This window comes from Microbispora sp. ZYX-F-249 (assembly GCF_039649665.1).
Taxonomy (GTDB): Bacteria; Actinomycetota; Actinomycetes; order Streptosporangiales; family Streptosporangiaceae; genus Microbispora; species Microbispora maris.
This window is the reverse complement of the sequence record NZ_JBDJAW010000030.1, coordinates 56,322-97,086: the sequence shown is the minus strand read 5'-3', so window position 1 is coordinate 97,086 and position 40,765 is coordinate 56,322. Positions and strand designations below refer to the sequence as shown.

Here is a 40,765-nt window from a genome sequence, read left to right as displayed (position 1 = left end):
GCAGAGCCTTGGCCGAATCGCCGTCGGGTCCCCGCCACCCCTGGTACGGCCGGGAGGAATCGATGGTGAGGAACTGCCCGGCACGGAAGGTCACGTCACGCCCGGCCTGCCGCAGGCCGCCGGCGCCACCGAGGAGGAGGTGCAGCTTGAAGATCTCGGGATCCGACTGCCGGATGAGCTTGGCGGTCCGGTGCACCCGCAGCGTGTGGTGGCTCATCGTCGACAGCTGCACCGTGCCGAGATCGAACACCCGCGCCGACGCGTGGAAGCGGGCCGGATCGTCGGTGGCCAGCCACGCGTGCAGGTGCGCCTGCGACATGGTGTCGTACCAGTAGGGGAACCGATCGCTGACGGCCAGGTTCCTGGTGTTCCATTCCAGAATCTTCATGGCAGGTCCTCGGCGAGTGGTCGGTACGGACAAGGATGTGCCGTCGCCGTGTGCACGAATCGCCATGCGTCGTGCAGAGGGAGTCAAGACATCTCGCTGCGGCTCCCGGCACTCTGACTGCAGAAAGCGGATCCGCGCCGCGACGACCCTGATCACGCCTCGGAGGGAGCCCCATGGCCACACCGCGCGAGAGCACTCTCCCGCATCGAGCGCCGGCGGTCCCGTCCGGCGAAGCACGGCAGCAGCAACAGGCGCCGTGCCCCATGCTGACCGGCGCCGACGCCGGAGCCCGGCCGCTGCCGTGCCTGCTCATCGCCCCCGAGCCTCCCGTGGCCGGCCGCGGCGTCCGCACACCGCGGTGTGCCCGCACGGCGTCACCACCGCAGCCCTCGGCGGCGGACGTCCCGACCGTCGTCGCCATGTGCTGCTGATCGCCGCGCACGATCATCTCGGCGCACAGCCTAGGACATCACGACCCATGTGTCCCGGTCTGTCGGTGCGGCGCGAGGGCTCAGCGGGACAGCAGGCGCCGCAGCCGCGACCGCGGGACGGCAGGGGCGGGGGCGGACGGCCCGACCAGGCCCAGCGACTCCAGCCTGCGCTTCTTGAAGTAACGCGCCGGTCCGTGGGCGCGCACGTAGGCCGCGGCGGTCTCGCGCAGGCCGGGGTGGGCCGTGCTCTGCATGCAGTAGCCCACGGCCGCGACCAGGGCGCGCAGGTCGGCGGCGGGCGGCTCGGTGATCGTGCCGTCCGCCTCCAGCCGGGGCAGCGTCGCGTCCACGATCGTCGCCGGGATCCTGTTGCTGTTCTCGTACGGCGTGAGCCGTTCGAGCACCAGATCGGTGCCGGTGGCCGCGACGGGCAGGCCGAACAGCCGCCGCGCGGTCACCAGCGCCGTGGAGAAGCACCCGGCGACCAGTTCGGGGCGGTGCGCGGCGAAACACGCCTCGGCGGGCGTCGCCGCGGGGGCCACGAGGAGTTCGACGCCCAGCTCCGCGGCGACCGGCCGCAGCTCGCGGGCGTGCCGCCGCCCGGCGGCGGGGTGCGGTTTGAACAGCACGGTCCGGTGGCCGCGTGCCGCCACGCCGCGCAGCACGCGCTCGTGCAGCGCGGCCTCCTCGGCCGCAGTGACCAGGCCGAGCGCGGACAGGTACTGGCCGAGGATGACCGCCTCGGCGCGCGGCGCCGCCTCGGCGGCCTCCGCGACCCGGCCCGTCACCGAGGTGAACGACGCGTCCGCCAGGGCCTCGGCCGGCACGCCGTGCTCGGCCAGGAGCAGGGGTGCCAGGCCGGGGGCGAGGTCGAGGTGGAGCAGCCGGGTGATCCGGCCGGCGATCTCCTGCGGGAGCGGGTCGCGGGTCGGTCCGTAGCTCATCAGGCCGTCGGAGTAGACGGTGATCGGGCAGTCCTTGACCAGGCCCGCGAGCGTACGCGACGGGGCCACCGCGACCGACTCCAGCACCAGCTCGCCCGGCTCGCCGGTCAGCTCGCGCAGCAGGCGGCCGAGCATGGGCGTCTCGATCGAGCGCGGCTTCCAGTCCGACGGGTGCAGCGGCGCGATGATCTCGTTCCAGGACAGGACGCGGTCGAACCTGTCACGCAGCGCGGCGAACCCCGGCGCCTCGTCCGGCGCCGGGGTGATCTCGGGGATGGCCGCGTTGTTCGACACGAGCAGGACCCGGCCCCCCTCGCGGAACCGCCCCTCGTCGATCGCCGCCGCGAGCGTCATCGCGCCGAACAGCGTCGAGGCGTAGAACAGCGTGGAGTCAGGCACCCGGTCCTCCCGGTAAGTAGGGGCCGAGCAGGGCGGCCCGCCCGGGCTCCAGGCCGCCGACGGCCTCGGCGCGCGTCTCGGCCGGCAGCCGGGCGAGCGCGGCCCGCGCCCGCTCGTCGAACCGGGCGCGTACGGCGGGGGTGAACCGGCCGGCCAGCTCGACGTGGTGGGCGAGCAGCGCGCACAGGTTGCGGGCGGCCTTGGGCAGATACCGGGGCTCGGTCTCGTCGAGCACGATCTCGTAGGCGTCGAAGAAGTGGAGCTGCCGTTCGTCGCCGATCCGCGTGAGCGAGGCCGTGAGCCCCCGCCGGTAGAACACCCCGGCGAGGGAGACCACGGCGTACGACCGGGCCAGGCGGTGCAGCCGCCAGATCCACGGGCGGTCCTCGGCGGTGTGCAGCCCGGCGGGGAAGGTCAGCAGGTCGTCCAGCTCGCGCCGGTAGATCCCGGCCCACGCGTAGGGGTAGTCGACCATGGTCTTGTAATCCGCCGGCAGGATGCCGTCGCGCGGGTCCAGCACGACGCCGCGGCGTGGCTGCGGCGCCCGGTGCGTCTCCCGCCTGCGTCCCTCGACCTGCACGTGGTCCACCCGCACGAAGTCGCACCCGAGCCCGTCGATGGCGGCGACGAGCCGGGGCAGGTAACCGGGCGCGAGCCAGTCGTCGGCGTCGAGGAAGGTGACGTAGCGGCCCGCGGCGAGTTTCAGCCCGGCGTTGCGGGCGCCCGCCAGCCCCAGCGGCGCCGGGTTGCGGACGACGGTGAGCCCCGGCAGGTCGCGCCGGAAGTCCTCGACGACCTCCGGCGTCGCGTCCGCGGACCCGTCGTCCACGACGATCACCTCGGTCTGGAACTCGCTCGTCCGGTTGCGCACGAGCGAGGTGAGCGCGTCGCCGAGGTACTCCTCGCCGTCCCGGACCGGCACGACCACCGAAAGTGTGATCACGCCGTGACGCGGCGCAGGCGGGCCCGCGGGGCCTCCTCGCCCGGGTAGACGCGCTTCACGCCGTCGCCGAGGGCGGTCTCGATGATGCGGATGTCGCGGACCAGGTGCTCCAGGCCGGTGGGCTCCAGCGAGGCGGCGTGGTCGGAGCCCCACATCGCCCGGTCGAGGGTGATATGCCGCTCGACCGTCACCGCGCCCAGCGTCACGGCGGCCAGCGAGATCTGCAGCCCGCGCTCGTGCCCCGAGTAGCCGACCGGCACGCCGTACCGCTGCCGGAGCGTGGTGATCATGCGGAGGTTGGCCTCCTCGGGCGGAAGCGGGTAGGTGGAGGTGGCGTGCATCATCACCAGGCGCTCGGTGCCGAGGATCTCCACCGCCGCGTCGATCTCCTCGATCGTCGACATGCCGGTGGACAGGATGACCGGCTTGCGGGTGGCGGCCAGCGCGCGCAGCAGCTCGTGGTCGGTCACCGAGGCCGAGGCCACCTTGTGCGCGACGACGTCCATGTCCTCCAGGAACCGCACCGACGGCACGTCCCAGGGCGAGGCGAACCAGTCGATGCCGCGCTCCTCGCAGTACTTGGCGATGTGGGCGTACTCGTCCGCGCCGAACTCGGTCCGGATCTTGTACTCCATGTAGGTCATCTCGCCCCACGGCGTCTGCCGGATCTGGTCGCGCTGTTCGAGCGGCACGCAGATCTCCGGGGTCCGCTTCTGGAACTTGACGGCCTGGCAGCCGGCGTCGGCGGCCACGTCGATCAGCTTGCGGGCGATGTCGACGTCACCGTTGTGGTTGATGCCGATCTCGCCGATCACGTACACGGGCTGTCCGGGGCCGACCAGCGACCTGCCGATCCGCACCGGCCGCGGCTGCCCGAGGTGACGGGCGACGGTGACGGGCGCGGGGGCCGGCACCGTCTCCGGCACCGTCTCCGGCACCGTCTCCGGCACGGTCTCCAGCGCGGTGGCCGGGCGGGCCGCGAGCACCCGGTCGGACAGCTCGCGCACGGCCCCGGCGCCGCCGGGGGCCGACAGCACGACGCGGGCGGCGGCGCGCACCCGGGGGTGGGCGTCGGGCACCGCGACCGGCCAGCCGACGATCGCCATGCAGGACAGGTCGTTGACGTCGTTGCCCACGTACGCCACCCGCTCGGGGGCCAGGCCCTCGGCGGCCAGCCACTCGCGCAGCGCGGCGTCCTTGGCGGCGAGGCCCTGCACCACCGGCACGCCGAGCTTGGCGGCGCGGGCGGCGACGACCGGGTTGCGCTCGGTCGACAGCACGAGCACCCGCACTCCGGCCCGGCGCAGCAGCGCGATCCCCATCCCGTCGGAGCGGCTGACCGCGACCATCTCCCGGCCGTCGGAGTCGACGAACGCGCGGTCGTCGGTGTGCACGCCGTCGAAGTCGGTGACGACGGCGTCCACGTCGATCGGCAGCGGCTCGTCCACGAACGGGGCGAGCGCCCGGGCGATCTCCAGGTCCTCGGGGGTGTCGATCTCGACCGCGTGCCGGGCGGGCACCGGCTGGACCGCGACCCTGCCGGAGAAACGGTGGCCGCGCTCGCGCAGGCCCTCCGTACGCATGACGTAGAACGCGCCGGTCTCGCGGTAGTGGGGCTCGCGGTCCTGGCGGCGCGGGCGCACGGCCGGGTCGTGGTTCACCCCGTGGCCGGCGCCGGTCCAGACGAACTCGTAGGTCTCGGTGGCGGAGAAGACCGAGTCGGCCTCGCCGTCCAGCACCTTCGCGACGGCGGCGTCGAGGTCGCGGGGGTCGAGGAACGCGCTGGTGCACTGGACGAGCACGACGATCTCCGGCTCCTCGCCGGACAGCTCGGACAGCTCGGACAGGGCGTGGAGCACGGCGCTCTCGCTGGAGGCGGCCGGGCCGCTGAGCTCCGCGGGCCGGCGTACGACGCGGGCGCCGGCGGCCGCGGCCGCCCCGGCGATCCGGTCGTGGTCGGTGCTGACGATCACCTCGTCCACCAGCTCGGCGCGCAGACAGGCGTCCACGGCGCGGGCGACGAGCGGGACCCCGCCCACCTTCTCCAGGTTCTTCAGTGGGACGCCCACCGAGCCTCCACGGGCGGGGACGACGGCCAGCACTCGCACGAGTGACTCCTCTACCTGCGACATCGGGAACCCGTGTGACCCAAGGGGGCCGGGGTGTCCCGAAAACTAGCCAGCAGGTCCTTTCGTTCGGGGTTACTCGGCTGAACGACCAGGGGCGCCGTTCTTAACTTTGGGTGTCGCCGCACGCCGCGGCGGGCTCCGCCGGGGCCAGCGGCAGCGTGATCACGAACCGCACCCCGGGCTCGCCGTCCGTGACGTCCTCGACGCGGATGGACCCGCCGTGGGCCTCCACGACCTCGCGGGCGATGGCCAGGCCGAGCCCCGTGCCGCCCCGGGCGCGGCTGCGCGCCGCGTCCGTGCGGTAGAACCGCTCGAAGATCCGCTCGCGGTCCGCCTCGGGAATCGGCCGGCCGTCGTTGCGCACGTACAGGACGGCCGCGTCCTCGGTGCGCTCGACGCGTACGCACACCAGCGTCAGCGCGTGCCGCTCGGCGTTGTCGAGCAGGTTCGCCACCACCCGGGCGAGGTGGCGGCGCAGCCCCCTGACGACCACGCCGGGGGTGTTGTGGAGGTGGGTCGGCAGCCGCTCCCGCCGCCGCTCGACCTCGCAGACGACCAGGTGGGACAGGTCGACCTCCTCCCGGGCGGTCTCGGGGACCGTGGGGATCCGGGCGAGCAGGAGCAGGTCGGCGACGATCGCCTCCAGCCGCTCGGTGTCGCGCAGCGCGGCGCAGACGGCCTCGTCGGTGTCCTCGGGGTGCAGCCGCGCGCTCTCCAGCTGGGCGCGGATCCCGGCGATGGGGGTGAGCAACTCGTGTGAGGCGTCGGCGGCGAACTGCCGCTGCCGCTGGATCGACATGTCCAGCCGGGACAGCGCGTCGTTGGCCGCCTGGGCCAGCCGGGAGAACTCGTCGTCGCCGGGCGGCTCGGGCACGCGGCCGCCGGGGTTCCTGTCGGTGATCTCGGCGAGCTCCGAGCGGATCGCCTCCACCGGCCGCAGCGCGCGGCCCGTGGCCTTGTAGGCCGTCCAGCCCGCCAGCGTGGTGAGCAGCAGGGCGGCCAGGAGCAGCGCCGGCAGCGTGAAGGGGGCGTCGAGGATCGGCGGGGCCGCCCGGCCCGCGTAGACGAGGTCCGAGCCGGGGCCCGGGGACACCCGCAGCACGGTCACGTAGAGGCAGTCGCGCCCGGCGGGCGAGCAGGCGGTCGTCTGGGTGATCTCGCGGCCGGGGGCCGTGCGTAACGGGCTCAGGCGCGGCAGAGGTCTGGCGGCGGCGCTCTCGGCGACGATCCGGCCGTCCGGCCCCGTCACCTCGATCAGGTCGATGCCGTTCTCGGGCGGGATGGGGTTGCTCAGGCGTCCGTCGCGGATCTGCGCGGCGACGTGGGTGGCGGCGTCCAGGCTCCGGTCCCAGATGCGGTCCGCGACCGCGTCGCGGACGAGCACGTGCACCACGATCGCGAGCGGGATCAGCAGGATCGCCGCGGTCCCGGTGGCGATGAGTGCCAGCCGGGCTCGCAGCGACGGGGAGCGCCTGGGGAGGAGCATTACCCGAGGCTACTCATGGTCATCTTTAGGGAAACTCGCGACAGCGAAAAGCTCGTCCCAAAGTTGCTCAAAGTCTCCCAATATCCCAGTCGTGGGTCGTGCCGCCGGGCGCGTCGCCTACGCGACGTCCGGCCGTGTCATCAGCGGCGACCGCAGGTGCACCGCCAGGTCGGGGCCGGTCAGGGGCACGACGTTCCACGTCGCCAGCGCCGTGCCCGCGTCGGCGTCGACCACCAGCCGGACCCGGTGCGGGGTGGTGATGACGTAGAGGTCGGCGACGAACGTGCCGCCCTGCCAGGCGCCGGCCGCGACGACGGGGCGGCCGAGCGGTGCGCTCTCCCGCCATTCGCCGTGGCCGGCCTCGACGTCGAGGGAGGGTCCGAGCCGCAGGATCCATCCACCGTCCACGGGATCGACGGCCACCGTGGTTCCGCCGGGCAGCGCCGAATCCCCGGCCGAGGCGTCGAGTCTCGCCGTGACGGAACGCTCCGGGTCGGCGGAGCCCGGCACCGGCGCGAACGACAGCCGCCGCAGCCGCTCGGCGAGGATCTCGTCGTCCCCGGTGCTTCCCGGGAGCTCATCGCGCGCCGCCTGGTCCACGCCGGGCAGCAGGCACTCCCAGATGGGGCCGAGTATCGCCTCCCCCTGCGTCACGGCGGCGGTCACGGCGACCACGAGATCGTGCGAAGGGACGACCACGCACAGCTGGCCGAAGGCGCCCTCGCCGCGGTAGCCGTGACGGGACATCCAGAACTGGTAGCCGTACCCGCACAACGCGTCGGGGTTGTCCGACCAGCCCTCGACCTGCCGGGTGCCGATGTGCCGTCTGGTCGCGAGCTCCACCCATTCGCGCGGGACGAGCCGCCGGTCGCCCCACAGGCCTCCGCGCAGCAGCAGTTCGCCGAAGGCGGCGACGGCCTCGGTCGTGAGGTGCAGCCCGTGGAATCCGAAGGCGGCGCCGCTCGCCACCCGGTCCCATTCGGCGTGATCGACGCCCATCGGCAGGAAGAGGCGCTCGTCGAGCAGTTCGGGCAGGCCGCGGCCGGTGACCCGTTCCACCATCCGGGCCAGGACGAAGGTGGTCGCGTTGTCGTAGGCGTGCCACGTTCCCTCGGCCTCGGGAAACGGCACGCGCAGGAAGCCCTTCACCAGGTCGCCCGGTTCCAGGCGCCACGCCGCCTCGAGGCTGTCCGTACGGTGCCCGGACGTCATGGACAGCAGGTGGTGGACGGTGAGGCGGCGGCCCTGCTCGGAGAGGCCGGCCGGGACGTGCTCGGGCAGCACGTCCACCACCCGGTCGTCCAGCGAGAGCAGCCCGTCGGCGATCGCGAGCCCCACGGCGATCGAGGTGAACGACTTGGTCAGCGAGTAGAGAAGGTGCGGGCGTCCGGCCGAGTACGGCGCCCACCAGCCTTCGGCGACGACGTGACCGTGGCGTACGACCATCAGGGAGTGACACTCCACGGATCCCGCGTCGAGCCGGTCCAGCAGCGCGGAGATCGAGCGGGACGACATCCCCGAGGCGGCCGGGGCCGAGCGCGGCAGGAGGCGCTGAGAAGGCATCCGGAAACGCTAACGAAACCGCGCGAGCCCGCTCAATCGAGTTTCGGGACGTGGCGTGGAGCCGGGCGCGGGAGAGCCCGCGCCCGGTGCCACTCCTACCGCGGCTGGGTGAACACCGCCACCGTGCGGGCGGGCACGGTCAGCGTGCCGGTCGCCGGGTCCGCCGCCGCCTGCCGGACCACCGGGTCGTCCGACGCCGCCTGCACGGGGTGCAGCGCGGCCCCGGCGCCCTTCAGCGCGGGCACGACCGGTGCGGCGGTCCTCCCGGTGGCGTTGAACACCACGTAGATCGCGGTGTTCGCGGGATCGACGCCGGCGGCGTCGATCCGCATGACGATCACGCCGGGGGCGCCGGACGGCGGGAAGGAGACCCGCCTGCCGATCTCCGCGGCCGAGCCCAGCGAGAAGGCGGGGGAGGAGTAGCGGATCCGCAGGAACTCGCCGAACCTCGCCCGCGCCGCCCCGATCGCCGCGCAGTCCGGCCGCAGCGCGGGGTCGGCCAGCAGGGGCCGGGCGTACGGCCAGCGCGCCTCGTTGTCCTTCGCGGGCGGCAGGCCGCCGCCGAAGCCGTTCCCCTGGCGGCAGTCCCACAGCAGGCGGTTGAACCAGTCGCCGGAGTCGTAGGAGTTGCGGTCGAGTGACTTGGACCGCAGCCGCTCGCTGCCGGCGTGGACGAACGCCGTGCCCTGGCCGAGCAGGACCGTCGCCAGCGACAGCGACTGCATCCTGACCCGGTCGGCCATCGGGGTGTCCTTCGGCAGCTTGTAGGCGAGCGCGTCGAACAGCGTCTCGTTGTCGTGCGCGTCCACGTAGGTCACCGTGTCCGCGGGCCCGGCGGCGTACCCGGCCGGCGCGCCGTTGTAGTCGACCTCCGCGCCCTTGACCGGAGTCCCGGCCGCCCCGGTGAACGTGAAGTCGCGCAGGTTGCCCGCGAGCCCGAGCTTGACCAGGTCCTCGTAGTGCGCGAGCCGGTCCCCGGGGGCGTCGGCCAGGCCGGAGCCGAGGCCCCGGACGCCCGGGTCGGCGTCGAACGGCGTGCCGCCGCGGACGGCGTCGCGCAGCCGGTCGCTGAACGTGCCGACCCCGGTGCCCGCCATGGTGGCCTGGGTGGCCTGCTCGAACCTGGCGTCGTCGGCCACCTCGCCGAAGTTCCAGCCCTCGCCGTACAGGATGATCGACTTACCGTCCACGCCGTCCTCGCCCGGCGTGAGCGCGTCGAGGGCCTCCCGCACGGCGAGGATGTTCGCCTTGGGGTGATGACCCATCAGGTCGAACCGGAAGCCGTCGACCTTGTACTGCTTCGCCCAGGTGACGATCGAATCGACCACGAGCCGGCCCATCATGGCGTGCTCGGGGGCGGTGTTGGCGCAGCAGGTGGAGGTGGCCACCGTGCCGTCGTCCATGAGCCGGTGGTAGTAGCCCGGGACGACGCGGTCGAGCACGCTGCCGGGGTCCTGCCCCGAGGCGTGGGTGTGGTTGTAGACCACGTCCATGACCACCCGCAGGCCCGCGCCGTTGAGCCCGGCGACCATCTCGCGGAACTCCTTGATCCGCCGGTCCGGGTCGGTCGCGTACGAGCCCTCGGGCACGGTGTAGTGCAGCGGGTCGTAGCCCCAGTTGAAGGAGTCCTTCGCGGCCGTCTCCGCCACGCACGCCTGCTGCCGGTCGGAGTCCGGCGGCAGCGCGGCCAGGTCGCACCCCGGCTCTGTGCGGTCCGCCTTCCGGTCGGGCACGGTCGCGAAGTCGAAGGCCGGCAGCAGGTGGACGTGCGTGAGCCCGTCCTTCGCCAGGCTCCGCAACTCGGTCATCCCGGCGCTGCCGCCCTCGGTGAACGCCTTGTACGTGCCCCGCTCGGCCTCGGGGACCGTGCTGTCGGAGGCCGAGAAGTCGCGGACGTGCAGCTCGTAGATCGACGCCCGGTCCTGGCGCACCGCGGGGGGCTTCTTCAGTCCCGCCCATCCCTCCGGCCGCAGCGACCGGTCGTCGAGGTCGACGATCCGGCTGCGCCCCGAGCCCGCCGAGACCGACAGGCTGTAGGGGTCGGTCACCTCGTTGGTGACGATCTTCCCGGCGGCCGGGGCGTAGACGGTGACGAGGTAGGTGTAGTACCTGCCCCGCCACGACGCCGGGCCGTCGATCGACCACACGCCGGTCGCGTCGTCCCTGCGCATCCGGTGGACCGTCCTGCGATCGCCGGCCGGGCCGTCGTGGAGGGCCAGCTCGACCTTCCGCGCGGTGGGCGCCCACACCGCCAGCCGGCCGCTGCCGGTGGGGCCGAGCGGGACCTTCGCCGCCCCGGCGTACAGGTCGTCGAGCACGCCGGGGATCTGCACGCCGGTGGCGGTCAGCAGCGCGCCCGAGGGCCCGCGCTCGACGGCCACCACCTGCCCGCGCAGCGCGTCGCGCACGAGGTCCGCGTCGCGCGGGTCCACCTTCAGCGCGCCGTACGCCGCCAGATGCGGCCACGCGGCCTTCTGGGCGTCGCCGAGCGTGCCCGGCGCCAGGCGGATCAGGTGGACGTTTCCGGTCAGGCCGCCCTTCTCGTAGGCGATGCCGCCCTCGGGGGAGTAGGCCAGCGCGTAGTGGTTCGCCTCGGCGACCCCGCCCTTCCAGGCGACCGTGTCCCGGTCGATCCACTGGGCCGTGGCCTTGGACAGGTCGGCGTCCGCTCCGGTGGCCGCGGGCTGCGGCAGCAGGTATCCGTCCACACCTGACAGTTTCCACACCTCGTGGCCGGTCACGCCGAGGTCCAGCGACTGGTCGGCCTGCTGGTCCTTCTGGTCGTCCTTGTGGATGATCCACCCGAGCGTCTTCGCGCCCTCCTTGAGCGGCACCTCGAAGTACACGCCGAAGGCGTCGGCACCGGCCGGCTGCAGCGGGTCGCCCCATTCGACGGAGCCGGACGCGTCGCCCCAGAAGTGCAGGCCCCAGCCGTCGTAGTCGCCGTCCGCGCGGTGGTAGTGCAGCACCGCGACGTTCCGCGCCGCCGCCGCGCTGCCGTGGACCGCGGCCCCGCCCGAGTTCACGTACGCCTCGGGCTGCCGGGCCGGGACGAACGACTGGTCGGGCCCGGGGTCCTTCGTGTCGCCCTTGTGGATGATGTAGTTCAGCGGCGCGTCGGCGTTCTTCAGCGGCACCCGCCAGAAGGCGCCGAAGGCGTCGGTCCCGTCCGGCGGGCGCGGCGCGCCCCAGTCGGTGCCCGCGCCGTCGGCGACCGCGTCGCCCCACAGGTGCAGGCCCCAGCCGTCGTACGCGCCGTCGGGGCGGCGGTAGTGGATCGTGGCGTGGCCCTCGGCGGCGGCCCGGGAGGCGTACACGTCCGGCCTGCCCTCCACGAGCCACACCTCGCCGGTGCGGACCGGGTTGAGCATCCGGTCGCCCTGGTCCTTGGTGTCGCCCTTGTGCGTGATCAGGCCGACCTCGGTGGCGCCGGGCTTCAGCTTCAGCCAGGCGAAGCGGCCGAACGCGTCCTCGCCCGCGAAGGCGACGGGCGAGCCCCATTCGACCGTCTGGTCGACGTCGCCCCAGGCGTGCAGTCCCCAGCCGTCGTAGTCGTCCCGCTTGTAGTGGACCACCAGGTGGTCGCGCCTGACCGCGCCCGGCTCCCCGGCCGCGGGTTCCGGCCCGGCCGTCGCGGTCGCCGTGGCGCCCGCGTACCGGCCCGCCGCGTCCTTGACGACCGCCTTGTACGCGAGAGGGGTGCCCGCGGGCACGCCGGTCAGGTCGTGGAAGACGCGGAAGGTGCGCCCGCTGGGGGCGTCGTCGGTGCCGAGCACCCGCCACGGCGCGCTGCCCGCCTTGACGGCGAACGTGACCTGCGCGAACCCGGCGCCGGGCACTTCGGCGGTGATCGGCACCCGGTCGTCGGCCGCGGTCCCCCGCAGCGTCGCGCCGGGCAGCGTGAGGGAGATCTCCGGCGCCGAGGCGGGGGCGGCCAGGGTCCGGTCGGCGCGGTAGACCACGGCCGACACCGGCGGCACGGTCACCGCGAGCGTGCCGTCGGCCCCGTTGGTCAGCCGTCCTGTCCCGCCGTAGACCTGCGTGAAGGAGACGCCGGCCGAGTACGTCGGGATCCGCACGGCCCGGGCCGCCGTGCCGTTGTTGAGCGCCACCACGAACTCGACCCGCTCCTTCGCGCCGATCCGGGAGAAGGCGTACACCCCTCCGCTCGCCAGCCGCTCGATCTGCGCGCCGTCAGCCAGCGCGGGGTAGCGGTCGCGCAGCCGGGCCAGCTCGGCGATCGAGGTGTAGAGGGGGTGGGTGGTGACGAAGTTGCCGGTCGCGTGGGTGGCGGTGGTGCCGATGAGGTCGTCGTCGAGGTAGTCGGCCGTCCTGGAGGCGAACATCGGCTGCCGTGCGTCCTTGTCGCCGCCCGCGCCGGTGAAGCCCTGCTCGTCGCCGTAGTACACGACCGGCTGGCCGCGCGTCAGGTACATGAGCTGGTGGGCCAGGCGGTCGCGGGCGAGCAGCGTGGCGTCGCCGGCCGACGGGTCGTCCTGCCTGAGGAAGTAGCCGATGCGGCCCATGTCGTGGTTGCCGAGGAACGTCGGCAGCGACGAGGCGCCCGAGTCGGCGTCGGTGAAGTAGTCGTCGCCGGCGTACAGCCTGCTCAGGCTCGCGGCGTCGCCGCCGCTCACGTACGACCGGGCCGCCTCCTGGAAGCCGAAGTCCAGCGTGGCGTCGAGCGTGCCGGTGGTGGTGTAGCGGCTCGCGAACGCCGGATCGGAGCTGTAGACCTCGCCGAACATGAAGAACCTGTCGTTGCCGAGCCGTGCGGCGTAGCCGTGCAGCGCGGGCACGAACCGCTGCCAGAACTCCATGTTCACGTGCTTGGCGGTGTCGATCCGGAAGCCGTCGATGCCGGTCTCCCTGACCCACGTCGTGTAGATGTCGGTCATGCCCCGGACGACCTCGGGGCGCTCGGTCCACAGGTCGTCGAGGCCGTCGAAGTCGCCGTACTCGGAGCTCTCGCCGGAGAAGGTCGAGTTTCCCCGGTTGTGATACATGGTCGGGTCGTTCAGCCAGGACGGCACCTTCGACTTCGCCGTCACCACCGGCGTGTACGGGAACGAGCCGGCGGTGACCTTCGGGAAGTCGTCGCGCAGGGCGTAGTCGCGGTCGTCGAAGACCCGCCCGGAGGCGTCCACGTAGGGGTGCGCCGCCTTGCCGCGATAGCTGTAGGTCTTCTCCGCGTAGTCGATGAGGTCGGCCGTGTGGTTGGTGATGATGTCGAAGAACACCTTCATGCCGCGCTTGTGCGCCTCCTTGACGAGGCGTTTCATCTGCGCGTTGGTGCCGAGGTGCGGGTCGATCCTGGTGAAGTCGGTGATCCAGTAGCCGTGGTAGCCGGCGCTGGCGTTTGCCCCCGTGCCCTGCACGGGCCGGTTCTCGAACGACGGCGTGAGCCAGATGGCCGTGCTGCCCAGGCCCTTGATGTAGTCGAGCCTCCCGATCAGCCCGGCGAGGTCGCCGCCCTGGTAGAAGCCCTTGTCGGCCGGGTCGAAGCCGGTCGTCAGCCGGTCGCCGGACAGCCCTCCCCGGTCGTTGGCGGGGTCGCCGTTGGCGAACCGGTCGGTCATCGCGAAGTACAGCCGCTCGCGGGACAGGTCCGTACGGGGGGCGTCGCGGGCGAGCTCGGCGTCGGACGGCGCGCCGGCCGGGACGCCCGCCGGTGGTGCCGCCGGGGCCGGCGCGGCCAGGGCGGATGCCGCCGGGGGAGACGTCAGACAGGGGGCGATGAGCGCGGCGGCGAGTGCCACGACGGTGGACAGCGCTGTGGGCACGCGCGTACGCCGGTGCTGGGGGGTCACCATGGCCCGGAAGCTAGTGATGAGTACACATTCGTGCAAGACTTTGCTGCAACTTCCAGAAACATTGCAGCCATTCCGTGACCCACCGCCGTAACGGCGGCGAAACGTGTGTCCGACACTGTTGGTGTCGCACGAGAAGGAGGTGGTGGGGATGTTGCTGCGGCTGCGGGTCTCGCTCCCCGACCGGCCCGGGGTGCTCGGCCAGGTCGCGCGCGCTTTCGGGGTGCTGGGAGCCGACATCCTGCAGGTCACCGTGCTGGAGCGGCAGGCGGGCCGCGCGGTGGACGACTTCACCGTCTCCTGGTCGGGCGTCTTCGAGCCCGCAGAGCTGCGCGAGCGGATCGGCGTGGTCCCGGGCGCGCGAGTGGAGGCCGTGTGGCCGACCAGGGAGGTGCCCGGATCGACTCCCGACTACGATCTGCTCGGCCACGTCGCCGCGGAGCCGCATCGGGCGTACGTCACCCTCGTCGACGCGGTGCCCGACCTCGTCAGCGCCGAGTGGGCGGTGGCGGTCGACTCGGCCGACGGCACGATCGTCCACGGCAGCTGGCAGGCGCCGGAGGTCGTGCCCGCGGCCGATCTCACCCCGCTGCGCGCCTCGGCGTTCGAGGAGGGCGGGCTGCACCTGGCGAGCGTGCCGATGGACGGCGTCCACCTGGTGGTGGCGCGCGCCCAGGGGCCGGCGTTCCACCGGGCGGAGCTGGACAAGATCGTCCGCTTGGTGGGGATCGTCTCCGTGCTGGCCGGCGGCGTCAGCCGGCCGGTGTGAGGGCCCGTGTGAGAGCCGGTGTGAGCGGTGTCAGCGGCGGGGCGGGTCGATGCGCTTGCCGTCCATCGTGAACAGCATGAGCCGGGAGACGTCGACGGCGACCCGGCCGTGCTCGCCCGCGCGCCACACGGGGCGGTTGCCGAGCCTGACGATCAGGTCCGCGCGGCGGTGGGTGCCCGACTGCGACAACGGCGGCGGCGGTTCCTCCTCCGGGGGCGTGGAACCGTTCAGCAGGCGGCGCATCATCGACCGCGCCCTGCCGCCGCTCGCCGCACCGTTGAGCTGCCGGCGGTCCGGCGGCTCGGGCACCACGACGCCCGGGATCCCGGCCTCGAGGTAGGCGAGCCACTCGTGACCGTGGTACTCCAGCGTCCGCACCCGTCCGAAGAACGTCGGGCCCTCGGTCTTCTCCGGCACCGGGACCAGCCCGTCGGGGCGGATCCCCACGATGATCTGCATGCCGGTGTGCTGGGACACGGCGTACGCCCGTGGATCGGTCCATGGCATGGTCAGCTGATGTGGCCCGAAGTCGAGCATTATGTACTGATTTTGGGGCGTACGGACCGTGGCGGCGAGCAGGTTGAGCTGCTGGGAGTTGAGGAACGCGGCGGTGAACGCGGTCGCGGGGTCGTTGTAGACCTGCGCCGGGGTGCCGATGTCCTGCAGCACGCCCCGGTTCATGATGGCGATGCGGTCGGCCAGGGTGAGGGCCTCGACCTGGTCGTGCGTCACGTAGATGGTGGTCACCCCGAGGGCCCGCACGAGCGACGAGATCTCCATGCGCAACTCGGTGCGCATGCCGGCGTCCAAGTTGGACAACGGCTCGTCCATCAGGAACAGCGAGGGCTGACGCACGATCGCCCGGCCCATCGCCACGCGCTGACGCTGGCCGCCGGACAGCGTGCCCGGCCGCCGGTCCAGCGTCTCGTCGATGTGCAGCGCGCGGGAGAGCTCCACCACCCGCTGCTTGACCATCGTCGGATCCGCCTTGGCGATCTCCAGCGGGAAGGACAGGTTGCCGCGCACCGTCTTGTGGGGATACAGAGCGCCGTTCTGGAAGACCATCGCGACGTCCCGGTCCCGGGGAGCGAGGTGGTTGGCGAGCTCCCCGCCCAGCCACAGGTCGCCGGAGGTGATCTCCTCCAGGCCCGCGATCATGCGCAGCAGCGTGGACTTCCCGCAGCCCGACGGTCCGAGCAGGACGAGGAGTTCACCCTCGCCCGCGCGGAGGTTCATGCGGTCGACCGCGAGGTACCCCCCCGGGTAGATCTTCGTCACATTGTCGAGGACGACGGTGCTCATGCCAGCTCGTTCCTCCCGGGCACGCACGCCCGGATCCCCAGCCTTCGGTGTGAATGATGAGGTAGTACATCGCGTCACGGGTGCCCGTGTCCATACGTGTCGTGAAAGATCCGGCATCTACGTGCAACTTTCCGTTACTCCAGACTTTCCCCACGTTAAAGGCGGCTGTCAGGGGAGTGTCGTGACCTCCCGCACCCTCCTCTGGGGCGTGGAATGTAACGAAATTGCTGAAAGTTTCTGTAAGGCCTTTCATCCTCGTTCGTGCTCCTGTTACGTTCCGCTCAAATCCCCCTGAGCAAGGAGTGCGACGCAGATGAGGCGAGTCCTCACGTCCGCGGCGGTGGCCGCGGCGCTCGCTTTGGCGGTCACCGCCTGTGGCGACGGTTCCGGCGACGCCGGCTCGGCCCCGGCCAAGAGTGCCGCTCCCGCCGAGGTGTCCGGAACGGTCACCTGGTGGGACACCTCGGACGCCACGACCGAGGGACCGGTCTTCAAGGAGATCATCAAGGGCTTCGAGGCCAAGTACCCGAAGATCAAGGTCAACTACGTCAACGTGCCGTTCGCGGACGCGCGGGACAAGTTCAAGACCGCGGCGCAGTCCGGGTCGGGCGCCCCCGACGTGCTGCGCACCGACGTGGGCTGGGTCGCGGAGTTCGCCTCGCTCGGCTACCTCGCGCCGCTGGACGGCACCGCGGCCGTCGACAAGCCCGAGGAGTTCCTGCCGGTGCCCGCGGCCAGCGGCAAGTTCAACGGCAAGACGTACGGCGTGCCGCAGGTGACGGACACCCTCGGCCTGCTGTACAACAAGGAACTACTGAAGAAGGCGGGCTACGACGAGCCTCCGGCCACGATGGCCGACCTCAAGAAGGTGGCGCTCGACGTCAAGTCGAAGACCGGAGCCGGCGGCATCGCCCTGAACGTGGACGCCTACTTCCTGCTTCCGTTCATCTACGGCGAGGGCGGCGACTTCGTCGACGTCCAGAACAAGAAGATCACGATCTCGTCCCCGCAGAGCGTGGCGGGGGTGAAGATCGTCGAGGACCTCATCACGTCCGGGGCCGCCGTCAAGCCCGCGCTGCAGGACAGCTACACGAACGCCGAGACCGCGTTCAAGGACGGCAAGGTCGCGATGATCTTCAACGGGCCGTGGTCGAACGCCGACAACCTCGGTGGCAAGGTGTTCAAGGACAACCCGGACAACTTCGGCGTCGCCCCGGTCCCGGCCGGCTCGGCGAAGGCGGGCTCGCCGCTGGGCGGCCACGACTACACGGTCTACGCCGGCTCGCAGAACCTCGACGCGTCCTACCTGTTCGTCCAGTACATGGCGAGCGCGGAGAGCCAGGCGAAGATCGCCGGCAAGCTCGGCCTGCTGCCGACCCGCCAGCCCGCCTACAGCGCCCCCGAGGCCACCGCGAACCCGAAGATCGCGCAGTGGCAGAAGCCGATGGAGACGGCCGTCGAGCGTCCCTGGATCCCCGAGGCGGCCTCGCTGTTCCAGCCGCTGGTGGAGGGCTACCAGAAGCTCGCCGGCGGGCAGACGACGACCGAGCCCATGCTCAAGGACGTCGCCACCGCCTACCAGGGCATCCTCAAGGGCTGGAGCCTGTAGGCGATGACGGCTGACGTCGTCGTGACGAGAAGGGCCGCGCCCCGCAGTGGGGCGCGGCGCCTCCTGTCGCGTCACTGGTACGCCTGGGCGATGATCGCGCCGGTCGTCGTCGTGACGCTGGTGCTGGTCGGTTACCCGCTCGTCCGGGGGATCTACCTGTCGCTCACCGACGCGACCGAGGGCAACATGGGCCGCACGATCGGGATGAACGTCATCCCGTCCACCTATGAGTTCGTGGGCCTGAAGAACTACACCGACATCCTCACCTCGTCGGAGTTCCTCGGCCGGCTGACCTGGACGATCGTGTGGACCGTCGTGTGCGTCGCCCTGCACGTGGGGATCGGCCTCGGCCTGGCGCTGCTGCTCAACCGGCCCATGCGGCTGCGGTCGTTCTACCGGATCCTGCTCGTGCTGCCGTGGGCGGTGCCGGCCTTCGTGTCCGCGTTCATCTGGCGTTACCTGCTGAACGGCGAGTTCGGCGTGGTCAACGCAATGCTGCGGGCCGCCGGGTTCGCCGGCGTCAGCTGGCTCGACGACCCGTTCTGGGCCAAGGTCTCGGTGATCGCCTGCAACGTGTGGCTGGGCGTGCCGTTCATGATGCTCGCGCTGCTCGGCGGCCTGCAGGCCATTCCGCGCGAGCTGTACGAGGCCGCCGAGGTCGACGGCGCCTCGCCGTGGCAGCGGTTCCGCCACATCACGGTGCCGGGCCTGCGCCCGGTGTCCAGCACGGTCGTCCTGCTCGGCACGATCTGGACGTTCAACCAGTTCCCGGTCATCTACCTCCTGACCAGGGGAGGACCGGGCGGCTCCACGGAGATTCTCGTGACGTACGCCTACCGCCAGGCGTTCGAGGGCATCAGGAACTACTCGGGCTCCGCCGCCTGGGGCATGGTGATCCTCGCCCTGCTCGTGGTGCTGGCCGCGGTCTACAAGCGCGCGCTGAGGCAGCAGGGGGAGGCATGGTGAGCGCCCCGGCCCCCGCCGCCGCCCCCGCCCGCGCCGGCACGTGGAGCCGCGACAGGCGCAGCCCCGCCAAGTCGGCCGCCCTGCACCTCACGCTGATCGCCGCGAGCATCGTGTCGGTGTTCCCGGTCGCGTGGCTGGTGCTGACCTCGCTCAAGCCGCGCACGGTCATCGAGACCGCGTCGGTCGCGCCGATCGACCACCCCACGCTCGCCAACTACACGCAGGTCCTCGGGGAGACCCGGTTCCTCACCTGGGCCGCCAACGCCGTGATCGTCTCGCTGATCACGGCCGTGCTCGGCGTGCTGCTGTCGGCCACGACCGGCTACGCGGTCAGCCGCTTCCGCTTCCCCGGGTTCCGCTCGGTGATGTGGATGCTGCTGATCACGCAGATGTTCCCCGTGGCGATCCTGATCGTGCCGATCTACAACCTGATGGCCGGCCTCGGGCTGATCAACCAGTTCCCGTCCCTGGTCATCGCGTACCTCACCTCCACCGTGCCGTTCTGCGCGTGGATGATGAAGGGCTACTTCGACACCGTCCCGGTGACGATCGACGAGGCGGGCCGGGTGGACGGCCTGACCCCGTTCGGCACGTTCTGGCGGCTCATCCTGCCGCTGGCCAAGCCCGGCCTGGCCGTGGCCGCGTTCTACTCGTTCATCACCGCCTGGGCGGAGGTCGCGTACGCGACCGCGTTCATGACGGGCGACGACAAGTACACGCTCGCGGTCGGCCTGAGCCAGTTCGTCGGCCAGCACAAGGCGGAGTGGGGCCTGCTCACGGCCTCGTCGGTGCTGATCGCCATCCCGGCGGCCGCCGTCTTCCTGCTCGTCCAGCGCCACCTCGTCACCGGCCTGACGGCCGGCGCGACGAAGGCGTGACCTCATATGAGAATCGGGGGATCCCAATGACCGAACTCGCCGTCCAGCCGTCCGCGGTCACGACCAGGTGGTGGCGCGACGCGGTGATCTACCAGGTGTACGTCCGCAGCTTCGCGGACGGCAACGGCGACGGGATCGGCGACCTGCTCGGCGTGCGCAGCCGCCTGCGGTACCTGGCCGACCTCGGCGTGGACGCGATCTGGCTGACGCCCTTCTACCCCTCGCCGATGGCCGACTTCGGGTACGACGTGGCCGACTACCGGAACGTCGACCCGATCTTCGGGTCGCTGGCCGACGCCCAGGCGCTGATCACGGACGCCCACAGGCTGGGCATCCGGATCATCGTGGACGTGGTGCCCAACCACACCTCCGACCGGCACCCCTGGTTCGAGGCGGCGCTGCGGGCCGGGCCCGGCAGCCCGGAGCGGGAGCGCTACATCTTCCGCGAGGGCAAGGGCGCGGCGGGCGAGCTGCCGCCCAACGACTGGGAGTCGATCTTCGGCGGGCCCGCCTGGACCCGGGTGGCGGACGGGCAGTGGTACCTCCACCTGTTCGCGCCCGAGCAGCCGGACCTCAACTGGGAGCACCCGGAGGTGCACGAGGAGTTCGCCGACGTGCTGCGGTTCTGGCTGGACCTCGGCGTGGACGGCTTCCGCATCGACGTGGCGCACGGCATGGTCAAGGCGCCCGGCCTGCCCGACGTGGGAGCCTCGGGCCAGGCCGAGATGATCGGCGAGCAGGTCGTGCCGTTCTTCGACCAGGACGGCGTGCACGAGATCCACCGGACGTGGCGCCGCATCCTCGACTCCTACGACGGCGAGCGGATCGGGGTGGCCGAGGCGTGGGCGCCCTCGCCCGAGCGGCTGGCCAACTACGTCCGCCCGGACGAGCTGCACCAGGCGTTCAACTTCCACTTCCTCAAGACGCCCTGGGAGGCCGGCCGCTTCCGCGAGGTCATCGACGAGTCGGTGCGCACGTCGGCGCTGGTGGGCGCGCCCCCGACCTGGGTGCTGTCCAACCACGACGTCAAGCGGCACGTCACGCGGTACGGCGGCGGCGAGCGCGGCCTGCGCCGGGCGCGGGCGGCGGCGCTGCTCATGCTGGCGCTGCCGGGCTCGGCCTACATCTACCAGGGCGAGGAGCTCGGGCTGCCCGAGGTGCTCGACCTGCCCGAGCAGTACCTCCAGGACCCCCAGCGGCTGCGCGACCCCGACAGCGGCCGGGACGGCTGCCGGGTGCCGCTGCCGTGGACCGCCGCGGGCGAGCCGCCGTACGGCTTCACCCCGCCGGGCATCTACGAGAGCTGGCTGCCGATGCCGGCCGACTGGCACACCCTCTCGGTGGAGGCGCAGCTGCGCGACGGCGCCTCGACGCTCAGCCTCTACCGGGCCGCGCTCGCCCTCAGGCGGGAGCACCCGGAGCTGGGCGACGGCACGCTGACCTGGCTCGACAGCCCGGCCGGCACGCTGGCGTTCCGCCGCGGCGAGTCGTTCGCCTGCGTCCTCAACATGACGTCCGAGTGGGTGGAGATCGGGGCGCCGGGCGACCTGCTGCTGGCCAGCGGAGGGCCGGAGACGTCCGGCGCGGTCGTGCGGCTCGCGCCCGACTCCGCCACCTGGTGGACCGGGAACAATGTCTAAAGTAATGCTCATGAACAACACACGGCTCGCCGACATCGCTGCTCAGGCCGGAGTCAGCGAGGCGACGGTGAGCCGTGTGCTCAACGGCAAGGCGGGGGTCTCCCCGGCCACCCGCCAGGCCGTGCTCACCGCCCTCGACCTGATGGGCTACGAGCGTCCCCAGCGGCTGCGCCAGCGCAGCAACGGCCTGATCGGCCTGGTGATCCCGGAGCTCGGCAACCCGATCTTCCCGGCGTTCGCCCAGGCGATGGAGAAGTCGCTGATCCAGCACGGTTACACGCCGATCCTGTGCACCCAGGAGCCCGGTGGCGCGCCCGAGGACGAGTTCACCGAGATGCTGCTCGACCGGGGCGTGTCCGGCATCGTCTTCGTGTCCGGCCTGCACGCCGACACCACCGCGCGGATGGACCGCTACACCCGGCTCACCGACCGCGGCCTGCCGATCGTGTTCGTGGACGGCTACAACGAGGCCATCCCCGCGCCGTTCATCTCGCCCGACGACCGGCTCGCCGCGCGCCTGGCCGTGCAGCACCTGGTGGACCTCGGGCACGAGCGCATCGGCCTCGCGCTGGGGCAGCGGCGGTTCGTCCCGGTCATCCGCAAGATCGAGGGCTTCCAGCAGGCGATGGCCCAGTTGCTCGGCCTGACCGACGTCGACGACCTGATCCAGCACTCGCTGTTCTCCGTCGAGGGCGGGCAGGCCGCCGCCGCGGCGCTGCTCGACCGCGGCTGCACCGGCGTCTTCTGCGCCAGCGACCTCATGGCGCTCGGCGCGATCCGCGCCGCCCGCGAGCGGGGGCTGTCCGTGCCCGGGGACGTGTCGGTCGTCGGGTTCGACGATTCGCCGCTGATGGCCTTCACCGACCCGCCGCTGACGACCGTGCGCAAGCCGATCGGCGCGATGGCGGCCGCGGCAGTCGAGACGCTCCTCGAGGAGATCGGCGGCAGCCCGGCCAAGCACGTCGAGCTGGTCTACCAGCCCGAGCTCGTGGTGCGCGGCTCCACCAGTTCCGGCCCCCTCGTCAACCGCTGACCCCCACCCCCCACACCCCCACACCCCCACCGTGATCTTGTAGTTAGTCGCACAGACGGCCGCCGACCTGCGCATCCACCCTTCGTGACCATGCACTGAATCCCTTGGAACCCGTGTGACCTCGAACGACGCCCTCCGTGATCATGCACTGGATGTCCTCGTCGTCGGCGGCGCCGGCGTCGACACGACCGTCTACGTGCCGGAACTGCCCCTGCCGTACGCCGACACCTACGCCGTGCCGCCCGTCGTGGACCGGATCGGGAACACCGGCGCGGGGGTCGCCCTCGGCTGCCACGCGCTCGGCCTGCGGGTGAAGTTCGTCGACCTGATCGGCGACGACCCCCAGGGCGCGCTGATCCGCGGCCATCTCGCCGCCCGCGGCGTGGACTTCTCCCACGCGGTGTCGGAGGCGGGCACCCGCCGCAGCGTCCTGCTGGTGGACTCCGCCGGCAGGCGGCTGTCGCTCTTCGACCCCCGGGTCGTCCCCGGCCAGCGCATGCCGCGCGACCTCTACCTGCCCGCCCTCCGGGAGGCCCGGCACGTCCACGTCTCGATCGTGGACTTCGCCCGGCATGTGTACGCCGACATCCCGGACGGGACGACGGTCTCGACCGACCTGCACGACTGGGACGGGGAGAACCCGCACCACGAGGACTTCGCCTACTCCTCCGACCTGGTCTTCCTGTCCGCGGTGAAGCTCGGCGGGCGGCGGGAGGAGGTCATGCGGTCGATCGCGGAGCGGGGCCGGGCGTCGGTGGTCGTGTGCACGGCCGGGGCCGAGGGCTGCCACGTGCTCGCCGGCGGGCGCGTCCGGCGCTTCCCCGCGGCTCCGCTGCCCGGACCGGTGGCCGACAGCAACGGCGCCGGGGACGCGTTCGTGTCCGGCTTCCTGTACGGCCGCCTGACCGGCCGGCCACTGGAGGAGTGCGTACGGCTGGCCGCCGTGGCCGGGGCGCACGCGTGCACCAGCGTGGGCACCCACGAGGACCCGATCGCCCTGGACGCGCTGCCGGCCGCGCCGTGAGACCGGGCGCCGTGAGACCGGGTGCCGGAGTTGTGAGCGCGGGGTGAGACGACGCCGGGCCCGCGACCGCCGGTGAGCGGTCACGGGCCCGGCACCCATGGACGTGCCCGGGTCACGGGCACGGGCATGGTCACCGGCTCCGCCGAGGGAGGAAGGACGGACCGGCGAGCTGAGGAGACTCAGGGAGCGCTCAGGGGCGCAGCGCGGCGGCCTCGGACGCGAGCTTCTCGATCCTGGCGAAGTCGCCCGCCGTCACCAGGCTGCGCGGCGTGAGCCAGCTGCCGCCGACGCAGCCGACGTTCGGCAGGGCGAGGTAGGCGGGGGCGTTCGACGGGGTGATCCCGCCCGTGGGGCAGAACCGCACGTCGGGCAGCGGGCCGCTCAGCGCCTTGAGGTACGTGACGCCCCCGGCGGGCTCGGCGGGGAAGAACTTCAGCTCGCGCACCCCGCGCTCGGCCAGCGTCATCGCCTCGGTGGCCGTGGCGACGCCCGGCAGGAACGGCACACCGGCGGCGAGCATGGCCGCGAGCAGACCGGGCGTGGTGCCGGGGGAGACGAGGAACCGGGCGCCGGCCTCCGTCGCGGCCTCCACGTCCTCCGGCGAGCGCACGGTGCCCGCGCCGACGACGGCCTCCGGCACCTCGGCGGCGATCCGCCGGATGGCGTCGAGGGCGGCCGGGGTCCGCAGCGTGACCTCGATGACCGGCAGGCCCCCGTTCACCAGGGCCCGGGCGAGAGGGACGGCGCTCTCGGCGTCGTCGAGGACGACCACCGGGACGACCGGCGCGAGGTCGAGAAGGTTGCTCATACACGCTCCACATGGGGGAATCGTTGGGCGAGCCAGGCGGCCGCGCCCGTAAGCGCCGGCTGTTCGGCGATGATCAGTGAGGTGGCGATCGCGGCGGCGTACTCCGACAGCGCCGGCGCGGTCGTCTCGAACCGGGCCCGGAACGCGCTGCCCGGGATCCGCGCGACCAGACGGGGCAGCACGCCGCCGCCCAGATAGACCCCGCCCCGCGCGCCGAGGGTGAGCGCCACTCCGCCGGCGAAACCGCCGAGCAGGGCGAGGAAGACCTCGACGGTCTCGGCGCAGAGCGGGTCGTCCGAGGAGGTGATATGCGCCGCCGTGATCTGGGCGGCCGTCCGCGGTTCGGGCGTGACGCCGCGCGCGAGCGCGAGGCCGCGGTACAGCCGTGGCAGCCCGGTGCCCGAAAGCAGGTGCTCGGCGTCCACGTACGGCAGGCCGTCCGCCCGCAGCGCCCGGACGATCTCCATCTCCAGATCCGTGACGACGGGGACGGCGACGTGCCCGCCCTCGCCGGCCACCGGCTGCCAGCCCTCGCGCACGGGGACCAGCCCGGCCACTCCGAGCCCGGTGCCGGGCCCGAGCACGGCCTTGGTCAGGCCCGCCGTCGGCGGGGGTCCGCCGAGCGGCACGAGGTCGTCGCCCGCCAGGTGCGGCAGTGAGATCGCCAGCGCCTCGAAGTCGTTCAGCAGCACCGTGCGCGGGATGCCGAGTTCCTCCACGGATCCCGACCACCCCGCGTTCGTCAGCCGGTACCGGTCTTCGTCGACCGGACCGGCGATCGCCAGGCACGCGGCCCCCGGCCGAACTCCGCCCGCATGGTCTGCGAGATAGGCGGCTACGGCATCGGCAAGGCCGAGATGCTGGGAAACGTCGAGTACGGCTACCGCCTCCGGCTGCCCTCCGGGCCGCGTCACCAAACCGAACCTGGCGTTGGTTCCGCCGATGTCCGCGACCAGCCAGGGAAGGCTCACGCGGCACCTCCGAAGACGCTCGCCCCGCGCTCGGCGGGGCCGACCGCGCGGCGGAAGGAGGCGAACAGCTCGCGGCCGGTGCCGGTCCACTGCTCGTCGGTCAGCGGCGCGCCCGCGGGCGTACGCCCGGTGAGGTCGGCGAGCACGGTGAGCGTCCCGGCGGCCGAGTCGAGGCGGATCACGTCGCCGTCGCGCACCAGCGCGATCGGCCCGCCGTCGGCGGCCTCGGGGGACAGGTGGATCGCCGCGGGGACCTTCCCCGAGGCGCCGGACATGCGGCCGTCGGTGACGATGGCCACCTTCTGGCCGCGGTCGAGCAGGACGGCCAGCGGCGGCGTGAGCTTGTGCAGCTCGGGCATGCCGTTGGCCCGGGGGCCCTGGTAGCGCACGACCGCCACGAAGTCCTGCCCGTCGAGCTCGCCCCGCTCGAACGCCGCGAGCAGGTCGAGCTGGTCGTCGAACACCTTGGCCGGGGCCTCGATCACCAGGTGCTGGGGCTTGACGGCGGAGACCTTGCTCACCGCCCGGCCGAGGTTGCCCGACAGCATGTGGATGCCGCCGTCGGGGGAGAACGGCTCGGCGACCGGCCGCAGGACCTCGGTGTCGGTGCCGGGCTCGGTCCGCTCCTCCCACACCAGCGCGCCCTCCTTGAGCGCGGGCGCGGACCGGTAGTGGCCGAGGCCGCGCCCGGCGACCGTGAGCACGTCCTCGTGGAGCAGCCCGGCGTCCAGCAGGTCGCCGATGAACACCGCCATGCCGCCCGCGGCCTGGAAGTGGTTCACGTCCGCCTGGCCGTTGGGGTACATGCGGGTGATCAGCGGCACGACCTTGGACAGGTCCGCCATGTCGTCCCAGGTCAGCTCGATTCCGGCGGCCGCCGCCACGGCGACCAGGTGCATCGTGTGGTTGGTGGAGCCGCCGGAGGCGAGCAGCGCGACGACCGCGTTGACGATCGCCTTCTCGTCCACGACCTCGGCGACGGGCGTGTACTCCGCGCCGTGCGGGGTGATCTCGACCGCCCGCCGCGCCGCCGCCCTGGTCAGCGCGTGCCGCAGCTCGGTGTGCGGGTTGACGAACGTGGCCCCGGGCAGGTGGAGGCCCATGACCTCCATGAGGAGCTGGTTGGAGTTGGCGGTGCCGTAGAACGTGCAGGTGCCGGGGGAGTGGTAGGACGCCGCCTCGGCGTCGAGCATCTCCAGGCGGCCGATCTTGCCCTCGGCGAAGGCCTGCCGCGCCCTGGCCTTGACCTTGTTGGGCAGGCCCGAGGTCATCGGCCCGGCGGGCACGAACATCGCCGGTAGGTGCCCGAACCGTAAGGCGCCGATGAGCAGCCCCGGAACGATCTTGTCGCAGACCCCGAGCAGCAGGGCCGCGTCGAACATGTCGTGCGACAACGCGATCGCCGTCGCCATCGCGATCACGTCGCGACTGTAGAGCGACAGCTCCATGCCCGCCCGGCCCTGGGTGACGCCGTCGCACATCGCGGGCACGCCGCCCGCCACCTGCGCCACGCCGCCCGCGTCGCGGACCGCCCGCTTCAGCTCCGGCGGGTAGGTCTCGTACGGCTGGTGCGCCGACAGCATGTCGTTGTACGACGTCACGATGGCCACGCCGGGCTTCGCCGTACCGCGCAGGTCGAGCTTGTCCTCGGCGGGCGCGGCCGCGAAACCGTGGGCCAGGTTGGCGCAGCCGAGCCGCCCCCGGGCCGGCCCCCGCTCACGCAGCTCGGCCCCGGCGCGGCGCACCCGCTCCAGGTAGGCCCCACGGCTTTCGCGGCTGCGCGTCACCACGCGCTCGGTGACCTCGGTGATAACGGGGTGCGTCACGGAAGGTCCTCCTCCTGCCGGTGCCGCCGCGAGGCGGGGTCGAACGCGCCCCGGGACGTCGTCCCGGGACGTGTGCCCGGCGGCACGTCCGGCCCCGATCCGATGATCGGGCACCAGGTGTCGATTGGGCACGGATGGGACAGTATCCGGAAGTTATGCGACTTATCAAGCCTAGTTTTGTAACTCAGAATGAATAAGTCGTTGAACTTAGGTGAGTTCCTGTGCTTCACTTACGCTCGATGTCACGTATAGCCACAACCGGCGAGGTCTTCCAGCTCATCCGGAGCGGGGAGGCGATGACGCGTGCCGACATCGGCCGTGTGACGGGCCTGTCCCGGCCGGCCGTCGCGCACCGCGTCGCCGACCTGCTCCAGCGCGGGCTGATCGTGGAGGACGCCGAAGGGCCGTCCACCGGGGGCCGCCCGCCCGTACGGCTGCGCTTCGCCGCCTCCGGGGGAGTCGTCCCGGTGGCCTCGCTCGGTGCCCGCCGCACCCAGATCGCGCTGTGCGACCTCGCGGGCGAGGTGCGGCACCGCACCGACCTGGACATCGACGTCGAGGAGGGGCCGGACGTCGTGCTGCCCCTGCTGATGGACACCTGGGAGAAGCTGCTCGACGGGCGGGACGACGTCGTCGGCATCGGGCTCGGCGTTCCGGCGACCGTGGAGTTCGCCGCCGGGCGGGTCGAGAGCGCCCGCGTCATGGCGAGCTGGACCGGCGTGGTGATCCCGCCGATCATCGCCGAGCGGTTCCGCGTGCCGGTGCTCGTGGACAACGACGTGAACGTCATCGCCATGGGCGAGCACCGCGTCGTCTACGCCTCCGAACTCGACGACCTGCTGTTCGTGAAGGTCTCCACCCGCATCGGCGCGGGTGTGATCTCCGGTGGCGGCATCCTGCGCGGAGCGCTCGGCGCGGCCGGGGAGATCGGGCACATCCCGGTGCGGGACGGCGGGGGCGTGCTGTGCCGCTGCGGCAACCTCGACTGCGTCGACTCGGTCGCCAGCGGCACCGCGATCCTGCGCGACCTGCGGGCCAAGGGCCGCGACGTGACCTCGCTCGCCGACGTGACCGCCCTGGTCCGGGCCGGCGACGCGGAGACCATGGCCGTGGTGCGGCAGGCCGGCCGCTGGCTGGGCGAGGTCATCTCGGGCGCGGTCAACCTGCTCAACCCCGCGGTCGTGGTCCTCGGCGGCGACGTCGCCGAGATGTTCCAGCCGCTGGTGTCCGGCGTGCGCGAGGTCGTCTACCGGCGCTCCACCCAGCTCGCCACCCGCAGCCTGCGCATCGAGCGCAGCCACCTCGGGCCCGGCGCGGGCATCACCGGCTGCGCCCTCATGGTCCTCGACCACGTCCTGTCGGCCCGGGCCGTGGACGCCGCCGCCCGCTGATCCCAGGAAGCCGGTCTCAGGAAGCCGGTCTCAGGAAGCCCGGGCGACGATCGGCCGGGCCGGGCCCCATCCCCGGTAGGTCGTCGTGAAGGACGAGGAGTCCGGTCCCCGCCCCGGCAGGGACGCCTTCCAGGCGAACACGAACCTGACCGGAAGGTCGTCCTGGCCGAGCGTCAGGGTGTAGGAGATGCGGGACCTGTCCAGACCCCGCGCCGGGCTCAGCCAGCTCGCGAGGAACTCGCGCAGCGGGTAACCGGTGTCCGCGACCTGGACGCCGCCCGCGTACGTCCTGCCGTCCTTCCCGGAGCGGTAGACCCTCGGACTGGCGCCCACAAGGGTCAGGATCGTGGCGATGGAGCCGACGAGGATGAACAGCGCGGCGCCCGCCGCCGCGCTGTCGTGGCGGCGGGCGGCATCCCCCTGCGGGTCGAGATCCAGCGGCAGCTTCTCGCCGTCCGGAAGATGGACGTCGCCGGCGATGACGACGACGCGTTTCCGCTCGCTTCCCGGATAGGTGACGCGCATGTCGTAGGAGCCGGTGTCGTACCGGCCGGCGGCATCGTGGGTGTATCGGCCCTCGGCCTCCAGGTAGGTGTCGCTCTCCGAGAACGCCCCGCGACAGGCGAACCTCGCGGAAGGAGTGGCCGTGACGGCGGCGTCGATCGCCGCGCCCAGCTCCACCGCGGTCGCGGGAGCTGCGACAGGGGACGGCGCGGACGTGCCGGCGGGGCCCGCGGACGGCGAAGCGCTTTCCCCGGGAGCCGTGGCGCTCGCGGTGGGCCCGCCCGAAGCCGCGGAGGGTGGAAAGGAGCCGGGCGCGGGCGAGGTTCCGGGCCCCGGCGCGGACGGCCCCGCGCCCCCGGCCACGGTCCGGCCGGGCAGGCGATCGACCGCGATCCAGGTTCCGGCGAGGGCCGCGACCACCGCGCCCGTGCCGGCCAGCAGCGCCCGGCGGGGAAGCCGGCGCTCCCCGCCGCCCGTCGTCTCCGGCGTGACCTGACCCGCCGCCTGCCGGCCCAATCGGAGCGCCGCGATGTCCCCGCCGGACGACGGGACGTCGTCCAGGAGGGTCAAGAGCACCTCGCGGGAGGTCGGCCGGCGTGCCGGATCCTTGTCCAGGCAGCGTTCCACCAGGTCGCGCAGCCCGTCCGTGAGATCACCGAGGACGGGTTCGCCCTGCACGATCCGGTAGGCGACGGCCGCGGGCGTGTCCCGGCCGAACGGCGGCGCTCCCGTGGCCGCGTACGTGATGGTGGAGCCCCAGGCGAACACGTCCGCCGGAGGCCCGATCCGTTCGCCGCGGAAGTGCTCGGGGGCCATGTACGGCGGGGTGCCGGCAGCGGGACCGGTGGTGGCCGAGGCGTCGACCAGCCGGGCGATGCCGAAGTCGATGACGCGCGGCCCGTCGGGGCCGGTCAGCACGTTGCTCGGCTTGAAGTCGCGGTGCACCACCCCCGCTGCGTGGACGGCCGCCAAGGCGGTGATGGTGCCGATGGCCAGCCGGTGCAGTACCGCGCCCCTGAGCGGGCCGTTGCTCTCGATCACCTGCTGCAGCGACGGACCGTCGACGAACTCGCTCACGATGTAGGGCGGGTCGGCGTCCAGCCTGGCGTCGAGGATGCGCGCCGTGCAGAATTCCGCCACCTGGCGTGCCGCGGCCAGCTCCCTGGTGAAGGACGTGGGAATGCCCGTGGACGGCCGCGTCCGTACGACCTTCACCGCCACCTTCTCCCCGTCAGGCGTCTCGCCGAGATACACCACGCCCTGGCCGCCTTCTCCCAGGCGGCCGACGAGGCGGTAGTCACCCAGCCGTTCGGGGTCTCCGGTACGTAACGGACTTCCGGCCATGCAGCCCCTCATCCATCGCGATCACGGCTCCGCGGGCCAGCGTAGCGAAAGCACCGGCCCCGTCGGGTGCCGCGGCGGGACGCTCGACCGGCCGACGGGAGCGGGATATGTCGGGCGGTGGCACTAGGCTCTGTGACGATCTTCCATGGCCCCCCAGGAGTCCTTCGTGCGTGAACGTGTCCGCCGCCTGATCGAGTCGCGGCGGTTCCAGCAGGCGATCACCGTGGTGATCCTCTTCAACGCGGCCACGCTGGGCGTCGAGACCTCCGCCGAGGCGGTCGCCCGGTACGGCACGGAACTGCACGTCGCCGACCACGTCGCGCTGTACGTCTTCGTGGCGGAGATTCTGGCCAAGATCTACGTCTACCGGTGGCGGTTCCTCCGTGACCCCTGGAACGTCTTCGACGTGCTGATCATCGGCCTCTCGTTCCTCCCCACCGCGGGCGGCCTGTCGGTGCTGCGGGCCCTGCGCGTCCTGCGGGCGCTGCGGCTGATCTCGGTGGTGCCGTCGCTGCGCCGGGTGGTCTCCGCGCTGCTCACCGCCATCCCCGGGATGACCTCGATCGTCGTCCTGCTCGGCCTCGTCCTGTACGTCGCCGCCGTCATGGGCACCAAGCTGTACGGCGCCGCCGCGCCCGAGTACTTCGGCGACCTGCCCACCTCGCTGTACACCCTCTTCCAGGTCATGACGGGGGACGGCTGGTCGGAGATCAACCGCGAGCTGATGCGGACACACCCCTCGTCGTGGCTCTACTTCGTGGTGTTCGTGCTGGTCTGCACCTTCGTCGTGCTGAACCTCTTCATCGCGGTCGTGGTGAGCGCCATGGAGGAGGAGGCCAGGGACGACCGCTCCACGCTCGCCGAGCTGTCGGCCCTGCGCGAGGAGATCAGGGGCCTGCGCGAGAGCCTGGGCGAACGGGTGCCCAGCTCGTGACGGACGCCTCGCGCACCCCGCGCCCGCGACTTCCGACGGACGCCGAGATCCGGGCGCTGCACGCGGCACACGCGCCCACGCAGGAGGCGTTCGAGCTCGTCCACACCCACTGCGAGATCGTCTGCGCGATCGCCCTGGACCTGGCGGACCGCGCCGGCCTCGACGTCGACGCCGAGCTGGTGAAGGCCGGCAGCCTCCTGCACGACATCGGGGTCTACCTGCTCTACGACGACGACGGACGGCTCGGCCACGCGGGCTACGTACGCCACGGGATCCTCGGCCACGAACTGCTCCGCGCGGAGGGCCTGCCCGAGATCCTGTGCCGGTTCTGCTCCCACCACACGGGAGTGGGAATCAGCCGCGCGGACGTGCTGCGGCAGGGCCTGCCGCTGCCTCCCGCCGACTACCTCGCGGAGTCGGCCGAGGAGGAGCTCGTGATGTTCGCCGACAAGTTCCACAGCAAGACCGAGCCGCCGAGGTTCGTCAGCGCCGGCGCCTACGCGGCCCACGTCCGGCGGTACGGCGAGGACAAGGCCGAGCGGTTCGCGGCGATGTGCGCGGCGTTCGGGGTCCCCGACCTCCGGCCGCTGTCCGACGCGTACGGGCACGAGATCGTGTGACCGGCGACCCCCGCGTGAACCGCGAGGGCTACGGCGTCAGCACGATCCTGCCGAACACCTCGCCGGCGTCCATCTTCCGGTGCGCCGGCACGGCGTGCTCCAGCGGCAGCACCTCGTGCACCACCGTCCGCAGCTCGCCCCGGCTCGCGGCGGCGAACTGCTCGGTTCTCACGGCACGCCGGGCGGGCCCGGCCACGGTGCCGGCGCTGAAGGTGGCGAACGACAACGACCTGCGGAACGCCGCCATGATCGTCGTCCCGAAGTCCGCCGGAGGCTGCCCTCCGACCACGCCGACGACCACCATGCGGCCGTTCGGGTTGAGCCGTCCGAGGAAGGCGGGCATGCCGACGCCGGCGACGACGTCGAGGACGACGTCGTAGCCGGCGGGAGCGTCCTCGTCTCCGTTGCCCGAGCGGTCCAGCGCGTGGGTCGCGCCGAGCGTGCGAAGGCGGTCCCCGCGCTCGGCCGACGACGTCGTGACCGCCACCGCGGCGGCGCCGCCACGAGCCGCGAGCTGGACCGCCGTGATCCCGATGCTGCCGGCCGCGCCGCGCACCAGCACCGACTCGCCGGGAGCGAAACGCGCATGGGCGAGCGCGAAGTGGGCCACCACCCCCGGGCCGCCGAGCGTCACCGCGTCGACGGCGGACAGGCCCGGGGGGAGGGGAAGGACCTCCCCGACCGGAGCGATCGCCTGTTCGGCGTAGCCGCCGCCCACGCCGGTGGACGCCCACACCCGCCGGCCGACCCAGGAGATGCCGACGCCGTCGCCGACGGCGGTCACGGTGCCCGCCACCTCGCCGCCGGGCACATGGCCTTCGGCGAAGCCGTGGGCGGCCAGAGCCCCACGCCGGATCACGGCGTCGACGCCGCCCACGCCGATCGCCTCGGTGGCGATCAGCACCTGCCCGGCGGCGGGCACCGGGGCGGGGAGGTCGATGACCTTCATGCCTTCGGGACTGCCGAACGCCTGGATCGCGACTGCCTTCACTGTCGTCTCCGCATTTCTGGGATCGGTCGGGACACTGGCCCGGACGCTAACGGCCGCCGCCGTGCGCTCGGCTAAAGTGAGAGCGGTGGGTGACCGTTTGCCTCACATCCTGCGCGCCGACGCCCTGGACAACCGGGAGCGCATCCTCGACGCGGCCCGCGCGCTGTTCGCCGCCGAAGGCCTGAACGCCTCCATGCGGGAGATCGCGCGGCGGGCCGGAGTCGGCCCCGCCACCCTCTACCGCCGTTTCCCGACCAAGCAGACGCTGGTCGCCGAGGCCTTCGCCGACGAGATGCGCGCGTGCCACGCCATCGTCGAGGAGGGATGCGCCGACCCGGATCCGTGGCGCGGATTCCGCCTGGTGATCGAGAGGATCTGTGAGCTGCACTCCCGCAATCGAGGCTTCACCGGCGCCTTCCTGTCGGCCTTCCCCGACGCGACGGACGTCGCCGCGAACCGGCGGCGCGCGCTTGACTCGCTCGCCGAACTCGCCCGCCGCGCCAAGGACACCGGCCACCTGCGCCCCGACTTCGTCCTGGACGACCTGATCCTCATGCTCACGGCCAACAGGGGCATCCCGGCCACCTCCACGGCCGCCCGGGTCACGGCCTCCCGGCGCTTCGCCGCGCTGGTGATCCAGGCGTTCCACGCCCACCGGACGGAGACCACCTAGGTCCTCGTCAGCAGCCGGTCGATCTGGCCGGCGAGCGGCGGGGCGCCGAGGCGGTTGTCGATCTCGTCGTGCGGCACGGCGGGCGGCTCGTCCACGCGGATGGCACGCAGGTATTCGGCGAACCTGTCCAGCTTCTGCCCGTCCCTGGCGAGCCCCCGGCGGACCAGCCGCTCGCGCAGGGTGGGGCCGTCGGAGCGGATCCAGACCAGGCGCACCTCGGGGCCGCCCAGCGCCTCCACCCACGCTCGCCAGAGCGCCGCGTCGTGCACCTGGGAGGTGAACGGCCCGCCGAGCATCACCGGGCAGCCGTGGGAGCGGATCTCCCTGGCCGTCGCCGTCATTCCGGCGTACTCGTGCCGCTTGACGTGCTCGTCGTACCACGGCCCCTCGCGCTCGCCCGGCGGTCTGCCGTACGCCGCGAGGGTGGCCTCGACGAAGCCGCCGTACATCGTGTCCTTGTCGAGCAGGGCCGGCGCGGGGTCGAGACGGGCCAGCAGCAGATCGCAGACGGTCGACTTGCCCGCGCCCGGCGGACCGGACACCACCCAGACGGGAGCGTTCATCGCGGCGGCCCGTACGGCTCGATCGGCGGATCGGAGTAGGGCCCGCCGTCCGCCCGACCGCTGTCCGCCCCGCCGGTGCCCTGGCCGCCGACCCGGCGTCCGGCGTCCTCGGTCACCCGCAGGACGTACAGGTTCCTGTCCGGATCGACCGGCACCAGGCCGTACGCGGTGTCGACCTCGTCCTCGGTGAGGCCGAGCCGCCGCATCGCGGCCTCCAGCGTCGCGGGCGCGGGAAGCCGCACGGTGATGAGCACCTCTGCCACCGGCCCCGCCTCCCACTGGTGGACGTCCCGACGCCGGGCGGCGCGGCCCGTCTCCGGCCGCCTTCGCGGCGCTGTGTTCTCAGGCCGCCTTCGCGGCTCGGCGGCGCAGCGCGGCGATGATGCCGGCGGCGTCCACCACGCCGTACCCGTAGTCGTGGTCATACCCTACGGCACTGCGATCATCGGCCGTCCGGCGCAGCAGAGTCCGGAGCTGGGCGGGCGGCAGCACGGTGGCGGGCCAGCGGGAGCGCACGGCGGCGACCAGCCCGGCCGCGACGGGGCAGGCGGCCGAGGTGCCGGAGTCGGGCTCGCCGTCGCCGAGCGCGCCCGAGCCGGCGAAGTGCGTGTAGGCGCAGACGTCCGGCTTGCGCGCCGTCAGCCGCCCGGGGCCCTGCGAGGAGTAGCCCACCCGCGCGCCGGCGGTGTCGATCCCGCCGATCGACAGCGCGCGGGGATGGGAGTTGGCCCCGACGATGGGCCGGTCGGGGAAGGCGCACCTGCTGTCGCGGCACTGCGTCCCGCAGTTGCCCGCGGCGAACAGGATGTCCGCCCCCGCCTCGGCCAGGCTGCCGACGATCAGGTTGAACGGATGGGCGGGGTTGTCGGAGTAGTTGCCGGGGTGGCCGGGCGGGAAGTCCCAGCGCGGGGAGAACGACCCCCAGCTGTTGGTGACCACCAGCGCCCGCGACTCGGCGGGCTGGGCGTCGAGGATCTCGCGCAGGTGTGCGTACGCCGCGATCGCGTCCGACAGCAGGCCGTCGAGCGTCGAGCCGCCCTGCCGCCGCGACAGCAGCACGGGGACGTCCACGAGCGACGCCTTGGGCGCGGCGATGAGCGCGTCGAAGGCGCACATCGTGCCGTGGTCGACCGGAAAGTCCCCCGGGGTCCCGGAGACGCTCGCGGGGTTCCAGCTCCGCTCGTGGTCGACCGTCACGTCGTGGCCGCGGGCGGCCTTGACGTACGCCGCGTTGATGCCCGTGTCGATGACGGCGAGGGGGACGCCGGAGCCGTCCAGCCCCTCGGACGTCAGGTCGGGCACGCGCAGCAGCCGTTCGACGTCGTGCCAGTCGCCGACCGCCGGGTCGCCCGCGCAGGTGAGCGTGGTCTCGATCGCCGGGTCGGCGTACACCGCGACCACGTCGCGGCGGGTCGCCGGCAGGAGGGCGATCCTGCTGGTGACCTCGTCGTCGGCGATCTCCCCGCGGACCACGACCGAGGCGTCCTGGGGCGCCATGGAGAAGATCAGCGGCTGGTTGAGCGACAGCGGGTCCCCGCCGGGGGACGCGGGCATCGGGCGGGGCACGGCCACGGGTGCGTACGACTGGTCGAGGACGACCCCGGGCAGGCCGTCGGCCACGTCGGACGCCGTGGACGGAACCGACCGGTCGGCGACCGCGGCGACCAGATCGGGGGAGGGACGCAATTGGATGAGTACGCGCACGACGAGTCCACTCCGTTACTCGGCGGATGGTGACTTGGTGGATACGTTACGTGACAACCTTGCTGCATCCGGGAGGCCGCGTCCACGTCTTCACGGAAAACCGTCCGGTGTCGCCCAGGGCGTGGACCTGGGGAATCGACGTGGAGATCGTCGCCGGGATCGTCGCCGGGATCGTCCACCCGGCCGCGCTCATGGCCCGGCCGGTTCGCCACGCGTCATTGCCCATGTTGAACGTCGTCCAGCGGTGTTGTTAGCGTGCGCGGATGGCAGATCTGGGACGACACGTGGCTTGGCCGCCCGAGCCGATCCGGACCGAGCGGCTCGTGCTCCGTGAGCCCGAGGCGCGGGACCGTACGACGTTCGTCGAGCTGCTCGCCTCGCCGGAGGTGCACACCTACCTCGGCGGTCCCCGCCCGCGCGACGAGCTCGAGCGTGAGATGCCCGAGGTGCCCGAACGATGGCCCGGGAGCTTCGTCGTCGAGCTCGGCGGGGCGATGATCGGCCACATCCTGCTCAGGAGAGCGGCCGGGCACCAGCGCCCGGCTGCCGCGGGGAAGGCCGATCTCGGCTACCTGTTCCTGCCGGAGGCCTGGGGGCGCGGATACGCCGCCGAGGCCTGCGCGGCGGCACTCGACTGGTTCGACCGCGCCCTCCCCGGCGAGCCGGTGGTGCTCACCACCCAAAGCGCCAACGCCGGCTCGATGCGCCTCGCGGCGAAGCTGGGCTTCGTCGAGGTCGAGCGGTTCCGGGCCTGGGACGCCGAGCAGTGGCTCGGCCTGCGGCCCCCGGCGATGTGACGGCCGGAGAAGGCCGGCGCCCGAAAGACGACGAGGACGTGCCGGGCGCGGCCTCCTCGTCGAGGAGGCCGCGCCCGGCGTTGTCCGCTCGGCCGCAGTCCCGCAGAGCCCGCTCAGGAGTTCCGGCTCAGAAGCCGCACAGCTCCGACAGGCTCTTGGCCGGCTTGTCGTTGGGAGTGGGGGTGGCGCGAGGGCTCGCCCCGGCGAGGATCGGCGTCCGCGAGGCCGGCGGGCTCGGCGAGGCGGACGGCGACGCGGAAGGCGACACGGTCCCCGCGGCCGAACCGGAGGGCGTCGCGGACGACGCCGATCCCGTGGAGGTCATCGGCGACGCGGTGGCCGCGACGGCGCCCCGGTCGGTCATCGACTCGCGGATCGCCTCGAGCGTCAGCTTCCTGATCTTGGCCCAGTCCGGGTTGCCGGTGTAGATGAGCGGCGGCACGAACTGGAGGCTGGTGATCTTGGCGTTCCTGACCTTCATGCCGAGGGGCACGAGATGCTCGAGCAGGTCGCGGGGGATGTCGGTGCGGAACATGTGCCGGGCCGCCGCCGCGATCTTGTTGAAGTTCGCGAGCACCGTGGCCGGGGTCACCTGCTGGGCGAGCGCGCCGATGACGCAGCGCTGGCGGCCCATGCGGGAGAAGTCGTCGCTGTCGACCCTGGAGCGGCCGTACCAGAGCACCTCCTCGCCGTTCAGCGTGCGGTAACCGGCCTTGATGGTGCCGGCGGTGCCGAACTTCCCGCCCCACTTGACGTCCTGCTCGACCCGGATCTTGAGCCCGCCGACCGCGTCGATCAAGGCCGCGAAGCCGTACATGTCGACCATCGCGTAGTAGTCGATGTGCAGGCCCAGGGTGTAGCCGATGGCGTCCTTGAGCGCCTGCGCGCCCCGGTTCTTGCCCCCCATGACCTGGGGGTTGTTGTCGGCGTAGTACCAGACGGAGTTGAGCAGGCCCTGGCCCTCGGCGTTGAAGCCGTTGGGGAACACCTTGCGCAGGGGGCTGCTCGGGGGAAAGCGGACGTACTGGAGGTTGCGCGGCAGGCTGAACAGGACCGTGTTGCCGGTGGCGATGTTCACGCTGGCCACGGTCATCGAGTCGGTGCGCACGCCGACCCGGTTGCCCGCGGCGTCACCGCCGAGCAGCAGGAAGTTCACCCGCTTCCGGCCGTTCCACGGGTCCTCGGCGCGTACGGGGGCGGGAGTCGAGCCGTCGTCCACCGGAGCCAGGACGTCGTCGAGTAACTGGTTGGCCGTCCTGATGGTGTTCGCGGTGAAGGCGAACGGCGCCATCACGGCCACGCACAGCACGCCCGCGACGATGCCGGACACCACCTGCCCGGTCTGGGGCAGGCGCTGCGGGCGCAGCGCGACGAAGGACAGCAGCACGAGCGTGAACCAGGCGAGCGCGCACACGCCCGCGCCGACCATGACGGCGGTCAACGTGCTGCCGCGCAGCGCGACCCCCGCGTTGTCCTTCAGGTTCAGGGCCAGGACCACCAGGGTGACCAGTACGACGCCGAACGTCGCCAGCAGAGCGAACCCGGTGCGGCGGTTGCCCGCCCGCAGGTGGGCCGCCCCGGGGAGGACGGCCGACAGCGCCGTCCAGCCGATCAGGGAGGCGGTGGTCAGCGGGGGACCGGAACGCGCCGCCCCGCCGCGCGTGGCGGCCGCGGGCGCCGGGCCCGTGGGTTCCCCGTCGCTCCCGGTCCCGCCACGCTGATCCGTGCCGGGACCGGGCCGGCCCGGGTTCACGCGAGGCTGACCGGTGTCTCCGCCCGGCTGACTCGGGTTCATGCGGGGTCGACCCGTATCTCCGCCGGGCTGAGCTGCGTCTCCGCCGTGCGGAACCGTGTCGCCGCCGGGCCGACCTGTGTCGCCGCCGGGCTGACCTGAGTCTCCGCTGGGCTGACCTGGGCGCCGACCTTCCCGGGGACCCCCGGTGCCGTCAGCGGGACCCCCGCCTCGCATGGTTCACCGCTCTCTCCTCCGAAGCCGTGGCTAGGGATTCTAACCCCCATATCCGGACAAGGTAGACGTAGATCATCAAGCCGGTGATCAGGAAACGGACGCGGACCCGACGACCCAGGTGTTGCACTGGTAGGTCATCGGGCGGGTGTACCCCTGGCGGAACCACGCGGCGTTGCTGCGCGTGTTGCCGTGGTCGCGCGGGCCTCCGGGCGGGTCGCCCAGGTGGCTGTACGCCCACAGAAGCGTGTTGCGCCGGGTGGCGTCGATCGGATACGAGGCGGCGACCGACCGCATGAACATGCCGCCGAAACACGTCGCCTGCAGTTCGTGCCGGCGGCTCAGGGCCATCCGTCCGCTGCGCGAGGTGGAGTCGAGCGTCTGCCGCCACCAGGAGTCGGAGATGCCCGAGAGGCTCTGGATGTGGTGGCCGTACTCATGGGCCATCATGCTGATGATGATCCCGTTCCACGACCCGAGCGGGCCGTACTCCCTCGCCATCGCCGAGGTGGAGGCGTAAATGGTGCTGTTGCTCGGGCAGTAGTAGGGGACGTTGCTGCCGGGGGCGGGGTAGTCGCCGCAGGCGCCCCTGCCCTTACGGGCCGCGATCATGTACTTCGGCGGGCTCCACGCGATCCCGGCCCGTTGCAGCGCCGGTGCCCACGCCTTGCCCATGCACGCGCCGGTCTTGAGGATCAGTGCCTTGAACTGCGCGTGGTTGTAGATGCTGGCGTTCCCGGCCCGGCAGTTCGTCTTCGCCGGCGATCCGGCCCGGTAGAGGCTGTTGTTCTTCGTCGTGCGGTTGAGCACCGGGGTCGGCCGCGTCGTTGGCTGCTTCGAGGGCTGGGTCGTGGGCTTGTGAGTCGGTTCCGTGTCCGTGGTGTTCTGGTGCGACGGGAACGGCGAGAAGGTGAGGGTCGGAAGAGCGACGGGCGAGACCGTCTCCTCGTGGTCCGACAGGCCCGCCAGCGCGGCCACCACCACGACGAGCACGAAGACGACCGCGAGCACGCCTATCAGCGCGCCGACGACGGCCCCCGCACCGGACTTGCGGCGGGGCGGACGCCAGGCGGGCGGCGGAAAGGGAGCGGCCGGCCCACGCGGGGGAGGAGGAGGCTGCGGCGCCCATCCGGGCCCCTGCGGCGGTGCCTGCGGTCCCTGCGGCGGTGCCTGAGGCCCCTGCGGCGGCGCCGGCGGGAACGGCATGCCCTGCGGCGCGGGCGGGGTTCCCTGGGCCGGTGTTCCCTGCGGCGGTGACCCCTGAGGTGGCGTTCCCCAGGCCGGAGTTCCCGCGGGCGGCGGAGGCTGCGGCGGGGCGAAGGCCGCCGGGGCCGCCGGGTACGCCGGGTTCGCCGGGTTCGCCGGGTTCGCCGGCGGAGCCTGGACAGCGCCGCTCGCCGGGTACGCGGGGCCGCCCGGCGCGTACGTCTGGCCGCCCGGGTGGCCGCCCGGATGCCCCGCGGCTCCGTTCGCCGGACCGTACGGAGCGCCGGTCGGCGCGGCGGGAGACGGCGGGGACGCGTAGGCGGCGGGGGACTGTGCCTGTGCCTGTGCGTGCGGCCCCTCACCCGTCGCGCCCGGCCACGCCGGGGTCTGCGGGTACCACTCGCCGCCCTGGTGCTGCGTTCCCCCCTGATACTGGGCTCCGGGCTGGTACGGCGTCGGGCCCGGCTGAGGGCCGTTCTGCGGAGGGAGGCCGCCCTGCGCCGGGGCCGCCGGGTGGGCGCCGTGGCCGGGGGGCGGCCCGGCCTGCGCATAGGGCTGCTGCCCGCCGTAGCCCTGCTGCCCGCCGTGACCCTGGGGGCCGCCGTGGGACGGGCCGTTCGGGGGCGCGGCCGGTCCCTGGGGATGCGTCCCGGGCGCATGGGGACCGCTCTGCTGCCGCGGGGGCGGCGGATAGGGCGCCGCGCCGGGGTAAGGGCCGGGGCCACCCGGGTGGCCGGGCTGCTCTCCCGGAGAGGGAGGCCATCCGGACGATCCGTTCCATGCTCCGGGTCCGGATTGCGGGACGCCGCCCTCCGGCATGCCCGGCCCGCCCGGGCCACCCCACGCGGGCGGGCCGTACGGTCCCGGCGCCGCGCCGGGTGATCGCGGTCCGTCCGGCGAGCCGGGCACAGCCTCGGGCGGCGGAAACGGCGGCCCTGAATAGGAAGGACTCCCCCCGGGCTGCTCCTGGGGAGGGTACTGCTGCGCCACGACATTGCCCCCTTTGTGGATTTGGGGCAAAAGAATACTGAAATCTCATCCATCACGGATGTAGCAGATGTCGGGCACGATGGGTAATCGACCGGCGTGATCTCTGCGATGTTCCGGAATCGCCGGGCTCGTCTGCCCTAGCGTTTTTCGCATGAATCTGCAG

Annotated in this window: 32 protein-coding genes (1 of these 32 running past the window's edge); 14 read left to right on the top strand and 18 right to left on the bottom strand. The window is 72.6% G+C overall.

Translation table 11 applies throughout. The features are described 5' to 3' along the window. The 7 genes from AAH991_RS29240 to pulA form a co-directional block, all read right to left on the bottom strand. Window positions 1–388, bottom strand: a 388-nt coding sequence (locus AAH991_RS29240) for an AraC-like ligand-binding domain-containing protein (RefSeq protein ID WP_507185157.1), incomplete at its 3' end; no start/stop codon positions are given. Window positions 389–899: 511 nt separating this feature from the next. Then, window positions 900–2,162 (bottom strand): polysialyltransferase family glycosyltransferase, encoded by a 1,263-nt coding sequence (locus tag AAH991_RS29235; protein WP_346229141.1) that lies wholly within the window; start codon window positions 2,160–2,162, stop codon window positions 900–902. Next, the gene (locus AAH991_RS29230) at window positions 2,155–3,105 is read right to left on the bottom strand and encodes a glycosyltransferase family 2 protein (RefSeq protein WP_346229140.1); all 951 of its coding nucleotides are present in this window, start codon (window positions 3,103–3,105) and stop codon (window positions 2,155–2,157) included. Before AAH991_RS29230 ends, AAH991_RS29235 begins: the two co-directional genes overlap by 8 nt. Next, window positions 3,102–5,213: an N-acetylneuraminate synthase family protein gene (locus AAH991_RS29225; RefSeq protein ID WP_346229139.1), complete on the bottom strand. Its 2,112-nt coding sequence runs from the start codon at window positions 5,211–5,213 to the stop codon at window positions 3,102–3,104. The genes AAH991_RS29230 and AAH991_RS29225 overlap by 4 nt, the downstream gene beginning before the upstream one ends. A 124-nt stretch (window positions 5,214–5,337) precedes the next feature. Next, window positions 5,338–6,720: a sensor histidine kinase gene (locus AAH991_RS29220; RefSeq protein ID WP_346229138.1), complete on the bottom strand. Its 1,383-nt coding sequence runs from the start codon at window positions 6,718–6,720 to the stop codon at window positions 5,338–5,340. Between the two features lie 117 nt (window positions 6,721–6,837). Then, window positions 6,838–8,283 (bottom strand): serine hydrolase domain-containing protein, encoded by a 1,446-nt coding sequence (locus AAH991_RS29215; protein ID WP_346229137.1) that lies wholly within the window; start codon window positions 8,281–8,283, stop codon window positions 6,838–6,840. Window positions 8,284–8,378: 95 nt separating this feature from the next. Continuing rightward, on the bottom strand, window positions 8,379–14,096 hold the full coding sequence (gene pulA, locus AAH991_RS29210; RefSeq protein WP_346229136.1) for a pullulanase-type alpha-1,6-glucosidase: 5,718 nt from the start codon (window positions 14,094–14,096) through the stop codon (window positions 8,379–8,381). 121 nt (window positions 14,097–14,217) lie between these two features. Here pulA and AAH991_RS29205 point away from each other — a divergent pair, with 121 nt between their 5' ends. Continuing rightward, a complete protein-coding gene (locus tag AAH991_RS29205; RefSeq protein WP_346229135.1) occupies window positions 14,218–14,862 on the top strand; it encodes an ACT domain-containing protein in 645 nt (214 codons plus the stop codon). A gap of 30 nt (window positions 14,863–14,892) precedes the next feature. Here the strand turns inward: AAH991_RS29205 and AAH991_RS29200 are convergent, their stop codons facing one another. Next, entirely contained in the window at window positions 14,893–16,164 is a 1,272-nt protein-coding gene (locus tag AAH991_RS29200; RefSeq protein WP_346229134.1) for an ABC transporter ATP-binding protein, read from the bottom strand. A gap of 313 nt (window positions 16,165–16,477) precedes the next feature. Here AAH991_RS29200 and AAH991_RS29195 point away from each other — a divergent pair, with 313 nt between their 5' ends. From AAH991_RS29195 to AAH991_RS29170, 6 genes are all read left to right on the top strand, one after another. Continuing rightward, window positions 16,478–17,773, top strand: coding sequence for an extracellular solute-binding protein (locus AAH991_RS29195; protein ID WP_346229133.1), 1,296 nt, complete (start codon window positions 16,478–16,480; stop codon window positions 17,771–17,773). Window positions 17,774–17,776: 3 nt separating this feature from the next. Next, a complete protein-coding gene (locus tag AAH991_RS29190) occupies window positions 17,777–18,739 on the top strand; it encodes a carbohydrate ABC transporter permease (RefSeq protein ID WP_346229132.1) in 963 nt (320 codons plus the stop codon). Beyond that, a complete protein-coding gene (locus AAH991_RS29185) occupies window positions 18,733–19,617 on the top strand; it encodes a sugar ABC transporter permease (protein ID WP_346229131.1) in 885 nt (294 codons plus the stop codon). The genes AAH991_RS29190 and AAH991_RS29185 overlap by 7 nt, the downstream gene beginning before the upstream one ends. A gap of 26 nt (window positions 19,618–19,643) precedes the next feature. Beyond that, window positions 19,644–21,257, top strand: coding sequence for a glycoside hydrolase family 13 protein (locus AAH991_RS29180; RefSeq protein WP_346229130.1), 1,614 nt, complete (start codon window positions 19,644–19,646; stop codon window positions 21,255–21,257). 10 nt (window positions 21,258–21,267) lie between these two features. Next, window positions 21,268–22,290 (top strand): LacI family DNA-binding transcriptional regulator, encoded by a 1,023-nt coding sequence (locus tag AAH991_RS29175; protein ID WP_346229129.1) that lies wholly within the window; start codon window positions 21,268–21,270, stop codon window positions 22,288–22,290. Window positions 22,291–22,405: 115 nt separating this feature from the next. After that, complete coding sequence (locus AAH991_RS29170; protein ID WP_346229128.1) at window positions 22,406–23,314, top strand: carbohydrate kinase family protein; 909 nt, start codon at window positions 22,406–22,408, stop codon at window positions 23,312–23,314. 190 nt (window positions 23,315–23,504) lie between these two features. On the opposite strand, the gene eda is transcribed toward AAH991_RS29170, so the two are convergent. Genes eda through edd form a run of 3 tightly spaced genes read right to left on the bottom strand, consistent with a single transcriptional unit; the run spans window position 23,505 to window position 26,919 of the window. Continuing rightward, window positions 23,505–24,122 carry a bifunctional 4-hydroxy-2-oxoglutarate aldolase/2-dehydro-3-deoxy-phosphogluconate aldolase gene (eda, locus tag AAH991_RS29165; protein ID WP_346229127.1) on the bottom strand — a complete coding sequence of 206 codons (618 nt, stop codon included), beginning with the start codon at window positions 24,120–24,122 and terminating at the stop codon, window positions 23,505–23,507. Then, window positions 24,119–25,093: a glucokinase gene (locus AAH991_RS29160; RefSeq protein ID WP_346229126.1), complete on the bottom strand. Its 975-nt coding sequence runs from the start codon at window positions 25,091–25,093 to the stop codon at window positions 24,119–24,121. The genes eda and AAH991_RS29160 overlap by 4 nt, the downstream gene beginning before the upstream one ends. After that, window positions 25,090–26,919: a phosphogluconate dehydratase gene (gene edd, locus AAH991_RS29155; RefSeq protein WP_346229125.1), complete on the bottom strand. Its 1,830-nt coding sequence runs from the start codon at window positions 26,917–26,919 to the stop codon at window positions 25,090–25,092. The genes AAH991_RS29160 and edd overlap by 4 nt, the downstream gene beginning before the upstream one ends. 239 nt (window positions 26,920–27,158) lie before the next feature. Here edd and AAH991_RS29150 point away from each other — a divergent pair, with 239 nt between their 5' ends. Next, the gene (locus tag AAH991_RS29150) at window positions 27,159–28,310 is read left to right on the top strand and encodes an ROK family transcriptional regulator (RefSeq protein ID WP_346229124.1); all 1,152 of its coding nucleotides are present in this window, start codon (window positions 27,159–27,161) and stop codon (window positions 28,308–28,310) included. Between the two features lie 30 nt (window positions 28,311–28,340). On the opposite strand, the gene AAH991_RS29145 is transcribed toward AAH991_RS29150, so the two are convergent. Next, on the bottom strand, window positions 28,341–30,158 hold the full coding sequence (locus AAH991_RS29145) for a serine/threonine-protein kinase (protein ID WP_346229123.1): 1,818 nt from the start codon (window positions 30,156–30,158) through the stop codon (window positions 28,341–28,343). 166 nt (window positions 30,159–30,324) lie between these two features. On the opposite strand from AAH991_RS29145, the gene AAH991_RS29140 reads away from it, so the two are divergent. Then, window positions 30,325–31,092: an ion transporter gene (locus tag AAH991_RS29140; RefSeq protein ID WP_346229122.1), complete on the top strand. Its 768-nt coding sequence runs from the start codon at window positions 30,325–30,327 to the stop codon at window positions 31,090–31,092. Continuing rightward, the gene (locus AAH991_RS29135; protein ID WP_346229121.1) at window positions 31,089–31,712 is read left to right on the top strand and encodes an HD domain-containing protein; all 624 of its coding nucleotides are present in this window, start codon (window positions 31,089–31,091) and stop codon (window positions 31,710–31,712) included. Before AAH991_RS29140 ends, AAH991_RS29135 begins: the two co-directional genes overlap by 4 nt. A 28-nt stretch (window positions 31,713–31,740) precedes the next feature. Here AAH991_RS29135 and AAH991_RS29130 read toward each other — a convergent pair whose 3' ends face one another. Beyond that, window positions 31,741–32,703, bottom strand: coding sequence for a zinc-binding dehydrogenase (locus AAH991_RS29130; RefSeq protein WP_346229120.1), 963 nt, complete (start codon window positions 32,701–32,703; stop codon window positions 31,741–31,743). 85 nt (window positions 32,704–32,788) lie between these two features. Here AAH991_RS29130 and AAH991_RS29125 point away from each other — a divergent pair, with 85 nt between their 5' ends. Next, window positions 32,789–33,376, top strand: coding sequence for a TetR/AcrR family transcriptional regulator (locus AAH991_RS29125; RefSeq protein WP_346229119.1), 588 nt, complete (start codon window positions 32,789–32,791; stop codon window positions 33,374–33,376). Here the strand turns inward: AAH991_RS29125 and AAH991_RS29120 are convergent. From AAH991_RS29120 to AAH991_RS29110, 3 genes are all read right to left on the bottom strand, one after another. Beyond that, window positions 33,373–33,939, bottom strand: coding sequence for a P-loop nucleotide/nucleoside kinase family protein (locus AAH991_RS29120; RefSeq protein WP_346229118.1), 567 nt, complete (start codon window positions 33,937–33,939; stop codon window positions 33,373–33,375). The genes AAH991_RS29125 and AAH991_RS29120 overlap by 4 nt on opposite strands. Further along, a complete protein-coding gene (locus AAH991_RS29115; RefSeq protein ID WP_346229117.1) occupies window positions 33,936–34,202 on the bottom strand; it encodes a hypothetical protein in 267 nt (88 codons plus the stop codon). The genes AAH991_RS29120 and AAH991_RS29115 overlap by 4 nt, the downstream gene beginning before the upstream one ends. Window positions 34,203–34,281: 79 nt before the next feature. Continuing rightward, window positions 34,282–35,643, bottom strand: a complete 1,362-nt coding sequence (locus tag AAH991_RS29110; protein WP_346229116.1) for a S8 family peptidase — start codon at window positions 35,641–35,643, stop codon at window positions 34,282–34,284. 50 nt (window positions 35,644–35,693) lie between these two features. On the opposite strand from AAH991_RS29110, the gene AAH991_RS29105 reads away from it, so the two are divergent. Together AAH991_RS29105 and AAH991_RS29100 are read left to right on the top strand one after the other, a co-directional pair. Then, a complete protein-coding gene (locus tag AAH991_RS29105) occupies window positions 35,694–35,897 on the top strand; it encodes a hypothetical protein (RefSeq protein ID WP_346229115.1) in 204 nt (67 codons plus the stop codon). A 9-nt stretch (window positions 35,898–35,906) separates the two neighbouring features. Further along, window positions 35,907–36,440 (top strand): GNAT family N-acetyltransferase, encoded by a 534-nt coding sequence (locus AAH991_RS29100; protein ID WP_346229114.1) that lies wholly within the window; start codon window positions 35,907–35,909, stop codon window positions 36,438–36,440. A gap of 127 nt (window positions 36,441–36,567) precedes the next feature. Here the strand turns inward: AAH991_RS29100 and AAH991_RS29095 are convergent, their stop codons facing one another. Both AAH991_RS29095 and AAH991_RS29090 read right to left on the bottom strand, forming a co-directional pair. Next, window positions 36,568–38,193: an LCP family protein gene (locus AAH991_RS29095; RefSeq protein ID WP_346229113.1), complete on the bottom strand. Its 1,626-nt coding sequence runs from the start codon at window positions 38,191–38,193 to the stop codon at window positions 36,568–36,570. 303 nt (window positions 38,194–38,496) lie between these two features. Then, on the bottom strand, window positions 38,497–39,417 hold the full coding sequence (locus AAH991_RS29090; RefSeq protein WP_346229112.1) for a neutral zinc metallopeptidase: 921 nt from the start codon (window positions 39,415–39,417) through the stop codon (window positions 38,497–38,499). Between the two features lie 1,336 nt (window positions 39,418–40,753). On the opposite strand from AAH991_RS29090, the gene AAH991_RS29085 reads away from it, so the two are divergent. Next, window positions 40,754–40,765, top strand: partial view of a LysR family transcriptional regulator gene (locus tag AAH991_RS29085; RefSeq protein ID WP_346229111.1) — the start only. The gene runs 858 nt beyond the window's last position; the window shows 12 of its 870 coding nt (coding positions 1–12); its start codon is at window positions 40,754–40,756; its stop codon lies off the right edge, out of view.

Bases quoted from the DNA above. Each gene is read 5' to 3' on its own strand.
- AAH991_RS29220 (WP_346229138.1), bottom strand. From the start codon at position 6,720: ATGCTCCTCCCCAGGCGCTCCCCGTCGCTGCGAGCCCGGCTGGCACTC.
- AAH991_RS29215 (WP_346229137.1), bottom strand. From the start codon at position 8,283: ATGCCTTCTCAGCGCCTCCTGCCGCGCTCGGCCCCGGCCGCCTCGGGG.
- pulA (WP_346229136.1), bottom strand. From the start codon at position 14,096: ATGGTGACCCCCCAGCACCGGCGTACGCGCGTGCCCACAGCGCTGTCC.
- AAH991_RS29200 (WP_346229134.1), bottom strand. From the start codon at position 16,164: ATGAGCACCGTCGTCCTCGACAATGTGACGAAGATCTACCCGGGGGGG.
- AAH991_RS29195 (WP_346229133.1), top strand. From the start codon at position 16,478: ATGAGGCGAGTCCTCACGTCCGCGGCGGTGGCCGCGGCGCTCGCTTTG.
- AAH991_RS29190 (WP_346229132.1), top strand. From the start codon at position 17,777: ATGACGGCTGACGTCGTCGTGACGAGAAGGGCCGCGCCCCGCAGTGGG.
- AAH991_RS29185 (WP_346229131.1), top strand. From the start codon at position 18,733: ATGGTGAGCGCCCCGGCCCCCGCCGCCGCCCCCGCCCGCGCCGGCACG.
- AAH991_RS29180 (WP_346229130.1), top strand. From the start codon at position 19,644: ATGACCGAACTCGCCGTCCAGCCGTCCGCGGTCACGACCAGGTGGTGG.
- AAH991_RS29175 (WP_346229129.1), top strand. From the start codon at position 21,268: ATGAACAACACACGGCTCGCCGACATCGCTGCTCAGGCCGGAGTCAGC.
- eda (WP_346229127.1), bottom strand. From the start codon at position 24,122: ATGAGCAACCTTCTCGACCTCGCGCCGGTCGTCCCGGTGGTCGTCCTC.
- AAH991_RS29150 (WP_346229124.1), top strand. From the start codon at position 27,159: ATGTCACGTATAGCCACAACCGGCGAGGTCTTCCAGCTCATCCGGAGC.
- AAH991_RS29145 (WP_346229123.1), bottom strand. From the start codon at position 30,158: ATGGCCGGAAGTCCGTTACGTACCGGAGACCCCGAACGGCTGGGTGAC.
- AAH991_RS29120 (WP_346229118.1), bottom strand. From the start codon at position 33,939: ATGAACGCTCCCGTCTGGGTGGTGTCCGGTCCGCCGGGCGCGGGCAAG.
- AAH991_RS29100 (WP_346229114.1), top strand. From the start codon at position 35,907: ATGGCAGATCTGGGACGACACGTGGCTTGGCCGCCCGAGCCGATCCGG.